General features: G+C 28.3%; 38 protein-coding genes and 1 other annotated feature. Of the genes, 28 read left to right on the plus strand and 10 right to left on the minus strand.

All coding sequences use genetic code 11. From position 1 onward, the window contains the following. The first annotated feature begins 534 nt into the window (after positions 1-534). The 9 genes from GXK56_RS23615 to GXK56_RS23655 all read left to right on the plus strand — a co-directional run bounded on the left by GXK56_RS23615 (position 535) and on the right by GXK56_RS23655 (position 9,433). Positions 535-1,161 (plus strand): DUF4867 family protein, encoded by a 627-nt coding sequence (locus GXK56_RS23615; protein WP_160692081.1) that lies wholly within the window; start codon positions 535-537, stop codon positions 1,159-1,161. Positions 1,162-1,247: 86 nt separating this feature from the next. Beyond that, positions 1,248-2,720, plus strand: a complete 1,473-nt coding sequence (locus tag GXK56_RS23620) for an L-fucose/L-arabinose isomerase family protein (protein WP_160692083.1) — start codon at positions 1,248-1,250, stop codon at positions 2,718-2,720. 182 nt (positions 2,721-2,902) lie between these two features. Further along, complete coding sequence (locus tag GXK56_RS23625; RefSeq protein WP_160692085.1) at positions 2,903-3,568, plus strand: GntR family transcriptional regulator; 666 nt, start codon at positions 2,903-2,905, stop codon at positions 3,566-3,568. 177 nt (positions 3,569-3,745) lie between these two features. Next, positions 3,746-4,531, plus strand: a complete 786-nt coding sequence (locus tag GXK56_RS23630; protein WP_160692087.1) for a transporter substrate-binding domain-containing protein — start codon at positions 3,746-3,748, stop codon at positions 4,529-4,531. A gap of 479 nt (positions 4,532-5,010) precedes the next feature. After that, positions 5,011-5,790: a transporter substrate-binding domain-containing protein gene (locus GXK56_RS23635; protein WP_160692089.1), complete on the plus strand. Its 780-nt coding sequence runs from the start codon at positions 5,011-5,013 to the stop codon at positions 5,788-5,790. 15 nt (positions 5,791-5,805) lie between these two features. Next, a complete protein-coding gene (locus GXK56_RS23640) occupies positions 5,806-6,468 on the plus strand; it encodes an amino acid ABC transporter permease (protein ID WP_160692091.1) in 663 nt (220 codons plus the stop codon). Then, on the plus strand, positions 6,452-7,183 hold the full coding sequence (locus GXK56_RS23645) for an amino acid ABC transporter ATP-binding protein (protein ID WP_160692093.1): 732 nt from the start codon (positions 6,452-6,454) through the stop codon (positions 7,181-7,183). Before GXK56_RS23640 ends, GXK56_RS23645 begins: the two co-directional genes overlap by 17 nt. Before the next feature lie 510 nt (positions 7,184-7,693). After that, on the plus strand, positions 7,694-8,626 hold the full coding sequence (locus GXK56_RS23650) for a metallophosphoesterase (RefSeq protein ID WP_160692095.1): 933 nt from the start codon (positions 7,694-7,696) through the stop codon (positions 8,624-8,626). A gap of 63 nt (positions 8,627-8,689) precedes the next feature. Then, positions 8,690-9,433, plus strand: coding sequence for an SDR family oxidoreductase (locus GXK56_RS23655; protein ID WP_160692097.1), 744 nt, complete (start codon positions 8,690-8,692; stop codon positions 9,431-9,433). Between the two features lie 202 nt (positions 9,434-9,635). On the opposite strand, the gene GXK56_RS23660 is transcribed toward GXK56_RS23655, so the two are convergent. Both GXK56_RS23660 and GXK56_RS23665 read right to left on the minus strand, forming a co-directional pair. Next, on the minus strand, positions 9,636-11,153 hold the full coding sequence (locus GXK56_RS23660; protein WP_160692099.1) for a HAMP domain-containing sensor histidine kinase: 1,518 nt from the start codon (positions 11,151-11,153) through the stop codon (positions 9,636-9,638). Then, complete coding sequence (locus tag GXK56_RS23665; RefSeq protein WP_160692101.1) at positions 11,153-11,824, minus strand: response regulator transcription factor; 672 nt, start codon at positions 11,822-11,824, stop codon at positions 11,153-11,155. Before GXK56_RS23665 ends, GXK56_RS23660 begins: the two co-directional genes overlap by 1 nt. A gap of 349 nt (positions 11,825-12,173) precedes the next feature. Between GXK56_RS23665 and GXK56_RS23670 the strand changes: the two genes are divergently transcribed. The 3 genes from GXK56_RS23670 (at position 12,174) to GXK56_RS23680 (ending at position 15,055) form a co-directional block, all read left to right on the plus strand. Next, entirely contained in the window at positions 12,174-13,415 is a 1,242-nt protein-coding gene (locus tag GXK56_RS23670) for a pitrilysin family protein (RefSeq protein ID WP_160692103.1), read from the plus strand. Positions 13,416-13,508: 93 nt separating this feature from the next. Then, positions 13,509-14,135 (plus strand): recombination regulator RecX, encoded by a 627-nt coding sequence (recX, locus tag GXK56_RS23675; protein WP_160692105.1) that lies wholly within the window; start codon positions 13,509-13,511, stop codon positions 14,133-14,135. A gap of 185 nt (positions 14,136-14,320) precedes the next feature. Further along, on the plus strand, positions 14,321-15,055 hold the full coding sequence (locus GXK56_RS23680; protein WP_160692107.1) for a transglutaminase-like domain-containing protein: 735 nt from the start codon (positions 14,321-14,323) through the stop codon (positions 15,053-15,055). A 156-nt stretch (positions 15,056-15,211) separates the two neighbouring features. Here GXK56_RS23680 and GXK56_RS23685 read toward each other — a convergent pair whose 3' ends face one another. After that, positions 15,212-15,571, minus strand: a complete 360-nt coding sequence (locus GXK56_RS23685; protein WP_160692109.1) for a tetratricopeptide repeat protein — start codon at positions 15,569-15,571, stop codon at positions 15,212-15,214. Between the two features lie 157 nt (positions 15,572-15,728). On the opposite strand from GXK56_RS23685, the gene GXK56_RS23690 reads away from it, so the two are divergent. The 7 genes from GXK56_RS23690 (at position 15,729) to GXK56_RS23720 (ending at position 26,371) form a co-directional block, all read left to right on the plus strand. Further along, the gene (locus GXK56_RS23690) at positions 15,729-20,048 is read left to right on the plus strand and encodes a 2-hydroxyacyl-CoA dehydratase (RefSeq protein ID WP_160692111.1); all 4,320 of its coding nucleotides are present in this window, start codon (positions 15,729-15,731) and stop codon (positions 20,046-20,048) included. A 144-nt stretch (positions 20,049-20,192) separates the two neighbouring features. Next, positions 20,193-21,227, plus strand: coding sequence for a phosphodiester glycosidase family protein (locus GXK56_RS23695; protein ID WP_160692113.1), 1,035 nt, complete (start codon positions 20,193-20,195; stop codon positions 21,225-21,227). A gap of 24 nt (positions 21,228-21,251) precedes the next feature. Further along, positions 21,252-22,322 carry a hypothetical protein gene (locus tag GXK56_RS23700; protein ID WP_160692115.1) on the plus strand — a complete coding sequence of 357 codons (1,071 nt, stop codon included), beginning with the start codon at positions 21,252-21,254 and terminating at the stop codon, positions 22,320-22,322. A gap of 229 nt (positions 22,323-22,551) precedes the next feature. Then, positions 22,552-23,610 carry a methyl-accepting chemotaxis protein gene (locus GXK56_RS28645; RefSeq protein ID WP_160692117.1) on the plus strand — a complete coding sequence of 353 codons (1,059 nt, stop codon included), beginning with the start codon at positions 22,552-22,554 and terminating at the stop codon, positions 23,608-23,610. Positions 23,611-23,672: 62 nt separating this feature from the next. Next, positions 23,673-24,425, plus strand: a complete 753-nt coding sequence (locus tag GXK56_RS23710) for a hypothetical protein (RefSeq protein WP_160692119.1) — start codon at positions 23,673-23,675, stop codon at positions 24,423-24,425. A 277-nt stretch (positions 24,426-24,702) separates the two neighbouring features. Further along, on the plus strand, positions 24,703-25,224 hold the full coding sequence (locus tag GXK56_RS23715) for an NUDIX domain-containing protein (protein ID WP_160692121.1): 522 nt from the start codon (positions 24,703-24,705) through the stop codon (positions 25,222-25,224). 109 nt (positions 25,225-25,333) lie between these two features. Beyond that, positions 25,334-26,371, plus strand: coding sequence for a transglutaminase-like domain-containing protein (locus tag GXK56_RS23720; protein ID WP_160692122.1), 1,038 nt, complete (start codon positions 25,334-25,336; stop codon positions 26,369-26,371). Between the two features lie 106 nt (positions 26,372-26,477). Here the strand turns inward: GXK56_RS23720 and tyrS are convergent, their stop codons facing one another. The 3 genes from tyrS to ppx all read right to left on the minus strand — a co-directional run bounded on the left by tyrS (position 26,478) and on the right by ppx (position 31,242). After that, on the minus strand, positions 26,478-27,689 hold the full coding sequence (gene tyrS, locus GXK56_RS23725; RefSeq protein WP_160692124.1) for a tyrosine--tRNA ligase: 1,212 nt from the start codon (positions 27,687-27,689) through the stop codon (positions 26,478-26,480). 212 nt (positions 27,690-27,901) lie between these two features. Further along, positions 27,902-28,163 (minus strand) — a binding site (T-box leader). A gap of 188 nt (positions 28,164-28,351) precedes the next feature. Further along, positions 28,352-29,536, minus strand: a complete 1,185-nt coding sequence (locus tag GXK56_RS23730; protein ID WP_160692126.1) for an AI-2E family transporter — start codon at positions 29,534-29,536, stop codon at positions 28,352-28,354. A gap of 197 nt (positions 29,537-29,733) precedes the next feature. Continuing rightward, complete coding sequence (gene ppx, locus GXK56_RS23735; RefSeq protein ID WP_160692128.1) at positions 29,734-31,242, minus strand: exopolyphosphatase; 1,509 nt, start codon at positions 31,240-31,242, stop codon at positions 29,734-29,736. Positions 31,243-31,446: 204 nt separating this feature from the next. On the opposite strand from ppx, the gene GXK56_RS23740 reads away from it, so the two are divergent. From GXK56_RS23740 to GXK56_RS23755, 4 genes are all read left to right on the plus strand, one after another. After that, positions 31,447-33,507 (plus strand): RNA degradosome polyphosphate kinase, encoded by a 2,061-nt coding sequence (locus GXK56_RS23740; protein WP_160692130.1) that lies wholly within the window; start codon positions 31,447-31,449, stop codon positions 33,505-33,507. A 129-nt stretch (positions 33,508-33,636) separates the two neighbouring features. Next, positions 33,637-34,218, plus strand: a complete 582-nt coding sequence (locus GXK56_RS28650; RefSeq protein ID WP_160692132.1) for a cell wall-binding protein — start codon at positions 33,637-33,639, stop codon at positions 34,216-34,218. 372 nt (positions 34,219-34,590) lie between these two features. After that, on the plus strand, positions 34,591-35,757 hold the full coding sequence (locus GXK56_RS23750; protein WP_243156231.1) for an ABC transporter substrate-binding protein: 1,167 nt from the start codon (positions 34,591-34,593) through the stop codon (positions 35,755-35,757). Beyond that, positions 35,754-38,042, plus strand: a complete 2,289-nt coding sequence (locus tag GXK56_RS23755; RefSeq protein WP_160692134.1) for an ATP-binding protein — start codon at positions 35,754-35,756, stop codon at positions 38,040-38,042. Before GXK56_RS23750 ends, GXK56_RS23755 begins: the two co-directional genes overlap by 4 nt. Positions 38,043-38,069: 27 nt before the next feature. Here GXK56_RS23755 and GXK56_RS23760 read toward each other — a convergent pair whose 3' ends face one another. Continuing rightward, on the minus strand, positions 38,070-38,969 hold the full coding sequence (locus GXK56_RS23760) for a helix-turn-helix domain-containing protein (RefSeq protein ID WP_160692136.1): 900 nt from the start codon (positions 38,967-38,969) through the stop codon (positions 38,070-38,072). Positions 38,970-39,276: 307 nt separating this feature from the next. On the opposite strand from GXK56_RS23760, the gene GXK56_RS23765 reads away from it, so the two are divergent. The 5 genes from GXK56_RS23765 to GXK56_RS23785 all read left to right on the plus strand — a co-directional run bounded on the left by GXK56_RS23765 (position 39,277) and on the right by GXK56_RS23785 (position 46,099). Beyond that, on the plus strand, positions 39,277-41,646 hold the full coding sequence (locus GXK56_RS23765) for a glycoside hydrolase family 31 protein (protein ID WP_160692138.1): 2,370 nt from the start codon (positions 39,277-39,279) through the stop codon (positions 41,644-41,646). A 260-nt stretch (positions 41,647-41,906) separates the two neighbouring features. After that, positions 41,907-42,998, plus strand: a complete 1,092-nt coding sequence (locus GXK56_RS23770; RefSeq protein WP_160692140.1) for a DUF6033 family protein — start codon at positions 41,907-41,909, stop codon at positions 42,996-42,998. Between the two features lie 167 nt (positions 42,999-43,165). Then, entirely contained in the window at positions 43,166-44,329 is a 1,164-nt protein-coding gene (locus tag GXK56_RS23775) for an iron-containing alcohol dehydrogenase (protein ID WP_160692142.1), read from the plus strand. Between the two features lie 487 nt (positions 44,330-44,816). Beyond that, the gene (locus GXK56_RS23780; protein WP_160692144.1) at positions 44,817-45,821 is read left to right on the plus strand and encodes a right-handed parallel beta-helix repeat-containing protein; all 1,005 of its coding nucleotides are present in this window, start codon (positions 44,817-44,819) and stop codon (positions 45,819-45,821) included. A 137-nt stretch (positions 45,822-45,958) separates the two neighbouring features. Then, positions 45,959-46,099 (plus strand): cyclic lactone autoinducer peptide, encoded by a 141-nt coding sequence (locus GXK56_RS23785; RefSeq protein WP_160692146.1) that lies wholly within the window; start codon positions 45,959-45,961, stop codon positions 46,097-46,099. Between the two features lie 79 nt (positions 46,100-46,178). Here the strand turns inward: GXK56_RS23785 and GXK56_RS23790 are convergent, their stop codons facing one another. The 3 genes from GXK56_RS23790 to GXK56_RS23800 all read right to left on the minus strand — a co-directional run bounded on the left by GXK56_RS23790 (position 46,179) and on the right by GXK56_RS23800 (position 48,867). Beyond that, positions 46,179-47,231 (minus strand): sensor histidine kinase, encoded by a 1,053-nt coding sequence (locus GXK56_RS23790; protein WP_243156232.1) that lies wholly within the window; start codon positions 47,229-47,231, stop codon positions 46,179-46,181. Between the two features lie 251 nt (positions 47,232-47,482). Then, the gene (locus tag GXK56_RS23795) at positions 47,483-48,214 is read right to left on the minus strand and encodes a LytTR family DNA-binding domain-containing protein (protein ID WP_160692150.1); all 732 of its coding nucleotides are present in this window, start codon (positions 48,212-48,214) and stop codon (positions 47,483-47,485) included. 53 nt (positions 48,215-48,267) lie between these two features. After that, on the minus strand, positions 48,268-48,867 hold the full coding sequence (locus GXK56_RS23800; protein ID WP_160692152.1) for an accessory gene regulator B family protein: 600 nt from the start codon (positions 48,865-48,867) through the stop codon (positions 48,268-48,270). Between the last annotated feature and the right edge of the window lie 101 nt (positions 48,868-48,968).

Consider the following 48,968-nt stretch of genomic DNA (forward strand, 5'->3'; position numbering starts at 1 on the left):
TAAACAATTTGGATTTACTGTTGAAAATGTTGTAGAAACAGCAGTTAAGGTAGTTGAAAATTAACAATTAAGAGTTTATGAACGAAAAACCTTGGGGCTTTTCTAAAATATACACCTATAAAAAGAGCAGATATGCTGCAATACGGAACTTTTCTTCTATAAATACATCACATGTATAATAGTTAAAAAGTTTTCGGAAAATATATTAAATAAGTTCTGATTAATATACTGTATTGATATTCGCTTCCATTAAAATATTTTTATGCACATTAATTAATCAGAACTTATACAAAAAAGATTTCAATAAATATAGCAAAATACGTAAATAAAAAATAGATTTGAGACTTTGAAAAAGTAAATTTAGCATATTGCAATAAAATAGAAGGTGAATCTTATTTTAAATGAGTTATGAAACTCAATAAATAAACTATAACAAGTAAAAAATTAGTCATGATTTAGGGTGAATAGGAGAAATGCTTATCAAAATGTTGCAAAATGTTTAAATATAAAAGGTATAAGAAAGGCAGGCTTAAGATGATTATTAAAAAGGTTACGGATAGTGATTTTAAGAAATATGGACAAGTTTTAAAAAATTATGATTGTTCTGAAATAATCGAAAAGATGAAGAGTAGTACACCACTACCAAGTGATGTAGTATATGAACCATCTATAAAAGAACTTGAAGCTTTAAAAATCGCTGAAGAATTAAGAAAAAGAGAGTTTGGAGAATTGCCTATCCAAATAGGATACTGTAATGGTAATAACTACATATTAAATGCAGTTGAATATCACCGTTCATCTGAAATAAATATAGCAGTAACAGATCTTATCTTATTAATAGGATGTCAACAAGATATTGAAGATGATTTCTCATATGATACTTCAAAAATTGAAGCGTTCTTAGTTCCAGCTGGAACAATAATAGAAGTATATGCAACAACTCTTCACTATGCACCTTGTAACGCAAATGAAGATGGCTTTAGATGTGTTGTAGTATTACCAAAGGATACTAACTTAGCTTTAGAAGAAAAGATAGAAAAGACTGGTGAAGATGCATTGTTATTTGCTAAAAATAAATGGCTTATTGGTCACAAAGATACAGATTTAGGAGAACAAGGAGCATTCATTGGTTTAGTTGGAGAGAATATTTCAATTAAATAGAAATAAACCTATATAACAATAAAGTGTGTGTAAAAAATAATTAAAAATAAGAATAAAAAATTAATAATAATTTGGAGGAATTTAAAATGAATAATATACCACAAGTAAAATTAGGAATTGTAGCAGTAAGTAGAGACTGTTTCCCAATGGAATTATCAGCTAGCAGAAGAAAGGCTGTAGTAGGAGCATTTAATGGTGAAATCTTTGAATGTCAAACAACAGTAGAAAATGAAAAAGACATGAGAAAAGCTTTAGCAGAAGTTAAAGAAGCTGGAGTAAATGCTTTAGTTGTTTATCTTGGAAACTTTGGACCTGAAACTACAGAAACTTTACTTGCTAAAGAATTTGGTGGACCTGTAATGTTTGCAGCTGCAGCTGAAGAATCAGGAGATAACTTAATTGGAGGACGTGGAGATGCATATTGTGGAATGCTTAATGCAAGCTATAATTTAGCTCTTAGAAATATCAAAGCATATATTCCTGAATATCCAGTAGGAACAGCTTCTGAAGTTGCTGAAATGATTTCTGAATTTGTACCAGTTGCTACTGCATTATTAGGATTAAAGAACTTAAAGATCATTTCTTTTGGTCCAAGACCACAAGACTTCTTAGCTTGTAATGCTCCAATAAAGCAATTATATAACTTAGGTGTTGAAATAGAAGAAAACTCAGAACTTGATTTATTTGCAGCATTTAATGCACATAAAGATGATGCAAGAATTCCAGAAGTTATAGCTAGCATGGAAAAAGAATTAGGAGAAGGAAACAAAATGCCTGGTATCCTTCCAAAGCTTGCTCAATACGAGCTTACATTATTAGATTGGATGGAAGAACATAAAGGATCAAGAGAATATATAGTATTTGCTAATAAATGTTGGCCATCATTCCAAACTCAATTTGGATTTGTTCCTTGCTATGTAAATAGTAGATTAACAGCTTTAGGAATTCCAGTATCATGTGAAGTTGATATTTATGGAGCATTAAGTGAATATATTGGAACTTGTGTAAGTAAAGATGTTGTTACATTACTTGATATCAACAATACAGTACCAGCTGATATGTATGAATCAGAAATTAAAGGTAAATTTGATTACACTTTAAAAGATACATTTATGGCATTCCACTGTGGAAATACAGCTGCTTGTAAATTAACTTGTGGAACTATGAAAAACCAAATGATAATGGCTAGAGCTTTAGAACCAAACCAAGAACCAAACATCACTAGAGGAACTCTTGAAGGTGATATCGTTCCAGGAAACATTACATTCTTTAGATTACAAAGTAATGCAGATGCAGAATTAACAGCATATGTTGCAGAAGGAGAAGTATTACCAGTTGCTACTCGTTCATTTGGAGCTATTGGAGTATTTGCTATTCCTGAAATGGGAAGATTCTATCGTCATGTATTAATTGAAGGAAGATATCCTCACCATGGAGCAGTTGCATTTGGACATTTTGGAAAGGCAATCCACAACTTATTTAGATATTTAGGTGTTGAAAAAGTTGGATTCAACCAACCAAAGGGTATGCTTTATAAGTCAGAAAATCCATTTGCTTAATATAAAAAATTAGAATCAAATAATTTTTATAAAGAAATTTTAAGTGATTCTTAAAATGAATACTTGACAAAGATAGTTTATTTAAACTATAATTACAATAAATAAAAGCAACGGAGCATTTATTAATATAAGTGCTCTGTTGCTTTTTTTATGTTTTAACTGATATATCAGCGGGATTTCAAGTGAAAGGAGAGATAAATCTGTGTCAAGATGAAAGATCCTATGCAAAAGAAATATATAAGCAAATTAAATTAGATATTTTAAATTTGAGAATAAAAGATGGAGATTTTCTTACTTTGGCTGAATTGGCTGATAAATATAATGTGAGCAAAACTCCAGTTAGAGATGCATTAGGAGCATTGGAAATTCAAGGGTATCTAAAGTCTCTGCCAAGGAAAGGTTATTTGGTAAAGCCTGTAACACAAAAGAATATAAGAGAGTCCTTTCAAATGAGAGCTATTTTTGAAAAAGCGGCTGTGAATATTGCTATTAAGTCAGCTAATGACTCTGAATTGGAAGCTATAATGGAGCTAGCTATGAAGTTTCCAAAGGATTCGGGAAACAATAAGATAGAAGAATTTAATGAATTAAATAATATCTTTCATATGTCTATAATAAAAGCAACACATAATTCTCAGCTTATTGAAATGAGTGAAGGTATTATGGAAAATCTTTCGAGAATTCTTAGACTGGATTGTAATAATATTGAATTTGCAAATGAAAAAGAAGAGCATATAAATATTGCTAAAGCACTAATTGAAAGAGATGGTAAAAAGGCAGAAGAATTAATTGTTGAACACATCTCAGATTTGCAAGTAAGGGTGTATTCTAATGAAAGAATTAGTTAAATTAAATGAAGTAAAAAGATTAAAAATATTCATTGATTATAACAAATTTAAGAATAAAAATTTGGAATAATCTAAGAATATATATATTAAGAAAAGTTTTAAACTTTAAAATAAATATTATTTTGCAGAACAAATTAAGGGTTCTGCATCTTAAACACAAATTAAGGGGGACAAATAATGAATAAAAAATCTTTAGTAGGAATTTTAATGGCATCAGTAATGTCAATAGGAATAATGGCAGGATGCGGAGCACAAAAAAATGATACAGCAAAAAGCAATGAGGGGAACAAGAAATATTTAATAGCATGTGATGCTAAATATGCACCATTTTCTTTTGAAGAAAACAATAAATATAAAGGAATTGATGTAGAAATCTTAGATGCAATAGCTAAAGAAGAAAAATTCGAGTATGAATTAAAGCCAATGGATTTTAATGGAATAATTCCAGGACTTACATCTAATCAATTAGATGGAGCTATTGCAGGTATGAGTATTACAGATGAAAGAAAGCAATCTTTAGATTTTTCAGATGGATATTTTGTTTCAGGATTATCAATGGTAGTTAATAAAAATAATGCTTCAATTAACTCAGAAGCTGATTTAAAGGGTAAAAAAGCTTCAGTAAAAAAAGGAACAGCAGGAGCTAAATTTGCAGAAGATAATCAAGCTAAATATGGTTTGGAATTAAGCTATTTTGAAGATTCTCCATCAATGTTTCAAGCTGTTGAAAATGGTAATGCAGATTTCTTGTTAGAAGACTATCCTGTTATTGCATATAAGATTAAAGTTGATCCAGGTTCAAAACTAAAAATTGCAGGAGATAAATTAACAAATGTTGATTATGGATTTGCTGTTAAAAAAGGTGAAAATGCAGACCTTATGAAGAAGTTTAATGAAGGTCTTAAAAAGATAAAAGACAATGGTCAATATGATAAGATAGTTGGGCAATATATCGCTAAATAAAGCTTAATATATGTAATAGAATTTAAGTAAATGAATTTGAAAATTTACTTATTAAATAAAAAGCTATGAGGTTAGGAAGAAAAATTCTTAAATTATAGCTTTTTGTTTTATAATTATTACATTTTATGGTTATATATTTAACGTATTTTCTCAAGAATATAAAATACAAAAAATGAAGGAAGAGTTAAGTCTTGATTCATAATTTAAAATTTGAGTTTTGTTCATAACGGAATTTTGATGTTCAGCAGAATTTACTAAATGGCATATTTAAAGGAAAAATATAAAAAAATAGAGATTCTTTAATTGAACAATGATTCTGGCGAGTTGACAGTTTTTGAATTAAACTATATAATAAGTTTCATAATGGAAGTGAAAAAATCAATGGAAAATTTATTGTAGTATAGTTGAAATTTGAACTATAAAGATGCAGTAAATTTAGATTTTGAATTAATTTAATGAATTGCAAAGGGGCAGATAGTATGAACAAAAAATCATTATTAAGTATTTTATTAACATCAGTAGTGTCTATTGGACTAATGACAGGCTGTGGAACATCAAATGGCACAAAAGCAGATGGAGGAAATAAAAAATATATAATTGCATGTGATTCAAAATTTGCACCATTTTCTTTTGAAGAAAGCGGTAAATATAAAGGAATTGACGTAGAAGTTTTAGATGCAATTGCTAAGGAAGAAAAATTTGAATATGAATTAAAGCCGATGGATTTTAATGGTATAATTCCAGGACTAACTTCTAATCAATTAGATGGAGCTATAGCAGCTATGACTATAACTGATGAAAGAAAACAATCTTTAGATTTTTCTGATGGATATTTCGAATCAGGGTTATCAGTAGTTGTTAACAAAGAGAACTCATCAATAAATGGATTAAATGATTTAAATGGGAAAAATGTATCAGTTAAAAAAGGAACAGCAGGAGCTAAATTTGCTGAAGATAATCAAAAGAAATATGGATTAAACTTAAGCTACTTTGAAGATTCTCCATCAATGTTCCAAGCGGTTGAAAATAAAAATGCTGATTTCTTAATGGAAGACTATCCAGTTATAGCTTATAAAATTAAAGTAGACAGCGGAGCTAAATTAAAAATAGTTGGTGACAAATTAGATACTGTTAATTATGGATTTGCAGTAAAGAAAGGTCAAAATGCTGACCTATTAAAGAAATTTAATGAAGGCTTAAAGAAATTAAAGGACAGTGGAAAGTATGATCAAATAGTTGGTCAATATATTGCAAAATAGTAAGGAGAATGGAAAATGGAAATCTTAGGATTGCTAAAAGATAGTTTACCAAGCCTGCTTAGCGGGCTTGGAGTAACAATAGAAATTGCAGTCATATCATTAATATTAGCTGTAATATTTGGTATTATTCTTGGAATATTCAGTATAAGTACATCTAAAATATTAAAAGGTATAGCTACATTATATATTTATATAGTTCGTGGAACCCCACTTATGGTTCAAGCTTTATTCTTGTTCTTCGGTGTTGGACAAGCACTTAATATAAGATTTGATCCTGTTGTGGCAGGTATACTTACTCTTACAGTAAATGCAACAGCTTATATGGCTGAAATATTTAGAGGTGGAATTCAAGCTGTAGATCATGGTCAAATGGAAGCTGCAAGAAGTTTAGGATTAAGCTATTCAAAAGCTATGAGAAAAGTTATTTTACCTCAAGCAGTTAAAATTATGATTCCTTCTATATTAAATCAATTTATTGTAACATTAAAGGATACATCAATTTTGACAGTTATAAGTATAAGAGAACTTACATCTGCAGGACAAATTATTATTGCTAGAAACTTTAAATCACTAGAGATGTATGCTATTGTAGCATGTATGTATTTTATAATAATTACATTATTAACTTTGGCATCTCGTTATATAGAAAGGAAAATAAGCTATGGTAATAAGCGCTAAGAATCTAAAAAAACGTTATGGACATTTAGAAGTTCTTAAAGATATATCAGTAGATGTAACTGAAGGCGAAGTTCTTTGCATTATTGGTCCTTCTGGTTCAGGTAAGAGTACATTGTTAAGATGTTTAAATGCTCTGGAAGAAATTCAAGCTGGTAGCATTACAATATTAGGACAAGAACTTGTAAATAATAAAAATATTAATAAGTTGAGAGAAGAAATAGGAATGGTATTTCAATCATTTAATTTATTTCCTCATTTAACAGTACTTCAAAATATGTTGTTGGCCCCATTAGAGTTAAAAAAGATGAATAAAGAAGAAGCTACTGAAAAAGCTCTTGCTTTATTAGATAAAGTTGGATTAAAGGATAAAAAAGATGTTTATCCCAATACACTATCAGGTGGACAAAAGCAAAGAGTTGCAATTGCAAGAGCTCTTGAGATGGAACCAAAGATACTATTGTTTGATGAACCAACTTCAGCTTTAGATCCAGAGATGGTTGGAGAAGTTCTTAAAGTTATGAAAGACTTAGCTCAAGAAGGTATGACAATGGTAGTTGTAACCCATGAAATGAACTTTGCAAGGGATGTATCTGACAGAGTAATATTCATGGATCAAGGATATATAGTAGAAGAAGGAACTCCAGAAGAAATATTTACAGCACCTAAGAGTGATAGATGTAAAGAATTTTTAGATAAAGTAATAAATAATAATTAGCTATTAAAGTCAGGTATTAGGATTAAGAAGGATTAATTCTAGTACCTGACTTTTTATTAGTTAAAATGATATTTATATTTAAGGATGTGAAAATTATAATTGTATTTCGTATTTTATAAAAATGTTAGGAATTAATAGTTGGATTTCAAACTATTTTAATATGAAAAGCTCTTAAATGTGATTAATAAGTTCCGTATTGTGGCATAGCCACTCTTTTTATGAGTGCATAGCTACTCTTTATAAGAGTGAAAAGATCCTTGTTGCAGGAAAAGTTCCGCATTGTGGCATGGACACTCTTTCTATAGGTGCATAGCTGCTTTTTTAATAGGTGAAAAGATTCGTATTGTAGCATAGCTACTCTTTTAATAGGTGCGTATTTTTTTATAAGTGAAAAGTTCTTGGTTGTGCTTCGCACTTTTCTCAAAGGGAAATAAGTTCTTGGTTGTGCTTCGCACTTTTTTTATAAGTGCATATAATAAAATGAATCAATAGATGCTTATAAGGTATTATATGAATGAACAGTGTACAAAAAGCAGTAATTTTATGAATAGAATAATGAAGGATGGAAAAATAATAGAATTTAATGATAGTTCAAAAATAGTTTTCATTAGTGATGTTCATAGAGGTAATGGAGGATATGCCGATTCTTTAAGACAAAATAGAAATATTTATAGAGCAGCACTTGGATTTTATTATGAAAATGGATATACTTTAATTGAACTGGGTGATGGGGATGAATTATGGAAAAATAAAGATTGTTTAGATATAGCATATAATTATAAAGATATATTTGCTATATTAAATAAGTTTTATGAGGAAGATAGATTATGCTTGATTTTTGGAAATCATGATATGGTTAAATCAAATCCTGAGTTTATGAGAACACAAAAAAAACTTTTTGAAGATGTAGGATATGATTTTGGGCGTGAAATGTTAAATTTATATTCTAGAGTGGTATTTTATGAAGGTGCAATACTTAGACATACTATTTTAAAAAAAGATATAATTGCTTTTCATGGGCACCAAGTCGACTTGATCAACTGCGATTTATGGAAGGAAAGCAGATTTTTAGTTAGATATATATGGCGTTTTATGGAAGGGGTGGCTGGGTTTAAGGCTCCTACAAGCCCTGCAAGCAATTATAATAAAGGAAGCAAAATAGATAAAGCACTAGAAAAACTAGCAAGGAAAGAAAGGAAAATGATTATTTGTGGACATACACATAATGATATATTTCCTCAGCCTGATGAAGGACTCTATTTTAATGATGGGTGTTGTGTATTTCCTTCAGCAATAACTTGTATTGAAATTACTAATGGAGAGATATCCTTGGTTAAATGGGACATAGAAGTAGGGCCAAACGATATCTTATTTATTAATAAAAGTATAACCGGAGGGCCAGAAAGAATAGAAAGTTATTTAGATTTTGCTAGAAAGCTTTAATTTAAATCATAAGAATATAAAGAAAGTGGTTTACACCATTAATGCAAAGAAAGGATACATGAAATGGATAAATTAAAAGGTAAAGTTGCACTTATAACAGGTGCTTCAAAAGGAATTGGTAGAGCTATAGCTATAAAGCTTGCCAGTGAAGGGGCAAGTGTAGTAATAAATTACGCTACTGATAACAAAGGGGCAGAAAAAACTCTAGAGGAAGTAAAAAAGGTAAATGGATATGGAATTATGATAAAAGGAGATATATCTTCATTTGAAAACTCCCAAATAATAGTTGAAGAAGTTCTAAAGGTTATGGGCAAGATAGATATTTTAGTTAATAACGCAGGTATAAGTCATATAGGATTATTTATGGATATAACTCCAGAAGAAATAAACAAAGTCATAAATACTAACCTTTTAGGTGCAATGTATTTAACTAATCAAGTGATTAAAGATATGATTTCAAGAAAAAGTGGCAACATTATAAATATTTCTTCTATGTGGGGGGATGTTGGAGCTTCCTGTGAAGTGTTGTATTCAGCAGCAAAGGGAGGATTAAATTCTTTTACTAAGGCTCTTGCAAAAGAAATGGCTCCTTCAAATATCAGAGTAAATGCAATTTCTCCTGGAGTAATAAATACAAAAATGAACTCATTTTTAGGTGAGGATGATAAAAAATCTTTAGAGGAGGAAATACCACTTGGAAGATTTGGAGAAGCTAGTGAAATTGGAGAAATTGCAGTGTTTTTAGCAAGTGAAGCTTCATCATATATTACTGGTCAGATTATTCGTGCTGATGGGGGATTTATTTAATTACAATTTAATGAAAATAATTTTAAGGTATGGTACTTGCAAGTTAATAACAATCCAAAAGCAAAAATATCATTTTAATTAATTTGGAACTATGAAAGATAAAAGCACTCTTCATCACAATAAATATGATGAAAAAGTGCTTTTATTAGTAAAATAGTTTCTATAAACTGTTTATTCGGGGCTCTTTGAGATAATTAATATATTATATTTCTTCTTCAGGTACTACAATTTTTTCAAGATAGAAATAAAATTCTACTCCACCTTCAATATTTTTAAAGTCAAATTCACTATTATGAAGCTTTAAAATATTTTTTACTATTGACAATCCTATACCTGTGCTATTTTTTTGAGTACGTTCTCTAGATTTATCCAGTCTATAAAATTTATCAAAAAGTTTTCCTATTTCTTCTTCTGGAATATTAACACCCATATTTTGAACTGATATTTTAAATTTATCTAATCCTTCTTCAATATTCACATTAATATCATTTCTTGGAGGTGTATATTTAATTGCATTTGTTATAAGATTAGTTAAAACCTGTTCCATTTGAAATGGATCTGCATAAACATAACTATAAGGTGTTGAAGAATTAAAATTAACATTAAATTTGTTTTCCTCAAAATCAGGAGTATGTTTTTTTAATACTTTTGTAATCAATCGGTTTATATTAAAAGCTTCTGGATTAGGTTTTGTAGTTCCTGATTCAAGTCTTGAAAGTTCAAGCATATTAGAAACTAAGACACTCATTTTTTTGGCTTCATCAATTATTGTTTCTAAATACATATGAGCATCTTCACCAGAAACAATGCCGTCCTTAAGACCCTCTGCATAGCCTTCTATTATACCAATTGGTGTTTTTAGTTCGTGGCTTACATTAGCTGTAAATTCTTTTCTCATATTATCCAGTTGTCTCTCTTTTTCAATATCATCTTCTAATTTTTTATTTTTTACTTGTAAATCAATTAAGGCAGAGTGAAGATTTTTTGATAGAAAGTTTAAAGATCTTGCAAGGCTTCCTATTTCATCTTCTCTATTTGTTTCACAAACTGCTGAAAAGTCCATGTTAGACATTTTGTTTGCAACACGTGTTAAATTTACAAGAGGCTTAGAGATTAAATTAGAATAAATTAGTGCTAATATTATTGAAATTGTTATTAATCCCCAAAATAAATATACAAAAAATTCACTCATAACTTCAGCAGCTTCCTTAATAGGTTGAATAGAAGCAACACAAAAAATAAGGCTGTCATTTTTACTATTTAAAGATAAGGGGCTAACAACCCCGATTTTTTTTAAGCCACTGCTTTTATTATCGAAAATTTTATATCTTGTATGTGAATAAGTAGTAACTTGTTCTATTAAATCTTTATCATTAATTAATTCTTCGGCAAAAGCAATGACATTATCATCATTTTCTTTATCAGGAACAACACTATCTGAACGGTATCTAAGTATTGTTCCTTCAGCTGAAGTAATTACAATTTGGGCATTGTTGTCATTTTCAAATTTTTCAAGTGCTTTAATTAAGTCAGCAGTATTATCTATATGTAGGGAATACAAATCATGAAATTTATTAACTTCTTGAACTAAGGACTTTGTTTTTTTACCTAAATAAAAATCTTCAAAAGCAAAGGCTTGTGCAAGATAAGTTATAAACATCAAACCAGCAATTAGAGATAAAGTAATAATAAATAATCTTTTTGATAAGTTTTGCTTCATTACTTAGCCTCGAATTTATAGCCACTGCCCCTAACAGTAACTATGTAAGCAGCTTTCTCTAATAACTTTTCTCTAAGCCTTTTAACGTTTGTATCTACAGTACGAATATCTCCATAGTAATCAAGTCCCCATACATTGTCCAAAATATTATCTCTAGTTAATGCAATACCTTCATTAGTAACTAAATAAATTAATAATTCATATTCCTTTGGAGACAAAACTACTTCGGTGCCATCAATTTTAACTTCATGAGAAAGCTTATTTATAGTAAGACCATTGAAATCCTGAAAACTTGAATCTAAGTCTTCTCTAGTTCTTTTTAAAAGAGCTTTAACCTTAGCAATTAAAACCTTTGGACTGAATGGTTTTGTAACATAATCATCAGCACCAAAATCATAACCTTGAAGTTTATCTTCTTCTTCCCCTTTAGCAGTAAGTAAGATAACAGGTACAGTTGAAACCTCTCTTAATTTTTCGAGCATAGTCATACCGTCCATGACAGGCATCATTATATCTAAAAGAATCAAATCAATTTTTTGTGTACTAAATATAAATAAGCCCTCTTCACCATTTGAGGCTTCTAAAACATTAAAATTTTCCTTCATTAAATAGTCTCTAAGTAGAAATCTGATTCGAAGTTCATCTTCAACAATTAAAATAGATTTTTTCATATTATGTCATCTCCCTTATCAAATAAATTAAATATATAATTAGATTTGAGGCCAATATAAAAGCCATAATTTTATTTTTATATATAGTTTTAAGTAACACTTTTAATAATATGGTTAAAGCCACATATATTCATATAATACACCATAAATAAGTCAAATTCATTACAAGTTCAGTAATAATATGTTTGAAATTCTTCAGTTGTCTTAATAAAATTATAATATCATATTATATAAGATAATATAATATACTATAATTTTCTTTTAAAAATTGTTATTATTAAACTACAAAGAATAAATTTCATAAGGTATAATAAGTATACGCAAAATATTACTATTAGGAGATTAGTGAATGATAAAACTTAATTTTGATGTGAAGAGACATACTTTAGCAAATGGGCTTGAAGTAATAACAATAAATAAAGATACGCAAATTGCAGCTATTAATATAGGAGTCAAAGTTGGAGCTTTATATGAAAACATGAAAGAGAAGGGTATAAGTCACTTTATTGAACATACCTTATTTAAAGGAACGACCTCTAGAAGTGATGAAGAGCTTAATGAACAATTAGAGGATTTAGGCGGAGAATATAATGCTTATACAGACTATGATGCAACTGTATATACAATAAGTTGTTTAATGGAAGAATTTAAAAATGCAGTTGAACTTTTAGGTGATATGATTATTAACCCAGCATTTGATGAAGAAGAAATTGAAAAAGAAAGAGGTGTAATTATATCTGAAATAAAAATGAGTAAAGATGATGTTGAGGATTTTAGCTTTAAGAATGTAAATAGAGCAGCGTTTATCAATAGCCCACTTAAATATGAAGTGACAGGCCTTGAAGAAAATGTTTCAAGATTTACAAGAGAGGAAATACTTACTTATTATACCAAGCACTATACGCCTGAAAATTCTATTATTACTATGGTATCTTCATTAAGCCATGAGGAAGCAATAAAATTAGTAGAAGAACATTTTAATAATTGGAGTGGTAATAAAGCTGAAGCTATAGAGATTATAAAAGAAAAAAATAAGGAGATAATTGAAACAAGTTATAAAAAGGATATTGAGCAAAGCACAATAGTGTATTTATATACTTTTTATGATTTAGAAAAATCCGACGAACTTCCACTTAGAATACTAAATCATAGACTTGGAGAAAGTTCGAATTCTTTACTTTTTAGAGAAATAAGAGAAAACAGAGGATTGGCATATGATATATATACTCATCTTGAAATAACCAATAATATTAAAACTCTTTATATATATACTGCAGTTGGTGAAGAAAATATTAATGAAACCATTGAAGCAATAGATGAAGTATTAAAAAATCTAGTGGAGGGAAAAATACAAATAGTTGATAAGGATTTAAATATAATGAAAAAAGTTCATAAGACAGCAGTAATATCCACTTTAGAAGATTCGGCAGAATTATGTAATTACATGCTTCACCAGGCTTTGGAAGATGAAGATATATTTGAATTTGTAAAGGACATGGACAGGTTGAACAATTTAGATACAATAAAAATAAATGAAGTTGGAAAGAAGGTTTTAAAAAGTCCAACTATTCATATATTAAAATCCAATTAGTAAATTATAATGAATTCTGAATAATTCATTATTCACAATTCATCATTAATTAAAAGTGACGAAGCCACTTTTGTACTGAGGTGAAAATAAAGAATGGCTAAAATAACAAAAATAGAAGTTCAAAAGAAGAATAAAGAACGAGTTAACTTGTTTTTAGATGGGGAATATGCATTTTCTCTTTCAATGGAATTAGTATATAAAGAAGGTCTAAAGAAAAATCAAGAAATTGACTCAAAAAAACTTGAGCTTTTAGCAGAAGAAGAAAGCATAATAAGATGCAAGAATTCTGCTTTAAAAACAATAGAAAGAAGCTACAAAACTGAAAAAGAAGTAATAGAAAAGCTTAAGGAAAAAGGATATGGAGAAAATGCAATAAATATAAGTATTGAATTTCTTAGGAAATACAATTTTATAAATGACATAAATTACACAAAATCATATATAAAAGATAAATTAAATTCTTATGGAAGTCAAAAGATAAAGTATACTTTAATTCAAAAAGGAATATCAAAGGAAATTATTGAAGACATATTGGCAGATACTGATAAAGATAATGAAAGAAATACTGCCACTAATTTAGCAAAGAAAAAATTAGATACAATAAGAAAAAAGGAAAGCGATAATTATAAAATTTCAGGAAAATTATATAGATACCTTATGTCGAGAGGATACGGATATGATATTGTAAATGAAGTTGTTAAGGAAGTCATGCACAACTAAAAAGAGTGGCTATGCCACAATACGGAACTTTCCACTTATAAAAAGAGCAGCTATGCTACAAATCCGAACTTTTCTACAATACAAAACTCTCTTGCAGATAAGTAGAAGAATGTTAAAAATATTTAATCAATTACAAAAAAATAATAAATTTGGTATAATAAAATGTAAAGTATGGGTGAGATTTTATGAGGGAGAGGAATTTATTATTAGTAATTTCTGCTGGATTTATGACTGGATGCATTCAAATAAGTATAGTTATTGGACTATTAGTGGTTCCAAAGTTAATGTTTAATTTTTCAATAGATAATTATTTTCTAAATAATGAAATAAAGCAAGAAGCTACAGCTGTATATGATGGGAAATATCAAAATACAGAGAATAACATTTTTCTGAAAAATCAGGAGTCTGAAAATAATACTTCAAAGGAAGTCATTATCTATAATGGGATCACAATAGATCAAGGAATTAAATCTAATGAAAACATTGATAATAAAGCAATTCGATTAACTAAAAATGCCAAGAGTGATAGAGAAAAGGCTAAAATATTATACACTTGGATTGGAAGTAATATAAAGTATGATAAAGATAAGGCTAAAGCTGTTATCAATGGAAAAGATGCGTTAGATATGCCTGAAAGCGGAGCTATACCTGCCTTTGAGAATAAATCGGGAATATGTTTTGATAAAGCTTGCCTTTATGTGGCTATGTCACGAGCTATAGGTCTAAAGGTAAGGCTAATAGGCGGACAGATATTAGAGGATAATGGGCAATATACAGGACATGCATGGAATCAAGTATATATAAATGAAGAACATAAATGGATAAATGTTGATACAACTTTTTATGAGGGTGGAAATTATTACTTTGATTCGGAATTTTTTGATGATCATAAGGTTGAGGATATTGCAGGAGAATGGTAAAATCAATTAACAGTTAACAATTTAGTAAGAAATCTCACAAAGAGATTTCTTACAATGTTTTATATAATAGGAAGCTATTATTGAGGGTTCGCAGATTTACTTTAATAAAAATAATGAAGTTTAAGTAGAGTGATGAATAAATTATTGCCATTGAAATTAATTTGCTTTTTTGGGGAGTTTTGTAATAATTAGATTTATAGCTTTCTCACAGTCTGTATCGCTTGGATCGATTGACCATGCAAGATTAAAAAGTCGCAAAGCAGTATCAAAGCATTCTTTCATAACATAACAATAACCAAGATTAAAAAAATATTTACTTTCATGTTTAATGGAAATAGCTTTATTAAGCATAATTATTGCATCATCAAAATTTTTAAGCTTAATGTAGCAGACACCACAATTATAATAACAGCAAGCTTCATTTAGAGCTTGAGATGCAGATTTTTTATAGCATTCTATAGCTTTTTTGTAGTCCTGCATATTGTAAAATTTATTTCCTTCATTAAAGAAATTCATAGGAGCCCTCCAAAAAATAAATTGTAAATTATATCTAAAATACCTTATAATTATAGACAGCAAAATAAAATACTATACATACGGAATTATTTATTTGTAATATTTATTGGCAAAATTATAGTAATTTTGAAAAAACAAAGTAGGTGATTATAGAAAGATGATGAATTATAAAATTGGATTAGACATAGGATCAACAACAGTGAAATTAGTGGTTCTTGGAAATGAGAACAACTTAATATATAGCAAATATCAAAGGCACTTTTCGGATATAAGAAGCACTATTATAGACTTAATTAAAGAGTGTTATGAAAAACTTGGGGATATTGACTGCAAAATTAATATAACTGGTTCTGGAGGCTTATCTGTATCTAAATGGTTAAATCTTGGCTTTGTTCAAGAAGTAATTGCATGCTCCAAGACAGTTGAAACATTAATTCCACAAACAGATGTAGTAATAGAACTTGGTGGAGAAGATGCTAAAATTACATATTTTAAAGGTGGAATAGAACAAAGAATGAATGGAAGCTGTGCTGGAGGTACAGGAGCATTCATAGACCAAATGGCAGTATTACTTAATACAGATGCATTAGGACTTAACGAATATGCTAAGGAACATAAAGTGATATATCCTATAGCTTCAAGATGTGGTGTTTTTGCTAAAACAGATGTACAGCCTTTGATTAATGAAGGGGCAGAAAAGAGTGATATAGCAGCTTCGATTTTCCAAGCTGTAGTAAATCAAACTATAGGTGGACTTGCGTGTGGTAAACCCATAAAAGGTAATGTAGCATTCCTTGGTGGACCATTATTCTTTTTATCAGAGCTTAGACAAAGATTTATAGAAACTCTTAATTTAACTGGTAAGCAAATAATTGCACCTGAAAATTCTCAACTATTTGTTGCTATGGGTGCAGCGCTATTATCAAAAAAAGAAAAAGTAACAACTCTTAAAAAAATAGTGGACAAGATTTCTGATATTTCAAATATAAAAGAAGATACTGAACCTAGACTTGAACCGTTATTTAAGGATGAAGAAGATTATAAGAAATTTAAAGATAGACATAGTAAAAATGTATTAAAAAGGGCAGATATAAATAGTTATAAGGGAAAAGCTTATTTAGGAATAGATGCAGGATCAACAACTACAAAAGTTGCATTAATAAGTGAAAATTCTGAGCTTTTATATTCTTATTATGGAAGCAATGAAGGAAATCCTTTGAATAAAGTTGTAGATATAATGAAGGATTTATATGATAAATTACCTGAAACAGTAGAAATAGTAAATTCTGCTGTTACAGGTTATGGTGAAGCATTAATCAAATCTGCTTTACATATAGACATTGGTGAAATAGAAACTATTGCTCATTATAAAGCGGCTGATTATTTTTTACCTGGCGTCGACTTTATTTTAGATATTGGTGGACAAGACATGAAATGTCTAAAAATAAAAAATGGAGCAATAGATAGTATTTTATTAAACGAAGCATGTTCCTCAGGCTGTGGTTCATTTATTGAAAGTTTTGCTAAATCCTTAGATATGAAAATTGAAGATTTTGCAAAAGAAGCTTTATTTTCAAAAGCACCAGTTGATCTTGGCTCTAGATGTACTGTGTTTATGAATTCAAGAGTTAAGCAATCCCAAAAGGAGGGCGCAGAAATATCTGATATATCTGCAGGACTTTCGTATTCTGTTATAAAAAATGCTTTATTTAAAGTTATAAAATTAAGAGATGAAAAAGATATTGGGGAAAAAGTAATAGTACAAGGTGGAACTTTTTATAATGAAGCTGTACTTAGAAGTTTTGAACTTATTTCTGGCAGAGAAGCTGTTAGACCTGATATATCTGGATTAATGGGGGCTTTTGGATGTGCAATCATTGCTAAAGAAAGATGTTTAGAAGATGAAAAATCTACTTTACTTCCAAGACATAGAATAGATGAATTTAATATGACAGCATCCTTTAGACGTTGTGGCAAATGCGGAAACAACTGTCTTTTAACTATAAACAAATTTTCAACTGAAGAAGAATTTATTTCAGGAAATAGATGTGAAAGAGGGCTTGGAATAGAAAAGCCTAAGGAGGATAAGCTTCCTAACTTATTTGAATATAAATACAAGAGGACTTTCGGTTATAAGCCATTAAATAAGGATGAAGCTAGAAGAGGTGTAATAGGAATTCCAAGAGTTCTTAACATGTATGAAAATTATCCATTTTGGTTTACTTTATTAACAAGCTTAGGTTTTAGCGTTAAAATTTCTAAACCTTCAAGCAAAAAAATATATGAACTTGGAATAGAAACAATTCCATCAGAATCAGCTTGTTATCCAGCAAAACTTGCACATGGACACATAATGGATTTAATTAATAGTGGAGTTAAGAATATTTTCTATCCTTGTGTGTCTTATGAAAAAACAGAATTTGCAGATGCGCAAAATAATTATAATTGTCCAATGGTTACTTCTTATCCAGAAGCAATTAAAAACAACATGGATGAGTTAAAAATAAATAATATTAATTTCATGGAACCATTTTTATCTTTGGATAATGATAAAGAACTTGCTAAAAGAATAGTAGATGAATTTAAGCTGTTTAATGTAACAGCAGAAGAAGCAAGAGTAGCAGTAGAAAAAGCAAGTATAGAGAGAGAAGCTTTTAAAAGAGATATTCAAAAAAAAGGTGAAGAAGTTTTAGATTATTTAAGAAAGAACAATAAGAAAGGAATTGTACTTGCTGGACGTCCTTATCATGTAGATCCTGAAATTAATCATGGTATTCCTGATATTATTAGTTCTTTTGATATGGCTGTTTTAACAGAAGACAGCGTATCTCATTTGGGAGTATTGAAAAATAAGTTAAGAGTTGTAGATCAATGGATGTATCATTCAAGATTATACAGAGCAGCAGCTTTAGTTGCAGAAGAGCCTTGCATTGATATGATTCAATTAAATTCTTTTGGATGTGGACTAGATGCAGTTACTACCGATCAAGTATCAGAAATAATTTCATCAAAAGGTAAGATATACACAGTTCTTAAAATTGATGAAGGTAATAATTTAGGCGCTGCTAAAATAAGAATAAGATCTTTAAAAGCTGCCATGGATGAAAGAGAAAGAAAGAATTATAAACCTGTAGAAGAGCCAATTGTATATAAAAATCCAATATTTACACCAGAAATGAGAAAGAAACATACTATTTTATGTCCTCAAATGTCTCCAATTCATTTTGATTTAATAGAAACAGCAGTAAGAGAAGCAGGATATAATGTAGAAGTGCTTCCATCAATGGATATGAAGGCAGTTGATGAAGGATTAAAATATGTTAACAATGATGCTTGCTATCCTTCAATTATTGTAATTGGTCAAATGATTGAAGCATTAAAATCAGGAAAATATGATGTTAATAATACTTCAGTTATTATATCTCAGACAGGTGGAGGATGTAGAGCTACTAACTATATAGGCTTCTTAAAGATGGCATTAAAACATGCAGGCTTTGAACAAGTTCCTGTAATCTCATTAAATGCTGTTGGGCTAGAAGAACAGCCAGGCTTTAAAGTTACTCCTAAATTGCTTCATAGAGCAATTATGGCAATGGTTTATGGAGACTTATTTATGAGAGTTCTATATAGGACAAGACCATATGAAAAAGTAAAAGGGTCAGCAAATGAACTTCATAAAAAATGGAATGAAATAGCTAGACAAAACCTAATGAATGGAAGTAAAAGAGAATTTAACAGAAATATAAAAAATATAGTTGAAGAATTTGATAAGCTTCCACTATTAAATATTAGAAAGCCTAAAGTAGGAGTTGTAGGGGAAATATTAGTTAAATTCCATCCAACAGCTAATAATGATATTGTTGGAATTTTAGAAAATGAAGGTGCAGAAGCAGTAGTTCCAGATCTTTTGGATTTCTTCTTCTATTCAGCTTTAGATGCAGATTTTAAAGCAAAATTTCTTGCAGGAAGCAAAATGTCACAACATTTATGTAATTTAGCTATTATGTATATGGAGACTTATAGAAAAACTATGAAGAAGTGTTTGGAAAATAGTGATAGATTCTATGGACCTAAGCATATTAGAGAACTTGCAAATATGGCATCTCCAATTCTGTCGTTAGGAAATCAAACTGGTGAAGGCTGGTTTTTGACAGCTGAGATGATTGAGCTTATTGAAAGTGGTGCAACTAATATAGCATGTTTACAACCTTTTGCATGTTTACCTAACCATGTTACAGGAAAAGGTATGATTAAGGCTCTAAAAGAAAAATATCCAGAATCAAATATTGTAGCTATAGATTACGATCCAGGTGCATCGAATGTAAATCAATTAAATAGAATTAAGCTAATGTTATCTGTGGCCTTTAAGAACTTGGAAGAAAAACCTACTCCTACAAGTCACAAAAAACATCAGGAAAGTACAGGAAATCAGCATTTTCAAAATGAAGTCAGTTTAACACTAGAAGATAATGTTTAAAAATTAAAACAATTTAATATAGCTCCATCTTCTTTAGATGGGGCTATATTAATGCTTAATATTATAACCTATGAAAGATGGATAAACTAATAATAATCATTCACTATTCATTTTAAATCTAATTATCAAAAATGGAGGTAATTAATGCGAAATAAAAATATTACAAGGGTTGAAAGAAATAAGAAACCTAAAATATTAGTATTTTTTTTGGAATTAATATATATAGGTATTTTTTTAGCTATAACAACCCCTCTCGTTTTATGGTATGGACCATATGACAATACTCGAAAGGTAATTATATCGACAATATTAGGAACAAGACATGCTTATTTAATTACTGATTACATATCACAGGATACTTTAAATAAAATATTAGGAGTTAGCAATCAAGTAGTCAAAGAAGAACCTAAGGAACAAGTAGTTGAAGAAGCAACTGATTTAAATAAAATAAATGTAAAGTATACCAGTGGAAATGACATAAGCAGGTATGATATTCATACTGATAGATATAATGGATATGTACTAGAAATAAAGAATCCTTTAGGCGTAAAGGTTGCTATGACTAAGTATGTAGGAAGAATGGGCCAAAAGACAAGTGAAATGGCTGAAGACCATAATGCAATAGCTGCAATAAATGGAGGTTCTTTTGTGGATCAGTCTTCTGATGGAACACTTTATGCGGGGACAGGAGCAGAGCCGGGAGGCTTTGTAATATCAGGAGGGCAAGTAATATATCCTAAAAATAATGTAAAAAAGAAAAATATTGAAAATGTTATTGCTTTTACTAAAAAAGGTCAGCTTATTGTTGGTGATCACACTCTTGAGGAATTGCAAAAACTAGAAGTTCAAGAAGCTATGTGCTTTAGAAGACCTAATATTATTATAAATGGAAGACCACAAGTAAAAGACAAAATGGCTGATGGGCTTAATCCAAGAACTGCAGTTGGTCAAAAAGAAGATGGGACAGTAATATTCTTAGTTATTGATGGAAGAAAAATAACATCTCCAGGAGCAAGTATATATGATGTTCAGCAGATAATGCTTGAAAGAGGAGCTGTTAATGCAGGCGCATTAGATGGAGGATATTCATCAACTATGTATTATAAAGGAGAAGTAATAAATTCTCCAAATGCATGGGATGGTGAAAGGTCTGTTGCTACGGCTTTTTATGTTGAATAATTGTTTTCAGGAGAGGATTAAGTAATGAAAAATTTTATTAGAATATTAGTGTGTTCACTTATAGCACTTATAATCCAACAGAGTGTATTTTTATATATAGAAAATATTTACTTAGGAGCAGATGTAAAAATAGAAGCTCAAAAGGTAGAAGAACCTGTAAAGGAAGTTCCAAAGAAAAAAAATCCTAATGAAATTGATTTGAAAGATGGAACTTTGGAGGTATCTCTGTCTTCAGATGGCAGATTTGTTGCCTATATGGAGAATGGTAAACTTAAAACTTTAGATAGTAATGATGGAAGTGAAAAAGAATTTACAAGTGAGAATAATGGAGAAGTTGTATTTTATAAATGGTTAACAAATGAAAGTAGTTTAATTGTTATTCAAAAAGTTCAAAAGGATGGAGAAGCATATTTTGAACCTGTATCATTTAATGCTAAAAAAGGTGAAACTAGGCAGCTTTCAGATTTCAGCATGAAGGAAGTTAAAATAAATATACAAAATAAAACTGATAAAATTGATAATGTAGTTTTTTCAAATGCTACCCATAGTTTATACATAAAAGTCTTAAAGAAGAGTGGTAAAAGTGACTTATTTTATGCAAATGTAATGAACCAATTGGCCGAAGTAAGATCAAATAAAAACATAGGAAATATTGTAGTTCCAACAACAGGAACAAATGCTGTAATGGAAATGGGAGATGGAGCAACTATTTTAAATAGAGCAGGAAATATTCAAATTCCAAATGTTGAAGTTACAAAAGTATTGGGCGCAGATATTAACGATAATGTGTATTTTGGTGAACAGGTGAATGAACAAATAACCAAAATATATTATACTGTCTTAAGTGATAAAAAACTTCAATGGCATACTTTAACTTTACCAAAGCCAGTTTCCAGAGAAAATATATTTATTGAGTATTCTGGTAAGGTTTATATAAATAATGAAACTGAAAATAGTGCTTTAGAACTTGTAAGCAAGAAGACAGTTAAATATGAAGGGAAATTAATTCAGGCTTACTCTAAAGGTGTTATTTCCAGAAGTGGAAATAAACTTATAAAAAATGAAGTAGAAGAACCTAAAAAAGCTATAAATTAAATTATATTAAAATTTACATAAATTTAATTAAATTATATTAAATTTATGTAAATATGAGTTATAATACTAACATAGGGGAATGTACTAAAAATATATTATTTTAACATTTATTTTACAAATGGTTAAAGGGTTTATTATCAGTAGTATAATTTTAATAAAAGGGATTTTGAAGTTTTTCAAGATTAATTAATTTTAAATTACAAGAGGATAAGAGAGGAATGACAAAAATATGAAGAAAATTGTAAACATTATCTTTATGGCAGTAATAATTATAGGGAGTTCAGTATTACCTGCTGTTTTAAAACTTAATGTAATGACTACAGGTATTGTAGCTGTAATAGCAGCAATAGTTGCTGCTATATATCTTTTAGCTGTATCAGGCAAGGAAGGAAATGAAATTATACTTCAGGAAGAGAAAAATAGTAATGTAAACGAGACACCAGAAATTAAAGTAATAGAAAAAGAAATACCTACTAAAAATGATAAGTTTGATAATCAACATAAAAAGGCTGAAATAGAAAAATTAGTACTAGTTCAAGAAGAAAAAATAGAAAATCTAAATAGTATTATTAATGAAATGACTAATAATATGGATGAATTAAATGATATTTTTAAGGAAATAGGAAGTTCAACTGAATATAGTGGTGATGATACGATAAAACTTGCAGAATCTTTAGCTAAAACAATGTACCTTACAAGTGTAGGAAGTGAAAGTATGACTAATATAGATTCTTCTATGAAGAAAATATATAGTGCTAACCAATTGTTAGATGAGTCTGTGCAGATTGCAAATAATTCTACAAAAGAAGCTATAGATATAATTCACCTTATAGGTAATATAGCTAATCAAACTAATTTATTAGCCTTAAATGCAGCTATAGAAGCAGCTAGAGCAGGGGAAGCTGGAAAAGGTTTTTCAGTGGTTGCTTCGGAAATCAGAAAGTTAGCTGATAATGTTAAGACAGCAGTAAATAGTGTTGATGGTATTATAAATGATATAACAGTTGCTATAAATAAAACAACTAATAATGCTAAAGAAAGCGGACAGCTTATTCAAGAAAGTATTAATATAGTAAGTGAGGCAGATGAGATTTTTAAACAAGTTGTTCAAGAAGTAAATCAAATAGATGTACATGCAAGTGTTGTATCAGAATCAAGCAGCAAGAGTGAAGTTGTTAAAACTACTGTTGTAGATGTAAGTAAAGCACAATCTGATGCAATAAATAGCTTGTTAAGATCTTCAAAGGAATTAAATGATAATGTAAAATTAATAAGGAATAAATTATAGGTGATTTGAAATAATTTATTTATAACATATATTTATTAATTATGGTAAAGGGGTTGAATTTTATGAGTAAATGTAATAAAGGCAAATTAATTAGCATTGTAAAAATAATAGGTGCTATAGCAGTAGCAAGTGGTGCTATTGCTGTAGGCAAGAAAATAAAAGATAATAAAATGCAAAAACTGTTAGTAAATGAAGAGTATACTACAGGTAACACTAGATTTTTTGGTACTTTATATTTAGATGATGAAAAACAAAAAAGACCTGTTGATTTTCAGGAGTTTAAAGATGTACCAACATTTACTGGACAAAAGATAGAAATAAGAGATTCAGATAAAAATCATAAAAATAAATTGTCTTGGATAGAAATTAATGATAATAATAAAAAACTACTTATTTGTGATAGAAACATTTTAAAAGAAGTAAGCTGGGATGAATTAAATGAACAAAATTTAGTTTTTGGTAAAGTAATAATTATTGATGGGAAAAAATATATACTTAGACTTTTGACAGGAGCCAATAGTAAACAAGAATTAAGAGTAAATGAATGGGATAAATATATAGTTAATGTAGATAATATAGTAGGACTTCCAGTAAGTGCTGATTATGAAACAGATTATAATTTAAAAGACGATGAAGATAATGATAATTTATGGCACTGGTACAATTTTGGAAGCTATACTCAAAGTGAATGCTCAAAAGGAAATAAAGCATGTGTAACTAGAGGATTCTCTTTTGTAGAAGATTCTAGTGAATCAGACAAGAATTTAAAATATGAAACTATTGGGTATAGACCTGTATTAGAATTGCTTGAATAGAATTATGTTTAAGATATTAAGTTAAAATTCAAAATTACAACTAAGACATATAAGTAATAAATAAGTACTTATGTGTCTTTTATTTTATGGTCAATAACAAATTATTATAAGGATGCTAGAATTAAAAATTATTAAAATTTTTTTAACAAATAATCAATAATTTTTACAATAACAAATAATTGCAGTATAATTTATTTTATAGAGGGATTAAAATTATGAAGAATTTTAAGATATACATATTGGGATATTGAATTTAATAAGGATGGAGAATACATTTATGAGATTTAATAAAACTTTTGAAATAGATAAAGTTAGTGAGTCAATTGGAAATACTAATTTTAGAGAGGCTGTTAGGGGTATAATAATGAAAGATAATATGATATTAATGGTACACTCTAAAAACAGAGATTATAAATTTCCTGGTGGAGGAATAAAAAAGGGTGAAGGATATAAAGAAGCATTAAGACGTGAAGTAGAAGAAGAAACAGGCTATGTCTGCAGTAAAATACATGAACAATTTGGTATAGTAACCGAAAAGAGTAAAGATAGGTATTTTAATGATACAATTTTTAAAATGATATCTTATTACTATTTTGCAGAAGTTCATGATAAAAGAAAATCTCAAAAGTTAGATCCATATGAAGCAAAATTGGAATTTAAACCAGAGTGGATTAATATAAATGATGCTATAGCCAACAATGATAAAATAATGGAGTTAGGAACAGAACCAATTGCAAACTGGATACATAGAGAAACCTATGTATTAAAAGAAATTAGAAAATATATGGAAATTAGATAATAATAATATTAATTAGTTGTAGGATAGGCTTAATATTATGTATGTTTTTCAAAAGAAACTATATGAGTTAATAATTTGAATTGAGAATTAAGAAAGAAGGGATTTGCTTATGAAGAAATTTATTAGAAACCTATTAATAATATTAACTGTAGCATTAACTGTTGGTGTGCAGCCTGTATTTGCAAAAGAAGATGATTTTGATACATATGTATACAATCATCTAGAAAATTGGGACAATGAATTTGAAATTTCTTACTACGATTCTGATGTTATAGATAAAATAAGAAATATTTCTAAAAAGGATGATTATTTGGAAATATCAATAAATCGTATTACTTATGAAAAAGTGGGAAGAAGCGCAACAGTAAAAATTACATATAAGACAACTAAAGAACAAGAAAAGTATATAAACACAGAATTGACTAGAGTAGTTAATTCTATAATTTCACCTAGTATGAGTGAATATGATAAGGTTAGTGCTATAAATAAGTATTTAGTTGATAGATTTGAATATGATAAGAGCCTTAAATCTAATAATCCATATACTGCTTTAACAACAGGTATATCAACATGCCAAGGATATGCTATGGCAGCATATAAAATGTTTAATTTAATAGGGATGGAGAATAAAATTATAGTTGGAGAGATAAATGGAGTACCTCATGGTTGGAATTTAGTAAAGTTAAATGGTAAGTGGTATCATTTAGATGTAACTAATAATGATGTACTAAGAAAAAATACATTTTTATTAAAAAATGATAATACTTTAAAAGACTATGGATTTACATGGGATAGTAATAATTATCCAGTTTGTAATGAAAATTTTGTTGAGGATTCAAGTAAGGATACAGAAGTAAATAGCTACAATGCTAATCAAGTTTATGCAGGATATAAATCAAACGTTGATGGAAAATGGGAGTTAAAGAACCAGTCGTGGTATTTCATTAATAATTCAAATGATTATGTTACAGGCTGGAAATTAATCGATAATAAATGGTACTTTTTAAGTAATGATGGTAAAATGCAAACTGGATGGATAAATAATTATGGAAAGTTATATTATTGCTATCCAGGTAGTGGATTTATGGCTACTAATACGACTATAGATAAATATAAAGTTGATTCTTCAGGAGCTTGGGTACAATAGAAGTATTAAGAGAGTTTGTGTTTAGGGACATAGGTAAAAGAAAAGCCTTTTATCTATGTCCCTTGGAATTTATGATATTAGTGGCATTCGATTTTTAGTTTTATATTTATTTTATTATTTGAACAAAAACTTTTTTGCCAAGCTTTATAATATCTCCATTATTAATAAGAGTATTTTCAAAATCATTTACCTTTTGCTTATTTATTTGAACTCCTCCTTGATTTACAAGTCTTCTAAATTCATTGTTAGATGCTATAAAATTAGCAGTTACAAGAAACTGACCTATTTCTTTTAACAAAACACAATGTTTTGGAATAGTGATTTCGGGTATTATATCTGGTAAATCACCTTTTTTAAATACCGTTTCAAAGTATCCAATTGCTGCTTTTGTATCTTCTTCAGTATGGTATAAACCAGTTATGATTTTAGCCAATTCTAATTTAATATCTCTTGGATTTCTTCCGTCATCTAACTCTTTTTTTAATTGAGCAATTTTATCAGGATGTTCATCAGTAGCCAATTCAAAGTATTTAATAATAAGATTATCAGGAATTTCCATTACCTTTTTAAACATTATTTCAGGTGCTTCATTAATTCCAATGTAGTTTCCTAAACTTTTACTCATTTTTTCGATGCCATCAAGTCCTTCTAAAATAGGCATAAATATTGCAACTTGCTCTTCCATATCAACACTTTTCTGAAGATTTCTTCCCATTAAGATATTGAAAGTTTGATCTGTTCCACCAAGCTCTATGTCAGCTTTTAAGGCAACTGAATCGTAAGCTTGCATTAAAGGGTAGAAAAATTCATGTATTCCTATTGGGATGTTATTGTTGTAACGATTTTTAAAATCTTCTCTTTCAAGCATTCTTGCAACAGTAGTAGTTGCGGATAATTTTAATACTTCTTCAAAATTTAATTTAGATAACCATTCACTATTAAATGTAATTTCAGTTTTATTCTTATCTAAGATTTTTAGAATTTGTTTTTGGTAAGTTAATGCATTTTCCATTACCTGTTCAGTTGAAAGAGCTTTTCTTGCTTTTGATTTCCCAGTAGGATCGCCAATTTTTCCAGTAAAATCTCCAATTACTATAACTATTTTATGACCTAAATCCTGCATTTGTTTAAGCTTTCTTAAAGGAACTGCATGGCCTAAATGAATATCAGGGGCGCTTGGGTCTAAACCAAATTTAATAATTAAAGGCTTATTTTCCTTTTCAGATTTTATTAACTTTTCTTTTAATTCTTCAATACTTACAATATTTGCAGCACCTTTTCCTATGATTTTGATTTGTTCCTCAATACTTTGTTTCATCTTTTTTAACTCCTTACATTCTTAATTTTTTTAATATAAGCAAGTTCTATAAGATTTAATAGGCAATAAAAAATTCGTTTTATGATAGAGTAAATATAGTCTGAATGAAAGCGCACACTAAATTACAAATTATAGTTTCAAAATATCAAATATTTTTATTGTTGATATATAAGATATATTTGAAAAATAAAAAAACTCTTGTCCTTATATACATAAAGGACAAGAGTACGACTCTCGTGTTACCACCTTAATTCATTAACCGCTCACACAGTTAACCTCTTCAAGTACGCCAATAAATTGGTTATACTTTAGCACTATAACGGGTGCAGGGGGCCGTCATCGCCTACTAGGGCTTAACCCATTCAGCTTGAAGCTCTAAGATGTATTCAAAATTAGTTTCCATGCACCTCTCATCACCCGGTAACTTTCTGTTTGGCTCATCTAATTTTTACTTATTCTTTTCATTGCTTTTACTATCAAATCCCATACTCCAAAATATAGAATACTATAATATTTAAATCATTAGTTAAAATGATAATACATAGAGAACAGTAAACTATAAGTCTTTGTTATGCGATATATATTAAATTGTTTAAATTATATTTGAAATTTAAATTTTTGTCAAGGTGAAATAATTTGTTGAATTTTACACTTATATTAAATTATTCAGCATTTTCTTGTTCTTTCATATAATTTTCATACCAATTACTGAATAGAACTTTGCAGGCAGCTGCAACTGGAACTGCAAGAAGCATACCTAATAATCCGCCAACATTACCTCCAACAATGATTGCCATCATTGTAAAGACTGCATGTAGACCAACACTTTCGCCAACAATTTTAGGAGCTAAAAGATTATTATCTATTTGTTGTACAACCAACATTGAGATGATAGCATAAACTACCTTTATTGGATGACCACTGAGTAATCCCATAATTGCTGCAAGGATTGTACCAACAAGAGGTCCAACATAAGGAATCATATTGGATATACCTGCAACTATCCCAATAACAAAAGCATAATCAATTCCAACGATAGCAAGAGCTATTGCAGATAAAACTCCAACAAAAAATGCTTCTAATAATTGGCCTCTAAGATATTTTGCAAAAACCTCATGTATAACTCCGAAAACATAAGTAAACTTAGTTCCTGCTTTACTTTTTCTAAATATTAAGTAATATAGTTTTTTGCATAACCCTAAAAAATATTCTGAATCTTTTAATAGATATATGCTTATTACAAGTGCAATGAAAAATGTTGCTATACTGCTTCCTATAGACATAACATAAGAAGTCATATTTCCAAGATTATTTTCAATGTAGTTTTGCAGGGAAACAATACCGCTTATAATATAAGGTTTAATAGTATCAATAAAGGAACTATCCAAATTATCTAAAGTCTTCTTTATAGATTCAGTAGAAAATGAGGCATTGTTTATATACATTGAAATAGATTGTGTTATATTAGCAATAGTAGTATTTTTAGAAATCTGTCCACCAATCATAAAATAAATTCCCAAAAGAAGGCCGAAGAATATTCCTATTATTAGAATATATGAAAATACAATAGCCAAAATACGTCTTGCAGATCCATTTTGAAGCTTGTATATTTTATTTTCCTTTAGAAAGTTTTCTATGGCTCTAGTTACAGGATATAAAAGATAAGCAATTACAATTCCTATAAGTAGTGGCTTTATTAAAGTGATTAGATTGTCCCAAATATCAAAGACACCTTTTAATAATATACCAATATTATTAAGTATCAAAAAAGCTACATATATTAAAACTGTGGTTATAGCTATGTAGATTGAGTATTTAAATAACTTTTTATCAAATTCAATTTTCATAATAATTTTATTAATCTCCTTTAAGTAACTTGTTTTATTTCTCTATAATTGTTAGAAGGTTAACTTATATATAATAATTTACTTTAGTAATATAAAGGTTAAACATAGTATAGTGATATTATTGGGTAAAAGGTTAGAATAATAATTAAAAAAATAAATAATATACATAAGTTATATTTAAATCATTAGTTGAGTTGTTAAAGTGGTACAATTGATAACTTTTTTGAAAAACATTTTTTGAATAAGCTGTCAATTTCATCTGGTAAACTATCCTTCATATATTTCACACTAATTTCAGGCAAAGCCAATTTAAAATTATTTTTTTCATTTATAATTATAACTTCAGTTAAGCTGTTATAAAAATATTTATCAATCATATGAGCAAGAGATAAGATTACAGAAATTCTTTTACAAATCATAACATCATCTTTAGATAATAAAGCTCTATATTCTTCAGCTAACTTATAATCAAATTTTCCACTTAAAGCAACAGTATATCCAACCATTAAGATTTCTTTATGAGTAAGCCCTGAAATAAGTGAATTTATTATTATATAAAAGCCATGTTTTGAAGCTGATTTAACAGAAATACTTACACCAACATCATGAAGCTTTGCAGAAATGCTAAGAAGTTTATTTTCTAAATGCAAGTCTTTAGAATTAGTATTTTCCAAGTACTCAAATAACACATGAGATAAATCTCTTATTTTTTCCGCATGTGGAATATTTAAATCGTTGGTAGTTAAAATATTATCTAAAGAAAAATCTAAAATATCTTTATTATGAATTTCTTTTCCTAAGAGCTTTTCATATAAAACACCTTCACGAATACCATATTGACTTACTTTAAGTATAGGACAGCTGCAGTAATTCATTAGCATTACTATTGCAGAAAAAGGAGCAGTAAATATATCAGCTCTTTCTTTAGGAAGTCCTTTTATTTTAGACTTTTCATCTGCATTAAGGTTAAGTACATATTCATGTATTGTTTTGATTTCACTTGAGGTCATAGTATAATTATGAACTAAATCTAAAGGATAATTAATGAATTTTTTGTGAATTTTGCCTATTGAGCGGGCGGTACCACCAATACCTATTAATGGGAGGCCTTTACCATTTTTTAACCAAGTCAATTTATCAAATTCTTTATAAATAAATTTTTTCAATTCTGAAATTCCAGTGTTATTTGGAGGATTATCTAAGGGAAAAAGTTTAGTTAGTGGAATTGAACCAATTGGAAGGCTTATTCCATTAACAATTTTTTTATCTTTAACTAAAGTAATTTCCATACTAGAACCACCAATATCAATTAATATGGCATCATTAATATCTATGGTAGCTTTTATAGATAAGTATCCATAAGCAGATTCTTCAAGACCAGTCAAAATTCTTATATGAAGATTAAGTTTTTCTTTTACTAAAGTTATAATTTTATCTTTATTCTTTGCACGTCTTACTGCTTCTGTAGCAACTACAATTATTTCTTCAACATTATTTTTTTCACAAAGAATTTTAAAGAATTCTAAGGTAATAATAAGTTTTTCAATGCCTTCATTAGTTAAATTATCATTTTCATCAATGAATTGGCCAAGTCTAGTCATTCTCTTTTCTTCATCAATTATTTTAAATGCGTTATTTGAATAAATTTCATATACTAAAACACGCATTGAGTTGGAACCAATATCGATTACTGCGATATTTTTCATATTTCTCCCCCTTTTCATTACATAATATGTCAAAAAAAGTTAACTTATAAATAATAGTATGTTAACATAGAATTAACAAAAATATTAGATTATATTAGTATACATTTAAATATATTACATTATTCGTTAAGTATTTTAAATACTATTACTGCAAATAATTAAATTATATTTAGAAAATTTCTTTTTAGGGTGAGGAGAAGAGTTATGGATCAAATGCATACATATGATAATCATGATAATTTTATTAATAGAGAGCTTAGCTGGCTTGAATTTAATCAAAGAGTTTTAGACGAAGCTAAGGATAATACAAATCCTCTATTAGAAAGGCTTAAATTTTTAGCAATATCAGGTTCAAATTTAGATGAATTTTTTATGGTAAGAGTTGGGTCACTTTATAGTCAGATTCAAGCAGGTTTTGAAGAAAAAGAGGTTTCGGGGTTAACTCCAGTAGAACAAATAGATAAAATATTACATAGAGTTAGAAGGATGGTTAAAGATCAATATAAAACATATGATCATTTGTATGACCATCTCGGGAATAAAAATATAAGAATTTTTACCTATGATATGTTAAATGATAAGCAATTAGCTTTTGTAAATGATTATTATAAAAATATTCTTTATCCTGTATTAACGCCAATGGTAATAGATTCAGGTAGGCCTTTTCCTCTTTTATTAAATAAAACCTTAAATGTAGGTGTAATATTAAAGACCAATAAAGGCGAACAAGAAGTTTTTGCAACAATACAGGTTCCATCTGTTTTGGAAAGATTAGTCCCAATTCCAGGAGCAGAAGGAGAAAATTTTGTATTATTAGAAGACATAATAAAAAATCATTTGAGCGAATTGTTTGGGTTTAAGGTATTATCAGCTGCCTGCTATAGAATTACTAAAAATGCAGATTTAAGTTTAAATGAAGAGGGGGCAGAAGATTTACTTGAAACTATAGAAGAGTCACTTAAACAAAGAAGATGGGGACTAGCTGTAAGATTAGAAATTGAAGATATTCATGATGACAGAATTATAAATAAATTGGAGCAAGAATTTGAAATTTCACGAAATCAAATCTTTGAGATAAAAGGACCAATTGATTTAACTTTTATAAATAAATTATATAGCATAAAAGGGTTTGGTGAACTTAAGTTTGAAGCTATAAAGAGTATTCCAATTAAAGAACTAAAGGAATGTAATGATATGTTCCAAGCCATAAGTAAAAAAGATATTTTTCTTCATCATCCATATGAAAGTTTTTCTTCTGTAGTAAAACTTGTAGAAGCTGCTGCACAAGATGAAAAAGTATTAGCTATTAAGCAGACCTTATATAGGGTTAGCGGTAATTCACCAATAATTGCAGCTCTTTCAAAAGCAGCAGAAAATGGAAAACAAGTTACTGTTTTAGTTGAACTTAAAGCAAGATTTGATGAAGAAAATAATATTCACTGGGCAAGACAGCTTGAAAAAGCAGGATGCCATGTTATATATGGAGTAATAGGACTTAAAACACATAGTAAGATATTGCTTATTGTGAGACAAGAAAAGAAGGGAATAAAAAGATATGTCCATTTAGGAACAGGAAATTATAATGATGTAACTGCAAAATTTTATACTGATATAGGAGTACTGACTTCAAAACCTGAATTTGGAGAAGATGCTTCGGTTATATTTAACATGCTTTCGGGTTATTTTAAGCCGGAAAATATGAGTAAGATAACTATTGCACCATATGGACTTAGAAAAAAATTGGAGCATTTAGTGGAGCGAGAAACAGAAAATGCAAAGAACGGAAAGCAAGCTAAAATAATAGCTAAAATGAATTCGCTAATAGATAAAAGATTGATGATTGCTCTATATAAGGCTTCTCAAGCAGGAGTTAAAGTTGAGCTTATAGTTAGAGGGATTTGTTCACTGAGACCTGGGGTGAAAGGCCTTAGTGAAAATATAAAAGTTAGAAGCATAGTCGGTAGATATTTAGAACATAGCAGAATATACTATTTTCATAATGATGGCAAAGAGGATATTTATATATCAAGTGCCGATTGGATGTATAGAAATTTAGATAAAAGAGTTGAAACCATGACAATAATTGAAGATCCATTGATAAAAAAAGAGCTAAAGGAAATGTTAGTCCTTTATTTAAAAGATAATGTTAAAGCTAGAATTCTTCTTCCAGATGGTTCTTATACAAAGGTAGAAGCAGAGGGAAGAAATGTAAATGCACAAGAGGATATGATGGAGCTTTGCAAGAAATTTAATGTTAAATCATGATGTAATAAAATTGTGATTTTAGTATTTTAAAGAAAAAACTAAAGATAAGTAATAATGAATCGATAATTAACTAGAATATAATCAGTCAACAAAAGATAATTTACATTAAATGTTCTAGGAGATGAGAAGATGAAGAGTAAAAAAATTAAAGTTTTAAGTTTTGCAATTGTAGCAGCTTTATTACAAAGCACTTGTGTTTATGCAGCAGATAGTAAGGATAAATATACAAGGGATGATTTAAATAACATAGAGCCAGGTTTTAGCTCAGATGCAATTAATAAAAGTAAGTATAAGATTGATTCAAGTGTTAATAATTATTCTAGTCAAAAAACTCAAAAGGAAGTAGAACAAGAGCTTGGAGATGATAGTAGCAAAAGTACCAAAAATGATTCCTCAACAAGCGCTGAAGCAAGCGCTGGTAATGCAGGTGGACAAAATATAATTGTGGCAACTCAGCCAAGCACAGGAGTTAAAGGAAGTTATTGGGGAAAAACATCAAATAAAAAATGGATGTTATTTGAACAAAATATGCCTGTGGTAGGTTGGAAAAAAGTATCTGGTGTGTGGTATTATATGGATTTAGAAGGCATAATGCAAACAGGCTGGATAAATGATGGTTCAAGTTGGTATTATTTATATCCTAGTGGAGCAATGGCATATAATACATATGTTGATGGCTACTACCTTGACTGGAATGGCGTAATGCAATAAGTTTTAACGCTATTGTTAATAATTTATGACAATAATCTAAAGCTATTTAAAATAATATTTATTATTTTAAATAGCTTTAATTTTTTTGTATAAAAATTAAAATTTTGAACTTCAAGTATGGCAAAATATATAAAAAAATAAGAATATCATTTTTTTTGTAAAACTATGTAACTAATTTTATAGAGGTTTTTTTGTATTAATAGAGAATAATGTAATAAGGCTTCATAAATTCAATTAATTTACTGTAATAATTTTTGATTCATTATATTACTTAGATATTAAAAAGTAATAAAAGTATAATATTAATATCTAATTTTTTAAATTTGAAAATCCGTTTAAATAAGTTAATGGAAATAAAAGGGGATAATCAGCGTGAATAAATATGGTTTGAAAATAAAGAGTGTTTTGAAATTTCCTTATATTATCTTATCAATAATAATTATTATAGGTTTGTTTTTTTGGAATTATAATAAAAATGAAGATGTTATTATTGGATTTTCAGCACAGCTAACGGGAAGCAAAGCTGAATTAGGGGTACAGGAAAGAAATGGAGTGCAATTAGCAATAGAAAAGATTAATGAATCAGGAGGAATTTGTGGGAGAAAAGTATCTTTAATTGTTAGTGATGATTGTGGCAAATCTGAAAGTGCAAGGAAAGGAGATGAAGAGTTAATAAATAAAGGAGCAGTTGCAATTATTGGACATGCTACTACAGCTCAAACCTTAGAAGGTCTTAAAGTTACTAATCCAAAGAGAGTTGTAATGATTGGTGCTACAGTATCCACGCCTGAATTAACTGGCATTGATGACTATTTTTTTAGAATTCATCCATCATTTAAAAATAGCGCTGAAAATTTTGCAAATTATGTTATAGATAATAAAGTAAAAAATATAGCTATAATATATGACATAGACAACTCGTCGTATTCTAAAACCTATAGTAAAGTATTTGCGGATAAATTTAAAGACATAGGGGGAAATGTAGTAAGTGAAATTAAATTTTCTTCAGAAGAGGAACCAGACTTTACACCGTTACTTTCTATAATAGAAAAAAGTAAACCAGATGGATTGTTAATTATTGCATCAGATACTGATACAGCTATTATTGCACAAAGGGCTAAACTTATTGATAAAAATATTAAATTGTATACATCAGCTTGGGCACAAACTGAAACTCTTATAAGCAATGGAGGTCAAGCAGTTGAAGGTATGGAATTAGAGCAAGTCTATGATGTGACAAATAAGTCTCAGAACTTTGTTGATTTTAAGTCTAATTATAGAGCCAGATTTGGAAATGAAGCGTCATTTAGTGCTGCATATAGTTATGAAGCAACAATGGTACTTGCAGAAGCTTTAAAAAAAGCAAATTGCAATAAAAATAAATTAAAAGAAGCTTTATTAGAAATTCATGATTTTAATCTGTTAATAGACAATATTTCTATAGATAAATATGGAGATGTAGAAAGGCCTTATTATATAAGTAAAATTTACAAGGGACAATTTATTAGGGTTGAGAATACTGGAGGTAAAAATGAATGAAAAAAAGTAATAATTCTCCAAATTTACGTCAATTATTTTTACACATATTTTTATTTCGTTTATTTATTCCTTTAATTTTAGTGGTATTAATGGCTGTAATATGCTTTGGTTATTTAGGAATAAGAAATCTTGAAAGTCGTCAAAGTCAGGTTGTAGAATCTATGTCCCGCATAATAAACTATCACATTGATCATGGAAAAAGTATTTTAGAAGCAATAGCTAGAGTTGCTGAAACAAATGATAATATAAATGTATCGGTTTTTATGAAAAGTTCCTGGGAATCATATGGTTATTTTGATACTATATATTATTTGGATAAAAATGATAGAATTATAGATATGACACCTTTAAATCCAAGGTATGACGGAATTGATATGTCTAATATTTCGAATTTTAAAGAAGATGATAAACTTTTTAATATACATATTTCAAAACCATTTATTTCTTTACGTACAGGTTACCCTACAATATTCTTAATAAGGCCATTATTAAATGGAGGATATTTAGTAGGAGAATTGAATCTAGAATTACTTCAAAACGAAATTAAAACGTCAGCAAATTTACCTGACAAGGATTTTGTTTTTATTATGGATCAATCTGGAACACTTATTGCTCATCCTTATCTTGAGTTAGTTAAACAACAAACAAATATGAGCAATTTGAAAATATTTAGAAACATATTTCAGGGGAAAAATACAGGGATATATTCTTATGATGGAAATATTGTTATAGGCAATGCTGTGATATTAAATGAAAATAATTGGGTTGTTGTTGATCAGATATCAATTTATGAGTTTGTAAACCGTTATATTTATATATTAGTAATAGTTTTAAGTTTAGCTTTATGCATTTGCGGGGCTTTAATTTTAAATCTTAAGGAGCAGCTTAATAAATATATAATAACTCCAATAGAACAATTAATAAAAAAGACAAATAATATAACAATTGGTGATTTTAGTGACTCAATGGATTTTTCACCTGCTTCAACTGCATTTTCCGAATTAGATAAGCTTTTCGTGGATTTTCAGTATATGACAGATAATTTACAAGCAAGAGAATCAGCATTAAGAGAAAGTGAAAATAGATATAAGGGGTTGACCAATAGAATGCCTATAGGTATCTTCCGAGCTACCTTAACAGGAGAAATATTAGGCGTTAATCCAATGTTTAAATCAATATTTGGTTTCACTAATTATGATGAAGTTATAAATAAAAATATTTTAGATATTATTTATCCATACTCAATATATATTAAAAGGTTCCCAGAATACATAAAAAATTTGAATAATTATGAAATGAAAATAAAATGTAATAATGGTAAAAGTATATGGATACAGATTGATACTCATATTGTTTACAATATTAATAAAGAAGCGGAATTTTTTGAAGGCTGTATACAGAATATTACTGAGCGTAAAGTGACAGAAGCAAAAATAAAAGAGCAACAAGAACTTTTATTTAAATCAGAAAAAGAAAAAAGGGAAACTCTTGAAAAGACTCTTGCTATGAAGGATGAATTTATATCTTTACTTAGTCATGAATTTAAAACACCACTAAATGTTATTTATTCAGCCATTCAATTAATAGAAGGTGTATATATTAATAAGATACCAGAACGTGTACAGGAACTAATTGGAAGTATAAAGAAGAATACATTTAGACAGTTAAGACTTTCTAATAATTTATTAGATGTTACAAAAATGAATTCAGGTCAAACTAAATTAAATATGAAAAATATAGACATAGTTTTTTTGTCTAGAGCAATAACAGAGTCAATAGAATTATATGCGGATCAGAAGGATATAGATGTATACTTTGAATCAAATTTAGAGAGCAAGATAATTAATATGGATGAAGAAAAATTCGAACGTATATTATTAAATCTCCTTTCAAATGCTATGAAATTTACAGAGAGTGGAGGAGAAATTTCTGTAAGGGTTGAAGAAATTAAAAATTTAAATTTTATTCAAATTAAAGTTATAGATACTGGAATAGGAATTCCAAAGGATAAGCAAGAGTTAATATTTGAAAGATTTGGGCAAGTGGATAATAATTTATCTAGACAAGCAGAAGGAAGTGGTATAGGTTTATCATTAGTAAAATCACTAGTTAATCTTTTAGAAGGAACAATTGAGGTTCATAGTGAGGTTGGTGTAGGCAGCACTTTTACTATAACCCTACCAGTTAGAAATGAAGAAATAAATAATAGTAGAGATGATTATATAGATTTTCAAAATGAACTGGTAAGTAAGATAAAAGTTGAATTTTCAGATATTTATTTATGATAATTTTGCAATTATCATAAATAAATATTATGCCTTGTATATTTTTTGATTTATATCTCTAAATTCTCTTGGTGTAAGCTTAAATTTTGTCTTAAATAATTTGTTAAAATAAGATACATTGTTAAAGCCAACTTCAAAGGAGATATCCATTATAGATTTATCTGTTGTATCAAGAAGTTTGGAGGCAACTTCAAGACGATAATTATTAATATATTCAATACAGGTCATACCTATATATTTTTTAAAGAATCGCATAAAATGATATTCACTGAAATTGCATATAGAACACATATCTTTTATAGAAATATCATTCATATAATTTTCTTTAATATAGTTTAATATGATTTTCATTTTATTTGTCACCTCACTAGATAATGAGGCGGCTTTATTTTTTACAATCAAATCATATTTATATAATAAAGCAAAAAAATGATATAATAATGATTTCAATTCAATTTCATAAGCAATATCTTTAGAATTATAACAATCAAAAATCTTGGAAATTATATTATACAATTCACTATAACCTTTGGAATTTTTTTTGATTAAAACAGGTAGTTCATGTTCATTATTGAATATTGGAGCAAAGTACTTTATTAGGCAGCCGTCAGTAACAGCACTATTTAACATATTTAAATTAAATACCATGGTGCGCCAATTCATATTTGTACTATTAATTTGATGTATGGAATGAAGCGAAAAGGGTTTAACTAATATTATATCTCCTTTTTCAAGCTCATAAGGTACTAGATCTATTTTGTATTCACCTATGCCATCATCTACTAGAGTAAGTTCTATTTCTTCATGCCAATGTATTTGTACTGTATAGTATATTTCGGAAAATTCACAGGAATAAACAGTAAATGGTAAAATGAAATCGCCGTGTGTTGTATTTTCCTTTAAGTCTTTTATGTCTAAATTATTCATATTTACCTCCAAGATAGCAGTATTGTTTTATTATTAATATGAATTATGCAAGAAATTTAAAATATATAAATATATAATAACATTATAGTGATATTAAAAAAATAATTACAAGTATTTTTTTAATCATGATTATATTTTAGGGCTTAGTCAATTAAATTATCCGAATAACCCCTTCGGCTAGGCCTAAATAAATTTTGATTTCTTATAGAAGATAAAATTATATAATTATGGATTACACAAAAGCTAAAATAATAAAATTTTATATTATAAAATAATTTTTATATAGGTTTAAATGGAGGAAAAGGCTATGGAAAAGAAGAAAGAAAAAAAGGTATATGGTAAGCTATTAAATTATGAAGTTGAAGAAAACGTTGTTAATATCAATTTTGAAGGGAAAAAAGCATTAGTAAAGATAATTAATTCATATATAATTAATTTTTTTGTGCCTCTACATAGAGAAGAAAGAAATTCGAAGGCAGTTGAAAAATTAAAAGACAGTTATTGTGATTTTCAAGTTGAAAATATAGAAGGCGGAATTCAAATATCAACCGAAAAATTAATTGCTAAAATATATGATGAGTTTACAGTTGATATTTATGATAAAGATGGAAAAATATTATGTGAAGATTACAGAGGAGAAAAAGATCATTTTATTAGAAGAACTGCAGATTTTAAGCTTGCAGAAGCAGAAGGACATGATTTAAAGGAAGGCTTTGAAGAAAAGATATATGTTTCTAAAAAGATGGAAGAAGAAATGTATTTTTATGGACTTGGAGAAAAAACAGGTCATTTAAATAAGAAAGGCTATCACTATGTAAATTGGAATACAGACGATCCTAAACCACATGGAGAAACTTTTGATAGACTTTACAAATCAATACCATTTTTAATTTGTGTTAATAAGGAAAATGCTTTTGGCATATTTTTTGATAATCATTTTGAAACTCATTTTGATATGGGGCGAGATAATTCAAAGTATTATTATTTTTCAGCAGCAGATGGAAATTTAGATTATTACTTTATTTATGGTCCATCTATAAAAAAGGTAGTAGAGGGCTATACGAAAATTACAGGAACAGTGCCTCTTCCTCAATTATGGACACTAGGATATCAACAATGCAGATGGTCTTATGATACAGAGGGAAGACTTATGGAGGTAGCCGAGAGTTTTAGAGAAAAAGGAATTCCTTGTGATACTTTATATTTAGATATAGATTATATGGATGGTTATAGAGTATTTACATGGGATAAAGAAAGATTTAAAGACCCAAAAGTTATGATTAAAAAGTTAAAGGAAATGGGCTTTAAATTAGTTACCATAATAGATCCAGGAGTTAAGGTGGACAAAGGCTATGAAATTTATGATGAAGGTTTAAAGAATGGATATTTTGCAAAAGATAATCAGGGTATTGTATATAGAAATGAAGTTTGGCCAGGAGATTCTGTTTATCCAGATTTCTTAAATTCAAATACAAGAAAATGGTGGGCAGAAAATCAAAAAATAATGACTGATTATGGTGTAAGTGGAATTTGGAATGATATGAATGAGCCAGCAAGCTTTAATGGACCTTTACCAGATGATGTTATGTTTGACCAAGATGGAATTCCAGTAATGCACAAAGAAGCCCATAATGTTTATGGTCATATGATGGCGAAGGCTACATATGAAGGTTTAAAGAAGGAAACAGGAAAGAGACCATTTATAGTAACAAGAGCCTGTTATGCAGGAACTCAAAAGTATTCAACTATATGGACGGGGGATAATCAAAGTACTTGGGAACATTTAAGAATGTCTCTTCCAATGCTTATGAATCTAGGTTTAAGTGGAATGGCTTTTTGTGGAACAGATGTAGGTGGATTTGGTCATGACTGTAGTTCGGAGCTGTTAAGTAGATGGGTACAAGTTGGAACATTTACGCCACTGTTTAGAAATCATTCTGCAATGGGTACCAGGGATCAAGAACCATGGGCATTTGATGAAGCTACAGAAGAAATTAATAGAAAATATATTAGATTACGTTATAAGCTGCTTCCATATATTTATGATACTATGTGGAATTGTAGTAAAAATGGTGCTCCACTAATAAGACCATTATTATTTAATTACCAAGAAGATAAAAATACTTATGAAATTAATGATGAATTCCTTTGTGGTGATAATATATTAGTTGCTCCAGTTGTAGAGCAAGGTGCAAAAGCAAGAATAGTTTATCTTCCAAAGGGAGACACATGGATAGACTACTGGACAAAGAAAGAATATAAAGGTGGACAAAATATTATTAAGGAAACTCCATTAGATGTATGTCCTATATTTATTAAAGGTGGAAGTATTATTCCAGTAGGTGAAGACCAAAACTATATTGGTGAAAAAGAAACAGATACTTTAAAAATTGAGGCTTACTTAAGCGCTGAAGATACAGAAACAAGGTATCATCATTATGTAGATGATGGGGAAACTTTCAAATATCAAGCAGGAGAATTTAATGATTATAAGATTAAAGTGAGCAATAAAGAAAAAGTTGAAATTAAAATAAAAGGAATAGATCATAATTATGAAGATAAGTATGCAAACATTGAATTCATCCTTCATAATTTAAATGGAAAAATTGTAACAGTAAATGGAGAAACAGTTAAAGTTGAAGATGGAAAAGCTATAATTTCAAACCCAATAAAATAATATATTTAAAGAGCAGTAGTTATTTGGACTACTGTTTCTTTTGTTTTGAAGCATAATTAAAAGAATTATTAAATATTACCAAAAAAATTATATGAGTTATGATAAAATAAAATTATAAAAATTCGGAGAATATTTTGTGTATGGCACTTAAAGTTTAAATTACTAATTGTATACATAGATAAGATAAATTTTATTTATAGGACTTTCAATTTGTATTAACATAAGGATTAAATCAAAAAGGCTAACTAGGAGGGAGTTTAGTGGGAATAGATGAACTTTATAATATTGGGGCAAGGATACAAAATAATAATTATATAGAAAACAATTCTAAAATTGATAGTTCCAAATTTTCACTGTTATTAAATTCAAGTAGTAGTTCGGAAGTATTTTCAAACTTACAGAAAAAATTCAATCAAGTGAACTTTCATATTGGTGATATTTCCAAAAACGATAAAATACTTGATGCTTATGGAAGCGAACTAAGAGGGAGACTTAATGTAATTATTTCTCCAAGCATATTAAATGAAATGGAAAATAGTATTAGTAAAAGACTTGAAATAGAAAATAGGATATTTGAATATATAAATGAGAAAAATACTTGGTTTGAAGGTTTGGGGGTGAAATCTTTATCCTCTGGAATAATAATTAATAGTGATGGAACGGTTAGTTATTGGTCAATACCTGAAGACTATGAGATTATTAATGATAATTCTCAAAAGCAAAGTCAACCTTCTGCAGTATATAGAGGTGAAAATTACAGAGGTGAGTATGAAGCTAGTTCATCAAAAAATAAAGGTGATATATTGGTAGAAAAGCGATTTAATAATGAAAATATAATACCCTTATATTACTTAGGAACTTACTCTAGTAAGGAAATTATTAATAGAATTATTGACAAAAGCAATAAAGAACAAGAGGAAAAAAATTTGCTTCAGCATTTAAAAGAAAAATTTAGCGGAATTAATATTTATATTTTAGAGATTGAAAATAAAGATGAAGCTATAATAAACCATGGGATTAAGTGCAAGAGTCTGTATAATGTATGTATTTCACCAATAATTTTCAAAGAAATGGAAGAGGATCCAGCAAAAGAATTAGAGATAGAAGGGAAAATAAGTGATTATTTATTTGAGGAAACTCAAGAGAGGAATTTATATAAGTTCTTAAATGAAAAAACTAAAGTTTCAGGAATTGTATTTCATAAAGATAGATCAGTAACAAGATGGTCTAATTTAAATAATGAAAAAGATAATTTAGAGAATGTAAGTAAAATAGTTGAAGTAAACAAAGAGTTTATTATAAGACAAACATCAGTAAATGGAAAATTCTCTATAAGAAAATTAATTTTATAGAAAACTTTAAGTGAAAAAATATTGACTTAGAGTTAACTTTAAGGTGTAAGATTAAATAAGTAATAGCTATTGTTTAAATAGTAAACTTACTTAAATTATAAATTATAAAATATAAATGATATATGATTATAATTTAGGTTATATTAATACAAAAGGAGAGTGTATTTATGGAAAATTTTCTTTATTCAATACCAACAAAAGTTTACTTTGGGAAAGGCCAAATTGAAAATCTATCAGCTATAATTAAAGAATATGGAAATAAAGTGCTTATAGCTTATGGTGGAGGAAGTATTAAGAAAATTGGTTTATATGATGAAATAGTTAAAATTTTTAATGATAACCAAATTTCATATGTTGAAATTTCAGGTATAGAACCTAATCCTAGAATTGAAACAGTAAGAAAAGGAATTGAAATATGTAGAGAAAACAAAGTAGAAGTTGTATTAGCAGTAGGAGGCGGAAGCACAATAGATTGTGCAAAAGTCATTGCGGCAGGTGTAGATTATTCAGGAGATTCATGGGATTTAGTTACTAATCCAGAGAAAATAGAAAAAGCATTGCCTATAGTTACAATTTTAACTTTGGCAGCTACAGGTTCAGAAATGAATGGAAATGCTGTCATTTCTGATATGACTACCAATGAAAAAATAGGGACTGGATCTGGTAATATTAAACCAAAGGCTTCCATTTTAGATCCTGAATATACATTTTCAGTACCTAAAAATCAAACTGCAGCAGGAACAGCTGATATTATGAGTCATATTTTCGAAAATTATTTTCATCATACAAAAGCTGTAGATATTCAAGATAGTACAGCAGAAGGATTGTTAAGAGCTTGTATTAAATATGGACCTATAGCTATGGAAGAACCAGATAATTATGATGCAAGGGCAAACTTAATGTGGGCTTCAAGCTGGGCTATTAACGGTTTAATATCTTATGGAAGAAGTGCACCATGGGTTGTACATCCTATGGAACATGAATTAAGTGCATTTTATGATATAACACATGGAGTAGGTCTTGCAATACTTACTCCACATTGGATGAGATATTCTTTAGATGATACTACTGTTGATAGATTTGCTCAATATGGAATAAATGTCTGGGGAATAGATAAAAATCTAGATAAATATGAAATTGCTAATTTAGCTATAGATAAAACAGCAGAATTCTTTAAAAGCTTAGGTATTCCAAGTACATTGAAAGAAGTTGGAATCGAAGAAGAAAAAATTGAGCTAATGGCTAAGAAAGCTATGAATCCATATTTCAAATATGCATTTAAACCTCTTGAAGAAAAAGATTTAATTGCTATATATAAGGCTGCATTTTAGCTTTATATATTAATAAATTTATGGTAAATAGATTTTATAATTAAAAAAAGAAGATTATTAAGTAGTATCTTTTAGGTGAGTTTTTAAGAAATAAAATATGAGATACTTATAAAAATAACAAGTCTATCTATATTGTGAGGGACTTGTTATTTTTTTATATATAGGTAGAGGAAAATATATTTATTTAAGATGTCAATAATTATATCGTAAAAGATTATAAATAAGTCGTAAAATGCAAATTAGCATATTTTTATTTATTAAAGCCTAAAAATCATTATATTACGATATATATATTTACTGCATATAAATTACATGTTAAAGTGATATTGTAATTGTTTACGTAGGCAGAAATTGAAAAAAATATATTATCAAAGGATGAATTTTTATCAGAAGTGTTCACGTTAACAAGGTTGCTACAAGGATATATATGAAACAATCATAAATTGTAAATATTAAAATTTTATGTTAATAAAAGGGGGAAAACACTGTGAAAAAAATTAAAAAACTATGTATGATTGCTGCATTAGGAGCAATAGTTACAGGAGGAAGTTTATTACCAAGCACAACAGCTTATGCAGCAACAAAAGACGTTAAAGCTGGAATGAATTTAAAAAGTATTGTAGAAAGTGCTAAAGCTGGAGATGTTATTAATGTTGTTGGAACTGTAAAATCTGATACAGTAAATGTTCCAGCAGGTGTAACAATAACAGGAAAGTCTGGAGCTGGTAAAGTTGATTTTTCTTCAACTTCTGGAGATTCAGGAAAAGGATTTGTAATAAAATCTGATAAAGCAACCATCACAGATTTAGAGGTTTATAATGCAGCAGATAATGGAATATTTATAGATGGTGGTACAAATGCTCATCTCACAAATTTAAAGGTTCATAATAATCATGATGCAGGTGTACAATTATCAAATGGTGCAGCCAATAACATATTAAATAATGTTTATTCTTATAGTAATGCAGATGCAAAAGGAGAAAATGCCGATGGCTTTGCAATAAAATTGCACTCAGGTAAAGGGAATACATTAACAGATTGTACAGCAGAAGGAAATTCAGATGATGGATATGACCTATATGCTGCACATGGTGCCGTAACTTTTACAAGATGTAAGGCAATTAATAATGGAAATTGTGGAGGAATAAAAGGTGATGGTAATGGATTTAAGGTTGGAGGAATAGATAACAAAACTCCAGGAGAAAAGCCACATGCTGATGCTTTAAACCATGTACTTATCGATTGTACAGCTACAGGAAATACAGGAGCTGGATTTGATAGAAATAATCAAACTGGTGTTGTTACAATGAAGGGGTGTATTGGTAAAAATAATGCTTTAGGTAATTTTAAATTTCCTGCTAAGGGAACACCATCGGCTTTAGGCTACCAAGTTACATTTGGTACAGCAATAATTGACTCTTGTACATCTGCTGGCGGAGGCAAAAATGATATTTCAGGAGCTAAATTAGTAGGAAATTGTACAGGCTTTTAAATAAAATAAACCTTTTTATAGATTAAAAGGTGTTAAAATATTGGTAATCGTGGTATAATCTTCATGTGTTAACGGTAATAATAATCTTTTGATATAGTTAATATATAAAATATTTATGAATATTAGGAGGAGTTTACATGAAAACTAACAAATTAAAAAACTTTTTAGCATTGTCACTTTCTGCTATTGCAATGGTGGTTGCAGCAACTTCATCAACTATGTGTTGTGTATATTTTGAAGAACCTAAGATGCCAAAATCTTTATATAAGGTTGATTAAACATAAATGTTCAAAAATAACTACACTTGATATGTAATTTTAAGTTATATATCAAGTGTAGTTATTTTTGAATTAATTATTAATTATTAATTATTAATTCTTGTTTAAAAACACAATTATTGATTGAAGTACTAAATAGGACGTTATTATAGCGTTTGTTAATTATTTTCTTTATATTTTTTAAGCCAATCCCTCTATTTTCGCCTTTTGTAGAAAAGTTTTTTTCATAAAGCTTATGTATAGGAGGCGTAGAGCTTAAACATGAATTAGAAAGGTTTAATATAATTGCATTATCAGTTTTTATCATAGCAAAGTGAATAAATTTATTATCGCATAAAATACTGGCTTCTATAGCATTATCAAGTAAAATACCAATAATTCTACAAAGATCGATAGTACTCATGCTAATATGTTCAATATCATCTAATAATTCTATTGATACACTTATTCCTTGTGAATGAGCTGTGCTAAATTTTGAAGATAATAAAGCTTTTAAAGGGCCTATTTTTATATGAGATAAAAGGGAAAGAGATATATCTTTGCTTATAATTATATTACTTTCAGGTAATAATTCGTTATAATAAAAACTCTTTAATCCAGAAATATCTTCTTTTTCTATATACGTTTCTAAAGTAGAAAGTATATTTAAGTAATCATGCCTAAAACTTCTTAAATCTGAATACATATTTTCAATCATATTTGTATAGTCTCTTAGTTGTAAATACTCCTTCGCTCTATATTTATTAACTAAGCTATTATAACTATAGTACATTATTGCGATAACAAAAATAAAAAATAAAAATAAAGTTATTGTATTAAATAAAATCATAGAACTATCCCAAGAAACTACATAATTATATATAGTGGTTTCATATATTGTAAATGCAATAAGTATAATACTAAATAAAAATGTGACAAAAAGTTTTTTAGGAATTTCAAAACTAATATCATTTTTATTAAAAAAATTAAGAATAATTAATCTAATTAATTTACTAAGTATAAAAGTAACAACAAAAAGAAGAATTTGAGAAAATAAATCTAATATTGAATTGTTACTTATATCCATATGAGTATATCCTAATAGAGATATAAACACTACACCTGTAATACCATCAGAAATACATATTAACATCCAAATTAAAATTGTCAAGATGATTGAAATAAGAAGTTTTTTGTAAATTATAAATAAGTAAATAAATACAAATATAGGTATCAAAAATAGTAAGTTATTTCTGTTAATAATAAACAAATAGCTATTTATTATATATACTAAAATAGAATATGTAAACAGCATTTTCTTATCTAGGGTTGCAAAAAAGGTGAAGTTCAATACTGGAAGCAAAAAAAGTAAAACCACAAAGAATGGGTAAATAATATTAATTATTAATTCAGACACTTCTTTAACAGCCCCTTTAAGTATCTTATAGATATGTAACAAATTTCACCATTATGCATTATTACAACCATATTTTTTTTATCAATATTTTTAATGTTTTTGGTATTTACTAAATAAGATCTATGAGTTTTATAAAAATCAGAAGGTACCTTTTTTTCAACATCCTTCAAGGTTCCGTAAAATTCTGATTGACCGTTTAGAGTATGTACACAAATTTTATGTTCTGTATCAGCTGTTTCAAAGAATAAAATATCATCAAAATCTAAAAAGACAATATTGTTTCCAATTTCTAAGGAGAACTTGTTTTCATTTTTATTTTTAATTGCTGTTAAGTTAGTACTAATTGCCTTGAGGCATTCTTCAACCTTTGTAGTTATAGTATTAATATCTCCCTTGATTATATAATCAAGAGCTTGTACTTTATATTGAAAAGTAAGTAAAGTTAATTCAGCATGACCTGTTAAAAATACAATATATCCGTTAGGGTCATGAGTTCTTATTAATTTAGCAAGGTCAAATCCATTAAGTTCACTATTTAAATCAACATCTAAAAAATAAATACAACTGTTTTTAGATGTTTCAATATGGGTTACAACCTCGTAAGGATCATTTGTTGAAAGAGCAATTTGAAAATCGTATTTTCCTATCTTACTATTTAAAATATCTTCAAACTTTTTTCTTTCATTTTTATCATCTTCACAAATTATAATATTAGTCATAAATTTTCCTCCCAAAAGTAGTCTCATTTTTTATATTTATGAACACGTGTACACTAGTAAATGTTCTTATAGTTATTAGTTTTTTTACCAAATAATCTATATACAATTGGTGTAATAACTAGAGCGGCTTCTAAAATACCAAAAGTAATTAAGTTAGTATATATTTTGCTTTCAATTACAAAAATTGAAATAAAGAAAGCAATAACAATTAAAATACTTTTTATTTTTAATTGTTTTCTTAATTTTTTACTAACAAGAGGCCGTTCTTCAGTATCTCCAGGAGCATATAAAAATACAAGCAATAAGCTTAATATAAAAATAATTGTTTGTACCGCTGTATTTAAAGGAAGATACAAGCTTAAGTAAACGTTACCTAAAAAAAGGATGTAATTAACGATAATGCATTGTAAAGTCGAATTGGCATGAGCTCCAGAAGCAAAACTTCTAAGAAATGCAAAAACTAAAAATGCTATAAGCGTATATTTAAATACGCCTAATAAATATGCTGTTCCAAGTAAAATAATTGATTTTGATATATCAAGCATTATCACCTGTAAGCCATAATAAATTTTTTCGGCGTCTTCATCTGACGTTGAAGTATTATCTTTTATAAATTGTAAACATAAGTTGCTTAATTTTTTTGTAATTATCATAAATTATACCACAAATCCTTTCCAGGTAAAACTTTCCCTTAATATGATGTTTGAGTCAAGTAAAAGTTGGCAATAATTTCGCTCGATTTATTATCCATTAT

The organism is Clostridium sp. C2-6-12 (genome assembly GCF_009928485.1).
In the GTDB taxonomy this organism is placed as follows: Bacteria; Bacillota; Clostridia; order Clostridiales; family Clostridiaceae; genus Clostridium.

Coding starts and splice junctions, on each gene's coding strand:
- GXK56_RS23615 (WP_160692081.1), top strand. CDS start 535: ATGATTATTAAAAAGGTTACGGATAGTGATTTTAAGAAATATGGACAA.
- GXK56_RS23620 (WP_160692083.1), top strand. CDS start 1,248: ATGAATAATATACCACAAGTAAAATTAGGAATTGTAGCAGTAAGTAGA.
- GXK56_RS23630 (WP_160692087.1), top strand. CDS start 3,746: ATGAATAAAAAATCTTTAGTAGGAATTTTAATGGCATCAGTAATGTCA.
- GXK56_RS23635 (WP_160692089.1), top strand. CDS start 5,011: ATGAACAAAAAATCATTATTAAGTATTTTATTAACATCAGTAGTGTCT.
- GXK56_RS23640 (WP_160692091.1), top strand. CDS start 5,806: ATGGAAATCTTAGGATTGCTAAAAGATAGTTTACCAAGCCTGCTTAGC.
- GXK56_RS23645 (WP_160692093.1), top strand. CDS start 6,452: ATGGTAATAAGCGCTAAGAATCTAAAAAAACGTTATGGACATTTAGAA.
- GXK56_RS23650 (WP_160692095.1), top strand. CDS start 7,694: ATGAATGAACAGTGTACAAAAAGCAGTAATTTTATGAATAGAATAATG.
- GXK56_RS23655 (WP_160692097.1), top strand. CDS start 8,690: ATGGATAAATTAAAAGGTAAAGTTGCACTTATAACAGGTGCTTCAAAA.
- GXK56_RS23660 (WP_160692099.1), bottom strand. CDS start 11,153: ATGAAGCAAAACTTATCAAAAAGATTATTTATTATTACTTTATCTCTA.
- GXK56_RS23665 (WP_160692101.1), bottom strand. CDS start 11,824: ATGAAAAAATCTATTTTAATTGTTGAAGATGAACTTCGAATCAGATTT.
- GXK56_RS23670 (WP_160692103.1), top strand. CDS start 12,174: ATGATAAAACTTAATTTTGATGTGAAGAGACATACTTTAGCAAATGGG.
- recX (WP_160692105.1), top strand. CDS start 13,509: ATGGCTAAAATAACAAAAATAGAAGTTCAAAAGAAGAATAAAGAACGA.
- GXK56_RS23680 (WP_160692107.1), top strand. CDS start 14,321: ATGAGGGAGAGGAATTTATTATTAGTAATTTCTGCTGGATTTATGACT.
- GXK56_RS23685 (WP_160692109.1), bottom strand. CDS start 15,571: ATGAATTTCTTTAATGAAGGAAATAAATTTTACAATATGCAGGACTAC.
- GXK56_RS23690 (WP_160692111.1), top strand. CDS start 15,729: ATGATGAATTATAAAATTGGATTAGACATAGGATCAACAACAGTGAAA.
- GXK56_RS23695 (WP_160692113.1), top strand. CDS start 20,193: ATGCGAAATAAAAATATTACAAGGGTTGAAAGAAATAAGAAACCTAAA.
- GXK56_RS23700 (WP_160692115.1), top strand. CDS start 21,252: ATGAAAAATTTTATTAGAATATTAGTGTGTTCACTTATAGCACTTATA.
- GXK56_RS28645 (WP_160692117.1), top strand. CDS start 22,552: ATGAAGAAAATTGTAAACATTATCTTTATGGCAGTAATAATTATAGGG.
- GXK56_RS23710 (WP_160692119.1), top strand. CDS start 23,673: ATGAGTAAATGTAATAAAGGCAAATTAATTAGCATTGTAAAAATAATA.
- GXK56_RS23715 (WP_160692121.1), top strand. CDS start 24,703: ATGAGATTTAATAAAACTTTTGAAATAGATAAAGTTAGTGAGTCAATT.
- GXK56_RS23720 (WP_160692122.1), top strand. CDS start 25,334: ATGAAGAAATTTATTAGAAACCTATTAATAATATTAACTGTAGCATTA.
- tyrS (WP_160692124.1), bottom strand. CDS start 27,689: ATGAAACAAAGTATTGAGGAACAAATCAAAATCATAGGAAAAGGTGCT.
- GXK56_RS23730 (WP_160692126.1), bottom strand. CDS start 29,536: ATGAAAATTGAATTTGATAAAAAGTTATTTAAATACTCAATCTACATA.
- ppx (WP_160692128.1), bottom strand. CDS start 31,242: ATGAAAAATATCGCAGTAATCGATATTGGTTCCAACTCAATGCGTGTT.
- GXK56_RS23740 (WP_160692130.1), top strand. CDS start 31,447: ATGGATCAAATGCATACATATGATAATCATGATAATTTTATTAATAGA.
- GXK56_RS28650 (WP_160692132.1), top strand. CDS start 33,637: ATGAAGAGTAAAAAAATTAAAGTTTTAAGTTTTGCAATTGTAGCAGCT.
- GXK56_RS23755 (WP_160692134.1), top strand. CDS start 35,754: ATGAAAAAAAGTAATAATTCTCCAAATTTACGTCAATTATTTTTACAC.
- GXK56_RS23760 (WP_160692136.1), bottom strand. CDS start 38,969: ATGAATAATTTAGACATAAAAGACTTAAAGGAAAATACAACACACGGC.
- GXK56_RS23765 (WP_160692138.1), top strand. CDS start 39,277: ATGGAAAAGAAGAAAGAAAAAAAGGTATATGGTAAGCTATTAAATTAT.
- GXK56_RS23775 (WP_160692142.1), top strand. CDS start 43,166: ATGGAAAATTTTCTTTATTCAATACCAACAAAAGTTTACTTTGGGAAA.
- GXK56_RS23785 (WP_160692146.1), top strand. CDS start 45,959: ATGAAAACTAACAAATTAAAAAACTTTTTAGCATTGTCACTTTCTGCT.
- GXK56_RS23790 (WP_243156232.1), bottom strand. CDS start 47,231: ATGTTAATATGTATTTCTGATGGTATTACAGGTGTAGTGTTTATATCT.
- GXK56_RS23795 (WP_160692150.1), bottom strand. CDS start 48,214: ATGACTAATATTATAATTTGTGAAGATGATAAAAATGAAAGAAAAAAG.
- GXK56_RS23800 (WP_160692152.1), bottom strand. CDS start 48,867: ATGATAATTACAAAAAAATTAAGCAACTTATGTTTACAATTTATAAAA.